At 54.0% G+C, this 57,671-nt stretch carries 51 protein-coding genes, 1 other RNA gene and 1 CRISPR repeat array (1 of these 53 running past the window's edge); of the genes, 35 read left to right on the forward strand and 17 right to left on the reverse strand.

Annotation, left to right across the window (positions count from 1 at the left end; genetic code table 11):
- Nucleotides 1–72 precede the first annotated feature (72 nt).
- Nucleotides 73–249 (reverse strand): helix-turn-helix domain-containing protein, encoded by a 177-nt coding sequence (locus NGM66_RS04070; protein WP_373418461.1) that lies wholly within the window; start codon nt 247–249, stop codon nt 73–75.
- A gap of 172 nt (nt 250–421) precedes the next feature.
- On the opposite strand from NGM66_RS04070, the gene NGM66_RS04075 reads away from it, so the two are divergent.
- Complete coding sequence (locus tag NGM66_RS04075; RefSeq protein ID WP_208909771.1) at nt 422–2,416, forward strand: KUP/HAK/KT family potassium transporter; 1,995 nt, start codon at nt 422–424, stop codon at nt 2,414–2,416.
- A gap of 197 nt (nt 2,417–2,613) precedes the next feature.
- A CRISPR array of direct repeats spans nt 2,614–3,007; the repeat unit is 28 nt; unit sequence GTATTCCCCACAGGTGTGGGGGTGATCC.
- 81 nt (nt 3,008–3,088) lie between these two features.
- Here the strand turns inward: NGM66_RS04075 and NGM66_RS04080 are convergent.
- The 3 genes from NGM66_RS04080 to NGM66_RS04090 all read right to left on the reverse strand — a co-directional run bounded on the left by NGM66_RS04080 (nt 3,089) and on the right by NGM66_RS04090 (nt 7,160).
- Complete coding sequence (locus NGM66_RS04080) at nt 3,089–4,024, reverse strand: alpha/beta hydrolase (protein WP_208909769.1); 936 nt, start codon at nt 4,022–4,024, stop codon at nt 3,089–3,091.
- Between the two features lie 152 nt (nt 4,025–4,176).
- Nucleotides 4,177–5,688, reverse strand: a complete 1,512-nt coding sequence (yjeM, locus tag NGM66_RS04085) for a glutamate/gamma-aminobutyrate family transporter YjeM (RefSeq protein ID WP_208909767.1) — start codon at nt 5,686–5,688, stop codon at nt 4,177–4,179.
- A 56-nt stretch (nt 5,689–5,744) separates the two neighbouring features.
- Entirely contained in the window at nt 5,745–7,160 is a 1,416-nt protein-coding gene (locus NGM66_RS04090) for a C69 family dipeptidase (RefSeq protein ID WP_208909765.1), read from the reverse strand.
- Nucleotides 7,161–7,576: 416 nt separating this feature from the next.
- On the opposite strand from NGM66_RS04090, the gene NGM66_RS04095 reads away from it, so the two are divergent.
- From NGM66_RS04095 to NGM66_RS04110, 4 genes are all read left to right on the forward strand, one after another.
- Nucleotides 7,577–8,473, forward strand: coding sequence for a YitT family protein (locus tag NGM66_RS04095; RefSeq protein WP_208909763.1), 897 nt, complete (start codon nt 7,577–7,579; stop codon nt 8,471–8,473).
- A 35-nt stretch (nt 8,474–8,508) separates the two neighbouring features.
- A complete protein-coding gene (gene thmT, locus NGM66_RS04100) occupies nt 8,509–8,733 on the forward strand; it encodes a 2-hydroxymuconate tautomerase (RefSeq protein ID WP_258115414.1) in 225 nt (74 codons plus the stop codon).
- Nucleotides 8,734–8,908: 175 nt separating this feature from the next.
- Complete coding sequence (gene glpK, locus NGM66_RS04105; RefSeq protein WP_208909761.1) at nt 8,909–10,411, forward strand: glycerol kinase GlpK; 1,503 nt, start codon at nt 8,909–8,911, stop codon at nt 10,409–10,411.
- A 169-nt stretch (nt 10,412–10,580) separates the two neighbouring features.
- Nucleotides 10,581–11,729, forward strand: coding sequence for an ArgE/DapE family deacylase (locus tag NGM66_RS04110; RefSeq protein WP_208909759.1), 1,149 nt, complete (start codon nt 10,581–10,583; stop codon nt 11,727–11,729).
- 396 nt (nt 11,730–12,125) lie between these two features.
- On the opposite strand, the gene NGM66_RS04115 is transcribed toward NGM66_RS04110, so the two are convergent.
- Entirely contained in the window at nt 12,126–12,938 is an 813-nt protein-coding gene (locus tag NGM66_RS04115; protein ID WP_208909757.1) for a Cof-type HAD-IIB family hydrolase, read from the reverse strand.
- Between the two features lie 222 nt (nt 12,939–13,160).
- Between NGM66_RS04115 and NGM66_RS04120 the strand changes: the two genes are divergently transcribed.
- Complete coding sequence (locus tag NGM66_RS04120; protein ID WP_208909755.1) at nt 13,161–14,537, forward strand: RsmF rRNA methyltransferase first C-terminal domain-containing protein; 1,377 nt, start codon at nt 13,161–13,163, stop codon at nt 14,535–14,537.
- Between the two features lie 84 nt (nt 14,538–14,621).
- Here the strand turns inward: NGM66_RS04120 and fni are convergent, their stop codons facing one another.
- The 4 genes from fni to mvk form a co-directional block, all read right to left on the reverse strand.
- Nucleotides 14,622–15,659, reverse strand: coding sequence for a type 2 isopentenyl-diphosphate Delta-isomerase (gene fni, locus NGM66_RS04125; RefSeq protein WP_208909753.1), 1,038 nt, complete (start codon nt 15,657–15,659; stop codon nt 14,622–14,624).
- Nucleotides 15,660–15,672: 13 nt separating this feature from the next.
- On the reverse strand, nt 15,673–16,746 hold the full coding sequence (locus tag NGM66_RS04130) for a phosphomevalonate kinase (RefSeq protein WP_208909751.1): 1,074 nt from the start codon (nt 16,744–16,746) through the stop codon (nt 15,673–15,675).
- A 92-nt stretch (nt 16,747–16,838) separates the two neighbouring features.
- Nucleotides 16,839–17,810, reverse strand: a complete 972-nt coding sequence (gene mvaD, locus NGM66_RS04135) for a diphosphomevalonate decarboxylase (RefSeq protein ID WP_208909749.1) — start codon at nt 17,808–17,810, stop codon at nt 16,839–16,841.
- Entirely contained in the window at nt 17,807–18,754 is a 948-nt protein-coding gene (gene mvk / locus NGM66_RS04140; protein WP_208909747.1) for a mevalonate kinase, read from the reverse strand. Before mvk ends, mvaD begins: the two co-directional genes overlap by 4 nt.
- Nucleotides 18,755–19,705: 951 nt before the next feature.
- On the opposite strand from mvk, the gene NGM66_RS04145 reads away from it, so the two are divergent.
- The 7 genes from NGM66_RS04145 (at nt 19,706) to NGM66_RS04175 (ending at nt 27,674) form a co-directional block, all read left to right on the forward strand.
- Nucleotides 19,706–22,546 (forward strand): helicase C-terminal domain-containing protein, encoded by a 2,841-nt coding sequence (locus NGM66_RS04145; protein ID WP_208909745.1) that lies wholly within the window; start codon nt 19,706–19,708, stop codon nt 22,544–22,546.
- Nucleotides 22,547–22,594: 48 nt separating this feature from the next.
- The gene (locus tag NGM66_RS04150) at nt 22,595–23,098 is read left to right on the forward strand and encodes a cell wall elongation regulator TseB-like domain-containing protein (RefSeq protein WP_208911032.1); all 504 of its coding nucleotides are present in this window, start codon (nt 22,595–22,597) and stop codon (nt 23,096–23,098) included.
- Between the two features lie 20 nt (nt 23,099–23,118).
- Nucleotides 23,119–24,300, forward strand: coding sequence for a pyridoxal phosphate-dependent aminotransferase (locus tag NGM66_RS04155; protein ID WP_208909742.1), 1,182 nt, complete (start codon nt 23,119–23,121; stop codon nt 24,298–24,300).
- Nucleotides 24,301–24,372: 72 nt separating this feature from the next.
- Nucleotides 24,373–25,077, forward strand: coding sequence for a DnaD domain-containing protein (locus NGM66_RS04160; RefSeq protein ID WP_208909741.1), 705 nt, complete (start codon nt 24,373–24,375; stop codon nt 25,075–25,077).
- A gap of 197 nt (nt 25,078–25,274) precedes the next feature.
- Entirely contained in the window at nt 25,275–26,075 is an 801-nt protein-coding gene (locus tag NGM66_RS04165; protein ID WP_208909740.1) for a Cof-type HAD-IIB family hydrolase, read from the forward strand.
- A gap of 26 nt (nt 26,076–26,101) precedes the next feature.
- The gene (locus tag NGM66_RS04170) at nt 26,102–27,040 is read left to right on the forward strand and encodes a LacI family DNA-binding transcriptional regulator (protein ID WP_208909738.1); all 939 of its coding nucleotides are present in this window, start codon (nt 26,102–26,104) and stop codon (nt 27,038–27,040) included.
- Nucleotides 27,041–27,053: 13 nt separating this feature from the next.
- Nucleotides 27,054–27,674 carry a histidine phosphatase family protein gene (locus NGM66_RS04175; RefSeq protein ID WP_208909736.1) on the forward strand — a complete coding sequence of 207 codons (621 nt, stop codon included), beginning with the start codon at nt 27,054–27,056 and terminating at the stop codon, nt 27,672–27,674.
- 66 nt (nt 27,675–27,740) lie between these two features.
- Here the strand turns inward: NGM66_RS04175 and NGM66_RS04180 are convergent, their stop codons facing one another.
- Together NGM66_RS04180 and recU are read right to left on the reverse strand one after the other, a co-directional pair.
- On the reverse strand, nt 27,741–30,065 hold the full coding sequence (locus NGM66_RS04180; protein ID WP_208909734.1) for a transglycosylase domain-containing protein: 2,325 nt from the start codon (nt 30,063–30,065) through the stop codon (nt 27,741–27,743).
- A 45-nt stretch (nt 30,066–30,110) separates the two neighbouring features.
- Nucleotides 30,111–30,713, reverse strand: coding sequence for a Holliday junction resolvase RecU (recU, locus tag NGM66_RS04185; RefSeq protein WP_208909732.1), 603 nt, complete (start codon nt 30,711–30,713; stop codon nt 30,111–30,113).
- A 275-nt stretch (nt 30,714–30,988) separates the two neighbouring features.
- Between recU and NGM66_RS04190 the strand changes: the two genes are divergently transcribed.
- From NGM66_RS04190 to NGM66_RS04210, 5 genes are all read left to right on the forward strand, one after another.
- Nucleotides 30,989–31,558: an SLOG family protein gene (locus NGM66_RS04190; protein WP_208909730.1), complete on the forward strand. Its 570-nt coding sequence runs from the start codon at nt 30,989–30,991 to the stop codon at nt 31,556–31,558.
- Between the two features lie 55 nt (nt 31,559–31,613).
- Entirely contained in the window at nt 31,614–31,967 is a 354-nt protein-coding gene (gene gpsB / locus NGM66_RS04195) for a cell division regulator GpsB (RefSeq protein ID WP_125576897.1), read from the forward strand.
- 19 nt (nt 31,968–31,986) lie between these two features.
- An RNA gene (gene rnpB, locus NGM66_RS04200) (RNase P RNA component class B) lies at nt 31,987–32,366 on the forward strand.
- A gap of 218 nt (nt 32,367–32,584) precedes the next feature.
- Complete coding sequence (locus NGM66_RS04205) at nt 32,585–33,727, forward strand: THUMP domain-containing class I SAM-dependent RNA methyltransferase (protein WP_125576898.1); 1,143 nt, start codon at nt 32,585–32,587, stop codon at nt 33,725–33,727.
- 4 nt (nt 33,728–33,731) lie between these two features.
- Nucleotides 33,732–34,121 (forward strand): HIT family protein, encoded by a 390-nt coding sequence (locus tag NGM66_RS04210; protein ID WP_208909728.1) that lies wholly within the window; start codon nt 33,732–33,734, stop codon nt 34,119–34,121.
- A gap of 111 nt (nt 34,122–34,232) precedes the next feature.
- On the opposite strand, the gene NGM66_RS04215 is transcribed toward NGM66_RS04210, so the two are convergent.
- From NGM66_RS04215 to NGM66_RS04225, 3 genes are all read right to left on the reverse strand, one after another.
- On the reverse strand, nt 34,233–35,087 hold the full coding sequence (locus NGM66_RS04215; protein ID WP_258115403.1) for an AraC family transcriptional regulator: 855 nt from the start codon (nt 35,085–35,087) through the stop codon (nt 34,233–34,235).
- Between the two features lie 219 nt (nt 35,088–35,306).
- The gene (locus tag NGM66_RS14335) at nt 35,307–35,957 is read right to left on the reverse strand and encodes a sugar O-acetyltransferase (RefSeq protein WP_208909724.1); all 651 of its coding nucleotides are present in this window, start codon (nt 35,955–35,957) and stop codon (nt 35,307–35,309) included.
- 14 nt (nt 35,958–35,971) lie between these two features.
- Entirely contained in the window at nt 35,972–38,248 is a 2,277-nt protein-coding gene (locus NGM66_RS04225; protein ID WP_208909722.1) for an ATP-binding cassette domain-containing protein, read from the reverse strand.
- Between the two features lie 127 nt (nt 38,249–38,375).
- Between NGM66_RS04225 and NGM66_RS04230 the strand changes: the two genes are divergently transcribed.
- The 6 genes from NGM66_RS04230 to NGM66_RS04255 all read left to right on the forward strand — a co-directional run bounded on the left by NGM66_RS04230 (nt 38,376) and on the right by NGM66_RS04255 (nt 43,716).
- Nucleotides 38,376–39,302: an AraC family transcriptional regulator gene (locus NGM66_RS04230; protein WP_208909720.1), complete on the forward strand. Its 927-nt coding sequence runs from the start codon at nt 38,376–38,378 to the stop codon at nt 39,300–39,302.
- A 209-nt stretch (nt 39,303–39,511) separates the two neighbouring features.
- Nucleotides 39,512–40,849, forward strand: coding sequence for an ammonium transporter (locus tag NGM66_RS04235; protein WP_208909718.1), 1,338 nt, complete (start codon nt 39,512–39,514; stop codon nt 40,847–40,849).
- Between the two features lie 548 nt (nt 40,850–41,397).
- Nucleotides 41,398–41,592: a hypothetical protein gene (locus tag NGM66_RS04240; RefSeq protein ID WP_208909716.1), complete on the forward strand. Its 195-nt coding sequence runs from the start codon at nt 41,398–41,400 to the stop codon at nt 41,590–41,592.
- A 97-nt stretch (nt 41,593–41,689) separates the two neighbouring features.
- On the forward strand, nt 41,690–42,808 hold the full coding sequence (locus NGM66_RS04245; RefSeq protein ID WP_208909714.1) for an acyltransferase: 1,119 nt from the start codon (nt 41,690–41,692) through the stop codon (nt 42,806–42,808).
- A complete protein-coding gene (locus NGM66_RS04250) occupies nt 42,763–43,236 on the forward strand; it encodes an 8-oxo-dGTP diphosphatase (RefSeq protein ID WP_208909712.1) in 474 nt (157 codons plus the stop codon). The genes NGM66_RS04245 and NGM66_RS04250 overlap by 46 nt, the downstream gene beginning before the upstream one ends.
- Nucleotides 43,237–43,371: 135 nt before the next feature.
- A complete protein-coding gene (locus NGM66_RS04255; RefSeq protein WP_208909710.1) occupies nt 43,372–43,716 on the forward strand; it encodes a hypothetical protein in 345 nt (114 codons plus the stop codon).
- A gap of 63 nt (nt 43,717–43,779) precedes the next feature.
- Here the strand turns inward: NGM66_RS04255 and NGM66_RS04260 are convergent, their stop codons facing one another.
- A complete protein-coding gene (locus NGM66_RS04260) occupies nt 43,780–44,445 on the reverse strand; it encodes a CPBP family intramembrane glutamic endopeptidase (RefSeq protein ID WP_208909708.1) in 666 nt (221 codons plus the stop codon).
- 192 nt (nt 44,446–44,637) lie between these two features.
- On the opposite strand from NGM66_RS04260, the gene NGM66_RS04265 reads away from it, so the two are divergent.
- The 4 genes from NGM66_RS04265 (at nt 44,638) to NGM66_RS04280 (ending at nt 49,085) form a co-directional block, all read left to right on the forward strand.
- On the forward strand, nt 44,638–45,159 hold the full coding sequence (locus NGM66_RS04265) for a TetR/AcrR family transcriptional regulator (RefSeq protein ID WP_208909706.1): 522 nt from the start codon (nt 44,638–44,640) through the stop codon (nt 45,157–45,159).
- 234 nt (nt 45,160–45,393) lie between these two features.
- A complete protein-coding gene (locus tag NGM66_RS04270; RefSeq protein ID WP_208909703.1) occupies nt 45,394–46,902 on the forward strand; it encodes a carboxypeptidase M32 in 1,509 nt (502 codons plus the stop codon).
- A gap of 103 nt (nt 46,903–47,005) precedes the next feature.
- Nucleotides 47,006–47,608: a nitroreductase family protein gene (locus NGM66_RS04275; RefSeq protein WP_208909701.1), complete on the forward strand. Its 603-nt coding sequence runs from the start codon at nt 47,006–47,008 to the stop codon at nt 47,606–47,608.
- A gap of 352 nt (nt 47,609–47,960) precedes the next feature.
- Nucleotides 47,961–49,085 (forward strand): NAD(P)/FAD-dependent oxidoreductase, encoded by a 1,125-nt coding sequence (locus NGM66_RS04280; protein WP_208909699.1) that lies wholly within the window; start codon nt 47,961–47,963, stop codon nt 49,083–49,085.
- Here the strand turns inward: NGM66_RS04280 and NGM66_RS04285 are convergent.
- A complete protein-coding gene (locus NGM66_RS04285) occupies nt 49,061–49,465 on the reverse strand; it encodes a ribonuclease HI family protein (RefSeq protein ID WP_208909697.1) in 405 nt (134 codons plus the stop codon). The two genes, NGM66_RS04280 and NGM66_RS04285, sit on opposite strands and share 25 nt — an antisense overlap.
- A 36-nt stretch (nt 49,466–49,501) precedes the next feature.
- On the opposite strand from NGM66_RS04285, the gene NGM66_RS04290 reads away from it, so the two are divergent.
- Together NGM66_RS04290 and NGM66_RS04295 are read left to right on the forward strand one after the other, a co-directional pair.
- On the forward strand, nt 49,502–49,918 hold the full coding sequence (locus NGM66_RS04290; RefSeq protein WP_208909695.1) for an EbsA family protein: 417 nt from the start codon (nt 49,502–49,504) through the stop codon (nt 49,916–49,918).
- Nucleotides 49,918–51,576, forward strand: a complete 1,659-nt coding sequence (locus NGM66_RS04295; RefSeq protein WP_208909693.1) for a formate--tetrahydrofolate ligase — start codon at nt 49,918–49,920, stop codon at nt 51,574–51,576. The genes NGM66_RS04290 and NGM66_RS04295 overlap by 1 nt, the downstream gene beginning before the upstream one ends.
- A gap of 982 nt (nt 51,577–52,558) precedes the next feature.
- Here NGM66_RS04295 and NGM66_RS04300 read toward each other — a convergent pair.
- On the reverse strand, nt 52,559–53,305 hold the full coding sequence (locus NGM66_RS04300; RefSeq protein WP_208909690.1) for an alpha/beta hydrolase: 747 nt from the start codon (nt 53,303–53,305) through the stop codon (nt 52,559–52,561).
- 323 nt (nt 53,306–53,628) lie between these two features.
- Here NGM66_RS04300 and lspA point away from each other — a divergent pair, with 323 nt between their 5' ends.
- The 5 genes from lspA to NGM66_RS04325 all read left to right on the forward strand — a co-directional run.
- A complete protein-coding gene (lspA, locus tag NGM66_RS04305) occupies nt 53,629–54,093 on the forward strand; it encodes a signal peptidase II (protein WP_258115404.1) in 465 nt (154 codons plus the stop codon).
- Entirely contained in the window at nt 54,093–55,016 is a 924-nt protein-coding gene (locus NGM66_RS04310; RefSeq protein WP_208909686.1) for an RluA family pseudouridine synthase, read from the forward strand. The genes lspA and NGM66_RS04310 overlap by 1 nt, the downstream gene beginning before the upstream one ends.
- A 137-nt stretch (nt 55,017–55,153) precedes the next feature.
- Nucleotides 55,154–55,687, forward strand: a complete 534-nt coding sequence (gene pyrR, locus NGM66_RS04315; protein ID WP_208909684.1) for a bifunctional pyr operon transcriptional regulator/uracil phosphoribosyltransferase PyrR — start codon at nt 55,154–55,156, stop codon at nt 55,685–55,687.
- A 28-nt stretch (nt 55,688–55,715) separates the two neighbouring features.
- On the forward strand, nt 55,716–56,795 hold the full coding sequence (locus tag NGM66_RS04320) for a carbamoyl phosphate synthase small subunit (protein ID WP_208909682.1): 1,080 nt from the start codon (nt 55,716–55,718) through the stop codon (nt 56,793–56,795).
- 2 nt (nt 56,796–56,797) lie between these two features.
- A protein-coding gene (locus NGM66_RS04325) for a carbamoyl phosphate synthase preATP-grasp domain-containing protein (protein ID WP_208909680.1) crosses the window boundary here: on the forward strand, nt 56,798–57,671 show its beginning. The gene runs 1,703 nt beyond the window's last position; 874 of the gene's 2,577 nt are visible here — the first part of the coding sequence; it begins with the start codon at nt 56,798–56,800; the stop codon falls past the right edge of the window.

Here is a 57,671-nt window from a genome sequence, read left to right on the forward strand (position 1 = left end):
GAAGCATCATTTATTTAAGTTAGATACATATTATATGTACGAAGGCATTTCGTTTACACAAGATTCTTGACGCTACCTAATATTTAGCCGCTGACACAACTGAATCAATAATTTGGCATTCGGTGTGGCCTGCCCCGTCTCGATGGCTGACAACATTGATTGCGCACAAATACCCGTGGCCACTGCCTGCTGCGACAGATGCTGCTGTAAGCGCGTTTCCTTTAAAATCGTCCCCAACTGATTGTCCATGTTCGTCCCCCCTAAGTTATCCTTGATGATACCAGAGAAAGGGGGTGTTCGCCTAGAACTATCGTGTTACCCCTTAATTCGGTTAATGACTTACTAAATCACGGCGTATTCGTTGGCAATGTTGTCGGGAATGGGTATCATGGGTGCCAGAATCCAAAGGGGGACGCAAGCCATGAAAACCACGACACGAACGCTATCAGGATTAGGGATGATCATTACCCTAGGCATCGTTTACGGGGATATTGGCACCTCGCCGCTGTACGTCATGAACGCAATTATCGGTGCGGCCGGGCCACAGAAACCCACCGAATTGGCGCCGATGATGCTGGGGAGCATCTCTTTGATCTTTTGGACCCTGATGTTGATTACGACGTTGAAATATATTTTACTGGCCATGCGGGCAGATAACCGCGATGAGGGCGGGATTTTTGCGCTGTATGCCTTGGTCCGTAACCAGGCCAAATGGTTGATCGTGCCTGCCTTGGTCGGTGGTGCGGCGATTCTGGCGGACGGGACGTTGACCCCAGCCGTGACGGTCACCTCGGCGATTGAAGGGTTAAAGGGCCAAGTTGTGGGGCCATTGCATTTTAGTACGTCGCAAAGCTGGGTCTTGCTGGTTGTGACCGGCATTTTACTGATTCTGTTTCTCGTTCAACGTTTCGGTACGCAACTGATTGGCTGGTCGTTTGGCCCATTGATGTTGATTTGGTTTACGTTTATCGGCCTGGTCGGGTTGCACAATCTGGTTCAGGTGCCGTTAATGCTACGGGCCTTATCACCAGTCTACGCAGTCCAATTTTTGTTGAGTCCTGAGAACCGCCAAGGCATTTTTATCCTGGGCAGTATCTTCCTGGCGACCACCGGGGCCGAGGCACTTTATTCGGACATGGGTCAAGTAGGCAAACGAAATATTTATGGCACCTGGCCGTTTGTCTACGCGATGCTGATGCTGAGTTATCTGGGCCAGGGTGCTTGGGTGATTCAACACGGTGCCTTGATTGCGGGGATGCACCCACTCAATCCGTTTTATGCCATGGTGCCGGTGCACTGGCGGATGTTCGCCATTGTGATTGCCACCATCGCCGCTATCATTGCGTCGCAGGCGTTGATCACCGGGTCTTATACGCTGGTTCACGAGGCCATTGGCTTGAAACTTTTGCCACGGTTACGCATCAAATTTCCCGGCAACGTCAAGAGTCAGTTGTACGTGGGTGCCGTGAACTGGTTGTTGTGTGGGATTACGTTGTCCATCGTCTGGTACTTCCAGACGTCGAGTCACATGGAGGCGGCTTACGGCCTAGCGATTACGATCACCATGCTGATGACCACGCTGTTATTGCACGCCTTTCTCCGGCAGCGCGGGCACCGGGTTCTGGCCAATATTTACGTCGTCGCCTTTGGCCTCTTGGAGAGTCTTTTCTTGCTGGCCAGTCTGGCTAAATTTATCCACGGCGGGTACGTGACTGTCTTGCTCACGCTGGCGATTCTCACGGTCATGGTCTTCTGGCACGTGGGTAACTTGCGGCGGGATGCGCATTTGGCCAATACGGAAAACGTGTCATTACTGGACTTCGTACCGCAGTTGGCCGCGCTGAGCCAAGATGATCAAGTACCGTCGTTTGCCACGAACCTGGTGTACATCGGCCATGTGGGTCGCGACTACGCTGTGAAACGGGCGACGGTCTATTCGATTCTAGACCAGCAACCCAAGCGCGCCAAGGTCTACTGGTTCGTCACGGTCAATGAGACGGACACGCCTTATGAATGTTCTTATACGGTGCAACAGCTGGCTCGCAGTGTCATGGACGTGCAGTTGTACCTGGGATTCAAGAAACCTCAAAGATTAAATGTCTACTTGCGCCAAATCGTTAATGATTTGCTGAAGACAGGGGCGTTGGATGATCAAACGCCACGCTACTCCAGTATTCCAGGTCGCCGGGTGGGGAACTTTAAGTTTGTTATGTTGAATCAACAGTTCCAAGACCTGGGTGCCCAAGAGGACTTGCCAGTGTTAGACCGCCTGTTGATTGGTGGTCGGCTATTGCTACAACGAATCTCGCTATCGCCACAACGCTGGTACGGCTTAGCCTTCAGCGATGTCGTCGAGGAACGGGTACCGCTGTTTATCGGCCAGCATCCGGACCGGAGTTTGAAACGGCGTGAGTGAAACCAGGTGGCCTTTTGTTCCGCATTTCAACAATTTAAGTTAAGAGATACTAATGCGTTTGGCTGTTTTTCCAAGCGCCTTTTTGGTCCTAGAAAATGGATTGCCAAAGTCAGGCAGCTAGTGTATGCTAAATTCAAGTTAAATGAAAACCAGACTTTTCCAATTTCAGGATCCCGGTGTGGCGGCGTTTGTTTAGTGTATTCCCCACAGGTGTGGGGGTGATCCTCGGGTAAATCGTGATTACCAGCGTGATAATGAGTATTCCCCACAGGTGTGGGGGTGATCCCAGTAGCTGATTTTTCAGTTCAATTTTCATTTAGTATTCCCCACAGGTGTGGGGGTGATCCTGCTCGTGCCATGCATGTCACCCATGCTAGTCAGTATTCCCCACAGGTGTGGGGGTGATCCTCAACGTCTAATAGATTATTGACTTCTTCAAAAGTATTCCCCACAGGTGTGGGGGTGATCCTCTGCAACAAACACTGGAAAGCGGCGGGTTTCCGTATTCCCCACAGGTGTGGGGGTGATCCCCCGCGTTGAACTGCCCTTAACTGGGCTTTTATGTATTCCCCACAGGTGTGGGGGTATTCTAAAAAATAATTTTCAGTACAAAAACCCACCAGCATTGATTTGCTGGTGGGCCTTTCGTATACCATAATACGAGCTAAACAACTACCCCCACAAAAACTCTTCCATATCCTGTACAACTTCAGGGTTCCGCCGTGGTAGAGCGCCGTGGGCGGCGTCATCGCCGGTGAGCTCAATTTCCTTAAAGGACTTCGCACGGCTGCCGACCAGGTACTTGAGTGCGCGGGCGGAAGCAACTGAAATGGTGCCGTCAGTGTTGGCGCCGTTGCCTAAGTCACCGTAAATACTGAGGACCTGGAGCTGATTGTTGGGAATGTTCTGCCGATGATTGACAAGTTGCTGGAAAGTCGGTGAGAAACGGCTGGGACGACCATTGGCCGCGTTAGTCGTGTGGACTGACCAGGGATTCATGACAATGTTACCCAGCATTGGTGGGGCAATAGCAACGTACTTTTGGAGCTGTGGCAAGCGTTTGCGTTGACCGAATAGCGTTTCGTACATCATGATATCCGTATTGCCCATCGAGTGCCCGACGTAATTGAATTTGGTGATGCCATAACGCCGCTGAAGCTGCTTGATGACGCGTTTGAGCCAGCGGGCGTCCTGGTGGTAATTACGGTTACGGTTGTCCTGAAAGACGATCTGCACTTCCGGGTGGCGGGTGCCCTTAGGCCAGGTCCCACTCCAAGTGACGTGACCGTTGGGACTGACCGTCGCCAGGAGCGTCCGGTTAGCATAGCCGTCCGCTTGCGCCTCATCAATTAAGTGATTGGTCGAGCCGGCATTGCCGCCAAACCCATGCATGAATAGTGTGGGCGTGGTGTAGCCGACCTGATGTAACCGCGTTTGGCTCTTCTTAGCCCGTGTTCGGTTGACCTTGACCCGATCCAAACGGGTCACTTTGCGGGTGCGCACCCGACTGTGGGCGACCGATCGCTGGCCGTCGATCGCGGTGCATCCCGCGAGCAAGACACCAAAAATAAGTAGGGTTCCCCAACCCCATTTCAACAGGTTTCGCATACTGATCTCCCCCTCCTGTTACTGCTCATGTTACCGAAGATTTTTGCCAAGAGCCAATCAAGCGTATCAGATAAATGGCTTAACGTGCAAACTATTGTCCAACAAAAAAGGAAACCTTAAGATTAAAGGTTTCCCGAAATGATCGTGCGTGCTTAGTTTTCGTTAGCGGGTGTTTCTTCCTTAGCCGAACGCTTTTGGGCGTTGTGGTAGAAGATCCACGCCACGGCCCCGAAGAAGATTGGGCCGATGATGGTCCAGAAGGCCGTCATGTAGTCGTGATCCAAGATTGGTTGCAGGCAGGTGAAGCCGATACCGCCGACCAAGATGATGAGGACGACCGTTACGATGACGTTGGTCCACAGACGACTCTTGAAGATGACAAATGGCCGTTCCAGATCAGTCCGGCGTTTGAAGAACGGAAAGGCACCAATCAAGAAGAGGTACGGGAAGGACGTGGACACGTTCCCCATGTCCGTCAAGATCAAGTAGAACTGGTTGGCTGCGTTGCCCCCGAAGGCTACCAAGAAGATGAAGACGGCGACCACGATGGCTTGGACCCACATGGCAAAGCCGGGCATGCCAGCCTTGTTCAACTTGGTCATTTTAGCCGGCCACAGCTTTGGTGAAGAGCCGACGATGAAGGACTTCAGTGGTGAGTAAACCAACACGAAGAATGATCCCAGGTAAGCCATGAACATGCTCAACCCGGTCAACCGGGCTAAGACGTGGCCCATCGTGACAGAAGCGGCACCGGTCAATCCCATGGCTTTACCCAAGACTAACCCTAAGTTGTTCATCAAAACGTAGGTGATATTTCCCAGGTTGACTTGGCTCTTGCCCAAGACCTGGCTCCAGTTGGTGCTGATCCCCCAAAGGAAGATCGACAGGGAATACATGATGGTAATGGCAATCGTTGAAATGATCAGTCCCTTGGGGAAGGTCTTTTCTGGCTTGTCCATACTATCGGTGATGCCACCCATGGATTCCATCCCGGCGTAGGCAAAGACCGCGTACGTCACGAAGGACAATAGGGCCATTGGGGATGAGAATTGCGGGTTCGGTGAGGCGATGAAGCTGTGGATCCCGTTGATGGGTTCAGCCAGTTGGCCGTGATTTAAAATCACGATGACGATGCTGGCGACGAAGAAGACGCCGGTCAGGACCATCACGAAGATACCGCCTAATGAAGAAATCTTGGCGATGGAGTTGACCCCGCGCGTGGCAAAGAAGGTGACTGCCAGGATCCAGAAGATTCCCAGCAGGCCGACCGTTTGCGTGGAGCTCAGGCCGAGAAAGGACCAAGTCTGTGTTTGGTCAGAACCGGAAATCAGCGTGGACAGCGGAATCCAGACTTTAGTCGAGGTCGACAACATCCAGATGATCCATGAGGACAGCCAGATGAAGGTCCCAATGAAGGCCCATTTTTCACCGATCGAGCCGGCTAACCAGGAGTAGATGCCCCCCTTAGCCTCCTTAAACGATGACCCGTATTCCGCCAGCATCAAGGCGCTAGGCAAGAAGAACAGAAGGGCCGCTAAGACGTACCAAATGATACTGGCATAGCCCATTTGGTCATAGGCGACCGTCGTATTGGCGAAGCCGTAAATGGCCGTGAAAATCATTAAGATCAGGCTAAACAAGCCGATCTTTTTTTGCTTATTCATTTTTTTATCTCCCAAAATTGGTGGAGACTAGTCGTGGTGGCTAATCTCAGCCGTAGTTATAAGTTGAGGTCCTGGTGATAGTTCAATGGGCCCAAGTCGGTGGCCTGCGTGATCAAGGTCGCCGCCAGCTCACGATAACGTCGAATTCCCAATGCGGCGTTGGTCGCGGCCTGTTGCGTTAAGTAATGGTTCAGTTCGATACCGGACAGTCGCTGACCCACGGCATCCGTTTGCTTCACGGATTGCTTGAAGGCGATGCGCAAGTCCTTTTGCACGGCGCTCACGGTTGGCCAGGCGTCGTGGTAGTGGGCGTCTAATAAGACACTGACGAGCTTGTAGACCCAGTAGGCCGACTGGCTGTCGTAGGTCTCTTCGCCCAGATGGTAGGCGGCCGGCGTTTCGTCAATACCCGCGTAAAACGGTACGTAGACACTCTGGGCCGCCACACCCATGGCTAACCACTGGATACCAGCGAGACTGGGGTCCATGTCTGGTCGTAACTGCAGGACGTGCGATTCTTGCGTCTTGGCTAGACTGATAGGCCGGAAACGTTTGCGGTCGGCCTCACTGCCAGAACCCACGGGATCGTAGGGCGTGTCTTCGAAATGACTGCTGAGGTAGCCCTGAGCGTCATCCACGGACAATAAGCGGTCAGCATACTGAATAAATGGTAGATCAAATGATTGCGGTTGCTGAGCGACCTGTGGGGTGAACCGTCGTTGGCCGTACCAGACCCGCGGCGTATTATAGTACAGATCGGATTGATCCTGCGTGCCGAAGATGTCGCGCCAAATGAAGCGGTCACTGTGCGGATTCAAATGATTCTCCGCCACGAAGGCCCGTAGATTATGGGCAAACAGGAAGTTGTCGGCATCGTGGAAGTCAATGGCCTGAATCGCCATTTGATTGGCCACCACGGCGTATCCGTTGGCCGGAATGCGTTGGGCGACCCAGTAGTGGCCGGCCCCCGTTTCCAGGTACCAAGCTTCCTGCTGGTCGGCGAAGAGAATCCCGTTGGACTCCGAGGTCCCGTATGTTTCGACCAATTGGCCGAGGCGGTTGACCCCTTCACGTGCAGTCTTGACATAGGGGAGAACGACGGTGACCATGGCTTCTTCGCCAATGCCGTCCTTGACCAGTGGATCAGCGCCTAAGACCCGCTCGTTGGAGTAGGTACTCTCGGTGGCGCTCATGGCCACACCGTATTCATTGATGCCGTCTTCTTCAAATAGACCAAATTTATCGGTCCATTCGGGGGTCGCCGTATACTTGGCGGCCGTCAGCGGCAACGGCATGTGAAACCCGTTATCCGTGCTAACGAATTGTTGCGGGGTGGTCGCAGTCTGGGCGGGGTGAACGACGAAATGTTTGGGCCAAGCGGCCTTGGCGTCTTCGTTACGGCCAATGATGACCGACCCGTCCATCGTGGCTTGGGGACCAATTAAAATGCTGGTACAAGCGGAATAATTCAATGGGAGCGCTCCTTTCAAGGTTTGGGATAAAACGTCCAAACTATTTGGTATTTCTGAACTTATCTTGCTGAGACTTGGACCAAAAGGCAGCTGGTTCCGCTTAAAACTGATCAGCAAACACGCCCAACCCGGGATTATTCGCTAATCAGCCTGACTGCTCGCCAGCTAATCGCCTGTAGGCCCACTCTCGTTCATTGCCCATTTTAGCATGTTTAGTTTCAGTACGATTCATTTCGGGGGCGTTTTTAATTATTTTGTTTATATTTCTCATAAAAATAAATATTTATACAGGAAAAATGTAAGCTTTCCGGCGTTTTGCCAGTTAATTGACCCAGCCAAGCCCGTGGTATCGCTGGTCAACGGCGGGGGGATGTGGTTAAATAAGTAAAATGACTTTCCCGAGAGAGGCAGATAAAATGAGAAATAAATTAAAAAATAAACGAGAATTGGGTAAACATCTCATGATTTTAGTCGGATCGGCCGTGATTACGGCGATTGCTCTGAATGAATTCTTAGTGCCTGGTAAGATTTTTAGTGCCGGAATCAATGGGATTTCTCAGATTATTTCCACCCTGTTAGCCATGACGGGCGTGCACCTGAGTACCGGGTGGTTCATCTTGCTGTTCAACATCCCCATTGGCCTGCTGGGCTGGTTCAAGGTCGGCCGTAGCTTCACCATTTACTCCATCATGGTCGCCGTGTTGACCTCGGTGCTGGCCATCGTGGTCCCGGTGGCCAACATTTCTAACAATTCGTTGTTGGCGGCGCTATTCGGTGGCATCCTGACCGGGGTGGGCGTGGCCTATCCGTTGAAAAACGGCTTTTCGACCGGGGGCATGGATATCGTGGCCGTGGTCTTGGAAAAGACGACAGGCCGGACGATTGGGACGCTCATGATGATGATCAACTTCAGCATCGTGATCCTGGCCGGGTTCCTCTTTGGCTGGGAGAGTGCTTTATACACAATCATCTCGATTTATGCAATGTCGCGGGTCGTCGACAGCATCCACACCCGGCACCAAAAGCTGACGGCCTTCATCGTGACCACCCGGCAAGATGACGTGATTGTTGAGCTAAATAAGACTTTGATTAGGGGTATCACGGTGATGCCATCATTCGGAGCCTATACCAGAAAAGACAGTGCCGTCCTGATGACCGTTATATCACGGTATGAACTTTATGCATTGGAGCACGCGGTCAAGGACATCGACCCCGGGGCCTTCGTCAACCTGGTCAACACCGTGGATATTGAGGGGAACTTCTACAATGAGACGGAGCAATTGAAGTTGAAGCAAACCACACAACAAAAGTAGGTTCAGGATTGCCCTAGGGCGCTGGAACCGGTATAATAACACTATTCAACGAGAAGAAGGGAACGAGAGAAATGCCAATCGTAAACATCGACTTAATTGCTGGCCGTTCACAAGATCAACTGAAGGCCTTAGTCCAAGACGTCACGACTGCGGTCACCAAGAACACGGGCGCACCCGCAGAACACGTGCACGTCATCTTACGTGAAATGCAACCTAACCGTTACGGCGTGGCCGGCGTTTTAAAGAGTGACGAAAAGTAGCAAATATTTGCGAAAACTTATAAACCGCCACCAACCCTGATATACCGGTGTTGGTGGCGGTTTCATTTTGAAAAAGGTTTGGCTTAACCATCTCTTTTAGGTATACTGGTAACAAGTGCGACATCACGGCAAGATTAGGCCGTCGCTAACGAACGAATGAATGGAGAGTTGAACGATGAGTGATCAACAATACATGATGGCAATTGATGAAGGGACGACGAGTACCCGGGCTATTTTATTCGACCGGCACGGCCAAATTGCGGGACAGGCACAACGGGAGTTCCACCAGTACTTCCCGCAACCAGGTTGGGTCGAACATGATGCCAACGAGATTTGGAACGCGGTCCAATCCGTCATTTCCGACGCGTTAATTGATTCAGATGTGCAACCGTACAAGGTGCGGGGCATTGGGATCACCAATCAACGGGAAACGGCGATCATTTGGGACAAGAAGACCGGCGAGCCGATTTATCACGCGGTGGTTTGGCAATCCAAACAGACCAGTGAGATTGCCGACCAATTGAAAGACGAAGGGCACACCGATGCCATTCATGAGAAGACCGGTCTGGTCATTGACTCTTATTTCTCCGCAACCAAGATTCGCTGGATCCTCGACCACGTAGACGGGGCTCAGAAGCGCGCTGAACGCGGTGAATTGTTATTTGGGACCATTGACACCTGGATTCTCTGGAAGCTGACTGGCGGGCGCGTCCACGCGACGGATTACACCAACGCTAGCCGGACCATGTTATACAACATTCACGACCTGGCTTGGGACAAAGAAATCTTAAGTTGGCTCAACATTCCAGAATCTCTGTTACCAGAGGTACGGTCCTCATCCGAAATTTATGGCTACACGGCGGGCTACACCTTTAGTGGGGTCCAAGTACCGATTGCCGGTATCGCCGGGGACCAACAAGCTGCCTTGTTCGGGCAAACGGCCTTTGACAAAGGGATGATCAAGAACACCTATGGTACCGGGGCTTTCATCGTGATGAACACGGGGGAAGAACCGACGCTGTCACACAACGGGTTGTTGACGACGATTGCCTATGGCTTGAACGGTAAGGTCACCTATGCGCTGGAAGGGTCGATCTTCGTGGCCGGGTCTGCGGTCCAATGGTTACGCGATGGCATGCGGTTCTTTGAGCACGCCAGCGAATCCGAAAAGATGGCGGTCGATGCGCAAACGACTGGCGATGTCTACGTCGTGCCTGCCTTTACCGGGTTAGGTGCGCCATACTGGAATCAAGAAACGCGGGGCGCTGTCTTTGGCCTGACCCGTGGGACCACTCGGGAACAATTCGTCCGGGCCACGGTTGAGGCGATTGCCTACCAGACGCGTGACGTGGTCGATACCATGACCAAGGAAACGGGCTTACACCTGCAGTCCCTGAGTGTCGACGGTGGGGCGGCCAACAATAACTTCTTGATGCAGTTCCAAGCAGACATCTTGAACACGCCGATCAAACGGGCGGCTATCAATGAAACCACAGCGCTGGGGGCGGCTTACCTGGCCGGCCTAGCCGTTGGTTTCTGGCCGGATATGGACACGATTCGGCAAATGCACAAGTCACGTGATGAATTCGTGCCACAGATGGCGGAAGACAAGCGGGAACACTGCTACAACGGCTGGCAAGCGGCCATTAAGGCAACGCAAGCCTTTCATCAGGATTAAATAAGTTAACATAGAAGTGAAGTCTGTCGTAAGTTGATGGATTTCACTTTTTTGCGGTGACATTTTTGGTTGCGAACGCTGTAGACGGTTAGTTTTTCCAGGTGAAAATGAGCTGTCTTGTAACCGGTTTCGGGTTACAATGGGTGTAACACTAAAGGAGGAGTCAGCGATGGCAGTCTTTTCAGATGAACAGAAGATTCAGATTCTCAGTGATTTGGTGGCGATCCACTCGGTCAACGACAATGAACTTGCCGTAGCCACCTATCTGCAGCAGCTCTTAGGCGAACATGGTATTTCAGCAAAGTTGTTACCGGTTGCTGAACGGCGGACGAACCTGGTCGCCGAGATTGGGTCTGGCCACCCAGTGCTGGCCGTTTCAGGCCACATGGACGTGGTCTCGCCCGGCGACGTTTCTCAGTGGCAAAGCGAGCCGTTTACACTGACCGAACGTGCTGGCCAGTTGTATGGTCGAGGGGCGGCTGACATGAAATCTGGTCTGGCGGCGTTGGTCATCAGCTTGATTGAATTGCACGCAGCGGGGTACCCCCAACACGGGACGATTCGCTTAATGGCGACGGTGGCCGAAGAGGTCGGGGAGACCGGTTCACAGGTCTTTTACGAGCAAGGGGCCATGAAGGATGTGGACGCCTTGCTGATTGGCGAACCGACCGGCTACAATTTATTCTCGGCGCACAAGGGCTCCATGGATGTCCGGTTAACATCGCAGGGACAGGTGGCTCACAGCTCGATGCCAGAGCTGGGGGCGAACGCCATCGATCCGCTGCTGGCGGTTTTGACGCAGGCCAACCAAGTCTTCCGGCACACGGATAAGGAAAATGCCTTGCTGGGTAAGTTAGCCTTCAACACGACCATTTTCAACGGTGGCAACCAGGTCAATTCGATCCCGGAAACGGCGACGGCAGAGATGAACGTGCGGACGATTCCGGAATTCGATAATGCGGCCGTGCGGGCTGAACTGACACAACTGGTCGACCAGCAGAATCAGACCGGGGCCCAGGTCCGCATGGACATCTACATGGATCAGTGGCCGGTCCAAGAACCTCAGGACAATCCGCTGAGTAATTTGGCAGCGAAATTGGGCGAACCCTTTGCCGGTCAGCCGATTCCTAAATTACCACTGCCGGCCGTGACCGATGCCTCGAACCTCTTGAAGGATAAGGGCCACCAATTTCCGTTCATTGTCTTTGGCCCCGGTAACCAGACAGCGCACCAGGTCGATGAGCACGTGGATCGGCAGATGTATTTGGACTTTATCACATTGTATCAGCAGTTGTTGCCAGGTTATTTGAATTTGTAGAGTGCAAAAAGCATGATACGGGGATTAGATTCAACTATAAATTATTGGTAGATAGCAATTAGGTGCGTCAATGTTGATCTGGCGGTATTTAGAAGGTATTGCAAGCCACTTGTAGCTAGCAAGAATGGCCTATAACAGGGTTGATGATCATAATAAAATCGGAAAGAATGTGGCTGAGGGGCATTTTCTTCCGATTTTTTGCTACCAATACGACTGTTATTAAGAAAGGGCCTGGCAAAAATAAGCGTTCTAGAGTTACTACGGATAATTAATGTTATGTAAAGTAAAAGATTGTGACTCAATCGTGGCAATTTTAGTACGGCAATTTTAGTAGAACCCAAAAAGAAGCCCTGAGAAATTTTCTCGGAGCTTCCTTTTAATGACGAATTCAACTAGCTACTCAGCCAATTTGAGATAGTCTTGCAGGTAGTCGGCCAAGCCATCGTGGTCGTTGTCCAGTTCGGTGACATCTTGGGCCAGCCCCTTAATGGCCGTCGTGGCATTTTGCATGGCGACACCCCAACCGGCATAATCGATCATGGCTGTGTCGTTGTGTTCATCACCAAAGGCCACGATGTTCTTGCGTTCCACGTGGTAGTGGTGCGCTAGGGCTTCCACACCGGTAGCCTTTTGCACGCCCTTGACGCCAAGTTCGACCACAGAGTTTGGACCGCCCCAAGGTGCTGCGTCGACTTCATCACTGAAGTTGTGCTTCAGGTAGCTCAGGAGATGTTCCTGGTGGCTCCGGTCGACCGCTACCGTCAGACTGGTGGGGTTTTCGGTCAGGGTCTTCTGGTTTAGAATCTGGTTACTCTGGAGGACGGACGGGAAGAAGCCGACTTCAACGGGTTGATCACGTACGGCGAGAAACAGGTTCTTGCCTTCAGCTGCGATCATATTGATGCCGAGCTCTTCACGGTGCGCCAACAGGTCGAAGGCGACTTCCTTGTTAAAGGTATATTGATATTCATGCGGCCATTGGGCATGGGGGATATGACCCAGACTTCCGTTAAAGTTGATCATGGGCCCGTCCAAATGAAGCTCGTCGTAAAAGTTAGCAGAGATTCGGTTAGGGCGCCCAGTCACGATGCTGACGATGTGACCGGCTTCACGCGCTTGTGTTAAAACGGCCTTAGTCTTAGCGGAGATTTGGGCATCCGCGTTTAAGGTCGTGCCATCTAGGTCAATGGCGATTAATTTTCTTTCCAAAGAGAGACACCTCACATTTCGTTGGTTGATTGGATTTTCGATCAAAATAAACTAGCCCTCTCAATGTAACATAAGTCGCCGAAAATTACGACTATTTCGCTGTGAAGAAAGGGTAGTGCTGGTCGGGAGAAACGGGTATAATGGTTAACGTGAAATGAACGATTTGAAGCATTCTGTATATAGCAATTTTGAAATTGTATCTAACAAGATGGAGGCATAACGGTGAATTTACCTGAGGACTTTAAGACAAAATATCAGCGGTTGCTGGGATCGAGTGCAGCGGATTTCTTCGCTAGCTTTGACACGCCCAGCCTCAGTGGCTACCGCACGAATCCGGCCCATCACCAGTTGCCGGAACGATTAACAGCAGCGCCGACCGTGCCGTACGAACCTCGCGGCCATTTTGGGTCAGTTGGTGGCCGGACCTTGATGCACCAAAGTGGTGCGGTCTACAGCCAAGAACCCAGTGCCATGTTTGTGGGCGCTACGGCGGCACCGCAACCCGGTGAGACCGTGTTGGACCTGTGTGCGGCACCCGGGGGAAAGACAACGCATTTAGCCAGTTATCTCCAAGGCACTGGCTTGTTGGTGACCAACGAGATCAACCGCAAGCGGGTCAAGGTCCTGGCGGAAAACGTTGAACGCTTTGGCGTGCAGTCGGCAGTCATTTTGAATGAATCGCCCGATCGGTTAAGTCCCATCTTCCCGGACTTTTTTGACAAGGTGTTGGTCGATGCACCATGTTCTGGTGAAGGTATGTTTCGTAAGGACCCCGCGGCCATGGATTATTGGTCTCTGGATTACGTCAACGAGTGTGCCACGCGGCAAAAGGAGATCATGACCGAGGCGCTCAAGATGGTGAAGCCTGGTGGCCAGTTGATCTATTCGACCTGTACGTTTGCGCCAGAAGAAGATGAGCAGATGATGGCCTGGGTCCTGAAAAACTACCCGGACTTTCACCTGGTGCCTATCGACAAGGTGGGTGGCGTGATCGACGCCCGGCCAGACTGGGCCGATGGCAACCCCGAATTAAAGAAGGCGGCCCGGTTGTTCCCACACCTGTTACAGGGCGAAGGGCATTTCGTGGCCAAGCTTCAGCGCGATGCCGGCGAGGCTCAAGCACCACACGGTACCGCTAAATTAGGGACGCCGTTGACCAGCGACCAGCGCAAATTGTGGCAGGACTTTGCCCAAACGGTGCTGGGGAAAACGGCCTTTACCAATCTCATCACGGTCAAGGACCAGTTATTTGCAGTCCCTGCAGGCTTGCCAAACCTGAAAAAGTTACACGTTTTCCGGCCCGGCCTGCACCTGGGAACGTTTAAGAAGAACCGGTTCGAACCGGCTTACGCCTTGGCTCTGGCCAGTGGCCCGCAACAGGTCGCCCACACGCTTGCCATCACGGATACGCAGTGGCGGGCTTGGGTCCACGGTGAGACGTTCACGCTGACGGATGCGCCGCAAAAGGGCTGGTACTTACTGGTCTGTACGGGGCAACCCGTGGGCTTTGGCAAGGTCGTTGGCACGACCGTCAAGAACTTCTTCCCGAAAGGCTTGCGCTTCACCGTTTACGATGATGATGTAAACACAGCCAATTAAAAAAATCCCCTGTGACCCGCCAAACGAGGCAGATGGTCACAGGGAATTTTTAGTTGTCTATAACAAGAAACTGATTTTAAAGGCTTAATACTGCAGACACCGTTGCCGGCAATAACTCTCTAATGCTGGCGACAACAAGAGCCGCTGGGTCTGTAGTGCCGCCAAGTTGCGGGTACCAAGTAATGTCATGATGTCCCGCAACCCCTCTTGCCAGTCCAGTAACCTGGCTGTCGTGGTGGCCTCATCCGTTTTGATCAGGCTGTGGAGGATCTGACCGGCACTGCCAACGACGGTCGCGCCGAGAGCCAGGGCCTTGGCCGCGTCTAACGGTTGCCGGACGCCACCCGTGGCGATGACCTGGAGTTGCGGCACTTGGCGCGCTTCGAAGAGAGACTCTACCGTGGTTTGGCCCCAGCCATCGAGGTAGCTGAGTTCCTTGTTAGGCCGCCGGAAGTTTTCAATCTGCACGAAGTTCGTGCCGCCACGGCCACCCAGATCAACGTACTGGACACCCACGGCCGCCAATTTTGCCAAGGTTTCTTGAGCCATGCCGAAGCCGACCTCCTTGACGATGACGGGCACGTCTAGAGCAGCGACGGTCTGACCGATGCTGTCCAGCCAATGGAATTCGCGGTCGCCCTCGGGCATCACGAGTTCCTGGGCGGTATTGACGTGAATCTCTAGGGCGTTGGCCGCCAGCATGTCAACGGCAGTTTGTGCCTGGGCCACCGTGTGTCCGGCACCGATATTGGCGAGAACGATGCCATCGGGGTTATTTTCCCGCAATGGCGTAAAGGTCTTGGCCGTGCTGGCGTCTTGGAGCGCAATGCTCTGTGAGCCACTGGCCACGGCCATACCGGTCGCCGCTGCGATGCGGCCCAATTGGGCGTTGACCAAGCCAGTCCGGGGACTGCCACCGGTCATGGCCTCGATCAAAAATGGGACGGGTAACCGCAGTGGCCCCAACTGTGTCGTCAGGTCCACGTCACGGACGGCGATTTCGGGCAGACTTTGGTGGATGAATCTGAGTTGGTCGAACTGGCTAGCAGCGACGGGTTGATAGAATTTTTCCGCCAACGACAGATGCTCGTCCTTGCGGTGGGCGTGACGTGTAAGATCCATGCGGATTCACTCCTTACTCGATAACGTGATGGACGTTGAGCTTCAATGGTTCAATGCCGCGGCCTTCCCATTCCTTGAGGAGGTGGGCCAGGTCCTTGGCGGCGTTAATGATGACGATACCACAGTCCCCGCCACCGGCACCGGACGACTTGGCGGCACCGCCGATGTGGACCGCAATGTCGCACATCGTTTTCAGCAGGGTGGTCTCAATCGTCACGTGGCTCAGGCAGGCCAAACGGTTCAGTAGTTGCCGGTTAACGGCGATTTCGCGTTGAATGGCGTCGAGGTCTTGATCATGGAAGCCCTGAATCATGCGTTGCAAGCATTCCCGACTTTCCCGTAAGAAAGCGTGGTAGTCCTTGCGCCGCGTTGCCTTGAAGAGGGCAATCTTGTCGACCAGATGAGAGGTGGAAGCCGGCGTACCAGTCCACCCAATCATCAGACGTAGGGATTCGGGCGGCGTCAAAAGTTCGATCTGCAGGCCAGGCCAATCGGCGTCTAACAGCTTCGTTAACGATAACTCTCGCCGTGCGGAAGCCAACCAGTCGCGGTCAAAGGCCTGGTAGGCGATCCAGCCGCCATAAACAGACGCGGCGATGTCACCTAATGAGCCGTTGCCTTGGACGTCTAAATGGGCAATAGCGGCTAATTTGAACAGCCGGTCCTTGCTCATCTTGATGCCATAAAATTGGCAGAGTGCCTTAACGGTGGCGACGGTCACGGCCGCAGAGGAACCCAGGCCGTATTTTTTACCATCCGCGCTGTCGAGGTCACTGTTCACGTTTAGGTGATAGATGGCCAAGGGCTTGCCCAGCGCTTGGGCGTACTGTTCGGTCAGGCGAATGGCCGAGAGGATGTAGTGGAAGGGATTATCACGGTTATCAAAAACCAATTCCGTTCCTTGGCGTTGCCAGTACAGCGAATTTTCTTGGTACTGCTTGGACGCGATCCGCCCGTAGTCTTGGCTGGGGGTGATGGTCACGGTCACAAACTGGTTGAGGGCAACAATAATTGCCGGGTAACCGGGTTCGACCACGGCATACTCGCCGGCAATGTAAAGTTTTCCGGGTGCTTGCGCGGAAATCAATAAATCAGGTCCCTTCTTGTTTCGTTGACGTTTTTTTAACTAAAATTATGGTGTGATTGTCAGACAACCACTATGTATCAGGTCACAGTGACCTACAGAAACTGAATGCCGGGACCGGGGTGAGCGACCACGACCCGGTCGGCGCCAAATTGGGCGGCCAACTGAGTCGTGACGGCGGGCAGGTCGGGCGTTTGGCAAAAGACTTTGAGATTTGGCCCCGCATCTAGCGTGTAGTAACACGCCACGCCGGTCTCGCGCAGGTTGCGGACCGTTTGCATCGCCGTTAAGGTATCGCCATTGAAGTAACTGTATGGTGGGTTGGCACTCAGCGTTAACGCGTGCATCCGCATGGCGTTGGCTTCCAGAATCTCACCGGTCGTGGTGAAGTCTCGCGCCAAGATGGCGGGTTTGATAGCGGCCAAATCGCTGGCGACCACTTGTTTCCAGGCTGGGTAGTAAGGCGACGTGGTCACGCTACTTTGCATCCCTTGTCTGGAACTGATTTTCTTGTGGTGTGGGTCTAGCAACAGGGCCACCATGGCAATGGGCCAGTCGACCTGTTCTTGAAGCGGCACGGCCACAGAGGTCTGGTCGTCGTGACCGGCTTGCCATTCTACGAAGCCACCGAAGATGGAGCGCGTCGCGGAACCGGACCCCCGCCGTGCCAATCGGGACAGGTCACTGGGTGACAGCTCTAGGCCGGCCGCACGACTAGCCGCACCAGCCAAGGCCGCAAATGCCGAGGCGGAGGACGCTAAGCCCGCTGCGGTGGGCACGTGGTTGGTCGAAATGACCTGGGCGAAGCGAGTCTCACCGCTACATTGCCGGACTAAGTCTAAGAATCGGCGTACCTTTTGACTGGCTGTGTCGCTTAAACGCGTGCCGTCTAACGTGACGGTATCGGCAGTGAGCGCCGTGTCAAAGGCAACGGTCGTGTCCGTGTAAAATTGGTCTAGCGTCAGCGATAGGCTACTGGTTTGGGGGATGATCAGGTCGGTATCGGCCTTCCCCCAGTATTTAACTAGGGCGATGTTGGTGTGCGCGCGTGCGGTCACAGCGGTCATTGGGGTTCCTCCTCTAAGTTAAAGGCTTCCGTCCAGGTCTTGGTGGCACCAGCGGCCAAGAGGCTGGCTTCAACGTGTTGCGTGGTCGTCAGGTCAGGGCACAGGGCAATCAAGCAACCGCCCATGCCGCCACCGGTCAATTTGGCGCCCAGAGCCCCGTTTTGCCGGGCAACTTGGGTCAAATGGTCGAGGGCCGTTGAACTGACGCCGAGTCCCCGTAATTGGTCCTGGGCATCGCTCATGATCTGGCCCAAATGCATCAGGTCCGGTGCGGCCAACGCAATGCGCGCCTGATGGCTGAGTTCGCCCAAACGCGTGATCTGTTGCGTCGTTTCTTGCGGAAAGGCCATCTTGCGCCGCGCAACAGCGGCCACGGCTTGACCCGTTTGGCCCTTGATGCCACTGTCGGCAATGACCAGGTAGCCCTGAAGCGTAAAGGGAATCTGCAGGGTTTCTTGGTGCGGGACGAACCAGATGGGGACGTCGGAGCTGACGGTGGCGGCGTCAATGCCGCTGGGATTGCCATGCGTGATCTTTTCGGCGATCTCTACGGTACTGAGTAATAGGTCCCGAGTCAGTGGGCGTTGGAAAAAGTGGTACATGGCGCGCGTAATGGCCACGGCCACGGCCGCTGAAGAACCCATACCCCGTTCGGCCGGTAAATCACTGGTGATGGTCATGGTAAACGGGGTAGACTGGGCGTCAAAACGGTTTAACAGCGTCGCCATTAACGCGGCCACGCCCGCCAAGTTCTGGCCCATTTGCGCAATGGGACCGTCGAAATAGCGACTGGCGATGGTCTGGCCGGTGGTTGCGGGGGCCATGACCACCCGGGTCGTCACCGAAGGCAGGGGCAACGCGATGGCCGGTTGGCCGTACACCACGCTGTGATCCCCAATAAGAATGATTTTCGCGCTACTTTTGCCGATTGCCGTTTGACCCAAGTCTCCTCGCTCACTTTCCTTGTCGAATTTTACTTACCAGAAAATATCATACTCTACTGATTGGCGTTGCGCTAGCTTTGACCTTTAAAATCCCGGATTCACGTAAAAATTAACCCTTTCTATAGAAAGTCGCTGGTAATTGACTAAACAATCCGAAATGGTGTTTGCTGGCCGCCTTACCGTTCGCTAACCTGATACTGAGCAAACCAGTGCCTGCGGCTGCCAGATATTCCGCCTGCTATGGGGAACACTTCCAGCCAAAGAGCGGGCTTCCGGCTCGCTTGAAAGCCTTGCAAAAAGCGCAAGTCTCTCAAGTCGTCCCACCCAGTAACCTGGCAAAAGACGCCAGCTAACAGGGTCGACACAGCTGGCTACACCTCTGGCCTCCTCCGGCAAGGTTGGCACGTGGCCATTAATCCTGGTGGCAGGCAACGACTGGGGTAGCTTGTTTCGGCCGAAAGATACCGTTATTGACAGTCATCACCGTAGCCGAGAGTTCGCTAGATATGAGTTCAGCCGTGGGAGTTCCCTTAGCGGCGGGGTTCTTGCCGGTTAGGGAACTGGCAACTTGAAGACGCGGGTTGTCGGCTTCAAGTTGAGGTCCGAGACCGCTCTTTGGCTCGGACCGGCACCCACCGCGTTCCGACTCATATCTAGCGAACGGTAAGGCGGCCAGTTTTATCAAATTTCCAGTATTTCGGCCAGTCTTTCAGCTAAGGACAACTTAACTATCATACCAGACTGAAATTGCTATGGTAAATAGTTCGGTGTAAAAATTTCTGTGGCCGCCATTTCATCGGGTGACGTGTTAAGCCTACCGTGTCGCTGATTGCCTAGCTTGCGCGCAAAAAAAGCGGCGCGGTCGGCTACTCAGGCGTAGCGTTAGCGGGCCAAGTGGTGTATCATAGTGCCAGTTATTATCGCAATTGTGCAGAAATTGGTGAGCATATTATGGATAAAGACACGGTTTATGCGGTGGTCGATATTGAGACCACCGGAACCAGTGTGACAGATGGCGACCGCATTATCCAGATTGGGTGCGTCTTCGTCCAGCATAATCAAATTATTAATCACTTCGAGACGGACGTGAACCCGTTACGGGAGATTCCCACAGCGATTACCCGGCTGACGGGCATTTCCAATCAACGGGTCCGGCACGCACCGCTCTTCGATGACGTTGCCGGGACCCTGTATAGTCTCTTGACCAATACGGTGTTTGTGGCCCACAACGTCAATTTTGACCTGCCGTTTATCAACGCAGAGTTCAACCGGGTCGGGTACCCCGAACTCACGATTGAGGCGTTGGATACGGTGTCTCTGAGTCAGATTCTCCTGCCCACGTCACCCAGCTTTCGGCTGCGGGACTTGAGCGGCTACTTCAATATCGAACACGACAGCCCGCACTCCGCAGACAGTGATGCCAGCGCCACGGCCGAGCTGTTTATTTTCCTGTTCCGCCGGTTGCGGGCTTTACCGCAAGTGACGCTGCAAAAAATGATCGATTTACACCCAGATCTACCGCTCCAAACGGCGGCACTTTTTGACGTGGCCCACCGGTTGAATGAGGAGCAGCCCCGTAAGTTGCCAGACTACTTGTATATCAAGAACGGCCTGGCTTTGCGCAAACCGGGGGAGACGCCGGCCACCACGCTGGCAGAACCCAGCAAGTATCCCAAGACCAAGAAGCAAAAGCAAAAATTGATGCCGGACAACCTGGAATGGCGGCCGGAACAGGCGAAGATGATGAATTACATTTACAACAACTACGCCCATGCCGACCAGCATCCCGTCAAGCAGATGATCGTCGAAGCGCCGACCGGTATTGGGAAGAGCCTGGGCTACACGCTACCGATGGCGTATTTGGGGCAAACGGGGCGGCCGGTGGTCATCAGTACGGCGACCACCCTGTTACAGGAGCAGTTGCTGGATCAGACGATGCCGTTACTCAATGCCATCGTGCCGTTTCCAGTCAACGCGGTCTTGGTCAAGGGCAGTCGCCATTACCTGGACCTCCAACGCTTTGCGACCACGCTGAAAGTGGCGGAGTCGTCCAAGCAAACGCAACTGCTCAAGCTACGGCTCCTGGTCTGGTTGACCATGACCACGACCGGCGACCTGGATGAACTGCACCTGGCGACGTACCGGGCCCCGTATTTCCAAGAGATCATGCACGAGGGGGCAGTGACCGCGGACAATCCATTTTACACGGATGACTTCTTGCGGCGGCGCGACCAGCGGCTGGAGACGGCCCAGATGATCATCGTCAACCACGCCTATTTGAGTGAACATGCGCTCGACTTGGGTGAACGACTGCATCGGCCGTACCTGGTGATCGACGAGGCACAGCACCTGCCGGATAGCACGCTCAAGCAGCGGCGGACCCAGGTCAAATTTGCCCAGTTGGTCAACGAACTTCATCACGTGCAACGCGACATTGGCCGCGAGACGGGGCCGAGCCTCTTGAGCCTCTTTCACGGCGATGCGGCGGCCGTGGCGACGCTACACCGCATCTTGGCGGTGAGCCAAACGCTGGAAACGCAGCTGGAGGCGCTGGTCAGCCAGCTCTTCTTGCGCTTCTTGGCCGCTAAACGGCCCAACAACCACAACCAGATTATTGAAGAGCTGATTCCGGCCGCGGACTTGGCCGCTGAACTCGACCGCGGGGACGCGGTGGCCAAGGCAACAGCCGCCACCGACGACCTGTTGGCCGAACTCGGCGCTCTGCGGCAACAATTTGACAGCCAGTCCGACCGGTTTGCGGCCTCCGAGCGCTACTTGTTTGAACAGGTCGACACCCGGATTCATTTATTTGATGACCAAATGAGTCAGCTGTTGACCATTTTGCGGCAGGTCGTCGATCAGGCACCCGCCAGTCTCTTTTGGCTGACCATCAATCACGTGGGGGACCGCAACAGTCTTCAACTGGCCAGTGGGTTACTGGCGACCGAGGGCTTCTTGCGCAACCAGTTGTATGCGGGCTTTCAGCCAGTCCTGTTGACCGGGGCCACGTTATTTTCCTCCGGTCGTTCGCAGTACGTCTTGGATCAATTCGACTTAGACCGCGAGCAAACGACGACGCACCGGATGCGTTCCAGCTTTGATTACGCCCAGCAGGCCGAGCTGTTCATCAGTGATGCCGGGCCGAACCTCAGCCGGGTAGCGCCTGCCGATTACGTGACCTACTTGGCCGCGGCGATTGGTGAAATCGCGGGGGCGGTGAATAAGCAGACGTTGGTTCTGTTCAATTCACTTGCCGTGATCGAGCAGGTCTATCAGAAGTTGTGTGCCCAGCCCGAATTTGCTCAGCGTGAGATCTTTGCGCAGGGGATCAGTGGGAGTCGTGAGCGGATCGCCAAACGGTTTGCGACCAGCCACGGCGCAATTTTACTGGGGGCGGCCAGCTTCTGGGAAGGTATTGATCTACCCGCCGAACAGCTGGAGCTCCTGATCGTCACGCGGCTGCCGTTCGATTCGCCGGACCGCGTCTTCGTCAAGGCCAATTACGCGCGGCTGGAAGCGGCTGGCAAGAATCCATTTTACAGTGCGGCTTTACCCGCGGCGACGTTGAAATTGCGCCAGGGAATCGGCCGGTTGATTCGGACACCGCACGATCGTGGGGCCATTGTCATTTTGGACCAGCGCCTGTTGGAACGCCACTACGGGCAATCGATCCTACGCGCACTGCCGGCTGATCTGCCGCAGGCCACGGGAGATGCCAGCGCCATTGCCCAAGGATTAGTTAATTTTTTTGAAAAAAAGACGGACAACTCGGTGACACCCCCCGAAGTCTGATATAATTGGAAAAGATTGAAATTCGACAAGGGAGACCGATGGAAATTGATGAGACAACAGTATCAACGACGTCAGCGGCCGCATCATTGGGTCCTGCTGAGCGTGCTGCTGGTGATCTTGGTGATTCTGATCAGTGCGGCGGTGATGGTCAATAAGGCCACGAAACCCCTGACTCAAAATCAAGCTCACGCGGAAGCCGTCGCTAAAAAATCGGGTCATTTGACCAGTACCAGTAATTTTTACTGGACCAACTTGGATACGACTTACTATACCGTTGCGGGGAAGAACAAGGCCAAGCAAAACGTTTACGCCATCGTGCCCAAGACCGGCAATAATGTCACGGTCTTAAAGCAAACGGACGGGTTGTCCCGCAACACGGTGCTTCAACGGGTTTGGCAAAAGAATCCCAAGAAGGTCTTATCCGCGGCACTGTGCGTGTTCAACGGTAAGCCCGCTTGGCAGGTCAGCTACCTGAACCAGAGTGGCAAACTGTGCTACGTGACCTACCAATACAGCACGGGCAAGATGCTCCAACAGATTTCAAACATTTAACGACTGGAGGCGGGGATACGATGCAACTCGCAAAACGCGCATTAGCAGTCCAACCTTCCGCAACCCTAAAGACCGGGCAACGGGCCCAGGAGCTACGGGATGCGGGAGTCGACGTGATCAACCTGAGTGTTGGCCAACCGGACTTTCCGACACCCACGGCCATTAAGGACGCCACCGTGGCGGCGATTCGGGCCAATCAAGTCGACGGCTACACGGCTACAGCGGGGATCTTACCGCTACGCCAGGCCGTCGCTGACCACTTAGCGGCCACCCAACACGTGTCCGTTACCGCAGACCAAGTCGTGGTGACGACGGGTGCCAAATTGGCGCTCTACGCGCTGTGTCAGGTGGTCTTGAACCCGGGCGACGCAGTCTTATTGCCGGCGCCTTACTGGGTCAGTTACAGCGAACAGGTCAAGTTGGCTGGCGGGGTGCCCATCGAAGTGGCGCCCACGGCCAGCTTAAAGGTCACGCCGGCGCAACTAGAAGCCGCCGTGACGCCAGCCACCAAGGCCATCATTTTAAACTCACCGCAAAACCCCAGCGGTCTGGTGTATACGCCAGATGAGTTGCGGGCTATCGGAGAGTGGGCCGTTAGCCATGACCTGTTGATCGTGGCGGATGAGATTTACGGCGACCTGATCTACGATGGGCAGCGGCCGGCAACGTCGATGTTGACGCTGGGGACGGCCATTGCTGATCACACCGTGCTGGTCAACGGGGTCTCCAAGACCTACGCGATGACTGGCTGGCGAATTGGCTATGCCGTGGGACCGCAATCGATCGTGGCCGCGTTAACGACGGTGTTATCCCACATGACTGGGAATGCGGCAGCGGTCAGTCAAGCTGCCGCGTTAGCCGCCTTAACGGGTGACCAAACGCCAGTCGAACAGATGCGCGCGGCGTTCCAACAACGACTGGACACCATTTACCCGCTGCTAACGGCGCTACCGGGGTTCCAGTTGGCCCACAAGCCACAGGGGGCGTTCTACCTGTTCCCCGATGTGCATGAGGCCATGCGGTTAAAGGGCACGACCACGACTGATGACTTTGTCGCGGCCGTCTTGGATCAGGCCCACGTGGCGGTGGTCACGGGCGCTGCCTTTGGCCTTCCCAACCACATCCGTTTGAGTTACGCCACGGACCTGGATTCGCTAAAAACGGCGATGGCCCGGCTCCAGACATTTATGACGACAGATTAAGTTAGTTTTTAACGATCGGACCGCAACTGCTGGGTTCGGTCGTTTTCATTCAAAATCAGGAGGGGTTTCACCATGGATGATTTTATCCAACGTTACGTGCAGGCGGGACAGACTAGCGTGGCCAACTACCTGTTGGACCATTTCCGCGAGGTGGGGATGACCACCGACCAGTTGCTGGTCTTCTTCCAACTGCGACGCTACATGGATCGCGGCACGCAACTGCCCAATGCCGACGAAATTGCGGCTCACTTGGGTTGGGATAAGCAAAAAGTCTATCAGCTCTTACATGAATTGATTACGAATAAGTTAATGACGATTACCACGGTGACCGACAGTCAGGGCCAAAAGCAAGACGCCTATGACTTTCGCCTACTGACGGAAAAGCTCAGCCAGCTGGCCGTGCAGGAGACCCATCAGGCGGCTAAGGCGACCGTCAGTAATGACCGCTCTGCCGTGTTCAACCAGATTGAAACGGAATTTGGTCGGCCACTGTCGCCGCTGGAAATGGAAAGCATTACGCAGTGGTTGGATCAGGACCACTACCGCCCAGAGTTGATTCAACTGGCCCTAAAGGAAGCAGTGCTGAGTCAGGCGTACAGTCTGAAATACATGGACCGGATTCTCTTAAGCTGGGAACGCAAGAACTTAAAGACGGCGGCTCAGGTCCAACGTGAAAAGGAACGCCAAGAGCCGCGGCGGACCAATCAGTCGACCGGTGGCAATCAAGGTGGCGGCGAGGTGCCTGACGTGCCGATTTTTAAGCTGACGGATCAATAAACGAACCGATTTTTGAACAATGAAGGGCCTGGGAGTTTTTCCTGGGTCCTATTTTATTGGCTTGGTGTCTGGAGCCAAGCGCGTTGGTATCGCTGAACTGATGTGGTTGTCTCACGCTTATTTAAAAAATTTTCTTGCTATGGAACGCGTTCCATACGGTATGCTAAGGGTATTCAGAAGACGAGAGGAGCTTTCCCATGATTAAGCACATTTTTTCTGATATGGACGGGACCCTGTTGAACAGTTGCGGGGAGCTGAGTGCCACCACGATTGCGGCAGTCAAGGCAAGTGATGTGCCGTTCACCTTGGTGTCCGCGCGAGCACCGCTAGAGATGGCTAAGGCGATTGGCCAGTTGGGTTTAACGGCCCCACAAATTGCCTTTAACGGTGGGCTGATCTTCCATCCCCAGACCGGGGCGGCGGTGGTGCAACATCCCTTGCCAAAAGCGGTTAGCGTGGCGTTATTGACCGTGATCGAACGGGATTTCCCCACCGTTAGCGTGAGCGTCTACGACCAGACGAGTTGGCTGACCCGCCACGTGGACGCCGGTATTTTGCATGAACAGGTCCTGACGCATCAAAGTCCCATCGTGGTGCACCAACCACTGGCACAACTGGCCCAAACGCGGCAACTGATGAAAATTATGTTGATTGTGGGCGCGGCAACGGTTATGGTGGACTTACAGCGGGCGTTGACGGCATTGGACTTGGCCGTCAACATCAAGCAGTCCGGTCAAGAATACCTGGAAATCACCAGTGCACACGCCCAGAAATCCAGTGGTATTGCCGTGTTGCTGCAACAGCGGCAAGTATCCGCCAATGAGGCCGCGGCGTTTGGTGACGGCCACAATGATCTGCCCATGCTCCATGCGGTGGGGCTCCCCATCGTGATGGGCAATGCCACGGCGGAGATTCAAGCGGCGGGGCAGCACGTGACCAAGACCAACGATGAGAACGGCGTGGCCTATGCCATGGCCCACTGGTTAGGTGCCAATTAAATAAAATGAAAAGAGGGGGTGACGGCATGACGACAATCAAGGATGTGGCGCGACTGGCTGGCTACTCACCAGCGACCGTTTCACGCGCCATCAATCACAGTGGGTACGTTTCTGCGGCGGCTGCGGCCAAGATTCAAGCGGTGATTGCCCAGTTGGACTATGTGCCCAATGATATTGCTCGTGATTTGAGTCAGGGCCGGACCGTCAACGTGGGTGTAGTGGTCCCGCACCTCAATCACCCGTACTTCACTCAGGTGTTCAACGGCATTCTCACGGCGGCCTTTGCGGCGGATTACAACGTGGTCCTGTTACAGTCCAAGTACGACGCCGACCTCGAACGCGGTTACCTGGAACAGCTCCACCGCAAGGCCTTTGATGCGTTGATCTTTACCTCGCGCGCCATCCCGTTAGCGGAACTCGCCGCCGCCCAAAAATACGGCCCCATCATCTGTTGCGAAGACCCCGGGGATTATCCCTTGGCCGCAGCGTATTCGCAACGAACGGCGGCTTATCAGGCGGCTTTTCGCTGGATTCAAACACAAGGCTACCACCACATTGGGCTGACCCTCAGCCGTTCGGATAAATTGAGCGCGACCACCCGGCTGACGTTGGCCACTTACGCCACTATTTTTGGCCATGCCCCGGATCCGGACCTGGTGGCGCTGGGTGTCACGACGTTTGCGGACGGCTACCAAGCGGCGCAAACGTGGGCGGCGCAGGCCAGTCAGCCGGACTTTATCTTTAGTAACGGCGATGACATTGCGACGGGCATTCGGCAATTTTACCTGGATCACCAGTTAGCGGTCCCACCGCTAATGGGCCAGGAGAATCAATTGTCTGGTCGCTTGTTGGGACTGCCAACCATCGATCACCATTTTCAGCAGGTCGGGGCGGCGGCCTTTCACCTGGCTGCTAGTCGGCAGGTGACCCACGTCCCGGTTGCGGCAGAACTGATTTTACGATAGGGAGCAATTAAAAATGAAATTCTACTTTGTAAGACACGGCGCAACCCAAAATAATCAGGCCAATACCTTCAATGGCGGCGGGGTCGATTCACCGTTGACGCCGGCTGGGCGCCAATCTGCCCAACGCCTGGGCCAGTATCTCAAGCAAGTGACCTTTGATGCGGCGTACGTGTCACCCCAGCAGCGGGCACAGACGACGGCCCAGCTGATTTTGACGGAGAATACGCATCCGGTGCCACCCGTAACCGTCACGCCCTTTCTACGGGAAATGGTACTGGGAGACTGGGACGGCACGCCCATTGCCAGTCACGTGAACGAACCGGAATACGCCGATTATTTTGACCATCCCGCGCGCTTTTCCGGTTCGCGGCTACACGCTGAGAGCTACGCTGACGCGGTGGCCCGCGGGCGGCAGGCGCTGCGTCAGATCATCCGGGAGCAATCCACGACGGCCAACATCTTAGTCGCCAGTCACGGACTACTACTGACGAGTCTGTTGGAGACGTTACGCGGGACGCCGCTTGACGCCATTCGGCAAGATGGCCTGCTGGCAACCGCGAGCGTCACGGTCATGACGACGCAGGATGGCCAACAGTTTACAGTTGATGCCTGGGCCGTGAAACCTGAAAGCTAAGTTAAAAAACGTGCCCCAGCACCAGGTCGATCGACCGGTACTGGGGCACGTTTCGTATGCACTTAATTAATTACTATTACTGCTCTTATCAGCGGTCTTTTGCGTGGTTGTCGACGCTGACGAGGACTGCGTGGTCGATGTGGAATTGCTCGTCGTGTTGTCATCGTCATCACCCGTGCCACCACCCGGCGTCTGCTCGGTGCTAGAGGATTCCTTGCTGGTGCTGGATTCCGTCGTCGAGGAGCTAGCTTGCGTGGTGTTGGAGTTGGTCGTGACCTGGTTGTTGCTACTGTAGGCCGAAGAACTCGTGGTGTTAGTCGAACCATATTGACTCGTTGCCGTGGTATCGGCGACCGTGCCAGCGTGACCCGTGATGTAGTACTCCTTAGTCCCATTTTGTGTAGTTTCGGTGACCGTACTTGGTGCCGTCCAATCGGTGTTCGTGGACTTGCTAGCCAGGTAGGACATTTCGTACTTGTAGATCTCTTGGGCAATGGTCGTTTGCGTCTCACTGACGTAGTGGCCGGTCTGGAACTGCTTGTCATAACCGGTCCAAACGGAGATGGCGTAGTTCTTGGTGTAACCCGTGAACCAGGAGTCCATGGTTGCGCCGTCTGGGACCTTATCGGCGTAATCGTCAGGGTAGGAGTCCGTCCCGGTCTTTCCGGCTTGATACAGGCCGGAAATGGCCGCTGAACGTCCAGACCCGTTTTCGTTGGTCATGACGCCCTTCATCATATCCGTCAACATGAAGGCCGTAGCCGCGGACATGGCTCGTTTACCAGTCGCACTGTACTTGTGGGCCTTCCCGTCTTGGGTCACGACTTTGGAGACCAGGTACGGCTTGTAGTAGGTCCCACCGTTAGCAAATGCCGCATAGGCCGCTGCTTCTTGTTCGGAGGAGATGTACAGGCCGATCCCGTTTTGCAGGGTCAGCGTCTTGTCAAACGTCATCCCCAGGCCCTTCAAGAAGGACGTGGCCCGTTTGATCCCGACATTTTGTAACGTCCGGACGGCGGGGATGTTCCGTGATTCAACTAGAGCCTTGCGCATGGTGATGGTTCCTTGGTAGCGACGGTCCCAGTCGTAGAGGTTCTTGTCCGTGCCGGGGTAGGTGAAGGCCGTATCCTTGACGGGCTCGTAAGTTGGGTAGTAGAGGTGCTCGATGGCCGGACCGTAGTCCATCAAAGGCTTGGCCGTTGAGGCACTCGACCGGTCCGTTTGTACGGCACGGTTCAACCCAAAGGTCACGTTCCCGGTCTTACGGCCACCAATCATGGCAACGACTTGACCGTTGTTGGGGTTCACGATGGTCGAGCCAACTTGGAAATTATCGGACGGGAAGTTCACGTAGCCGTAGCCGTTAACGATATCGTACAGGCGTTTTTGGGCGCCCATATCGAGGTTGGTGTAGACCTTCAGGCCACCGGTCGTGGTGTTGTAGCCCTTAGACTTCAACTCGGCGTAAACCTGCTTGAGGTAGGCGTCGATCACCTTGGTGGTCTTGGGATTGGTGCTGGTCGACTTGTGGCTCTTGGTCAAGCCGGCACTGATGCTGGTGGCTTCGGCCTGTTGGGCCTGAGCCGATGTGATGACGTTGTTCTTGGCCATGGCCTCTAAGACCAGGTCTCGGCGTTTCTTCGCTAATGCAGGGTAGGTCGTTGGGTCATAGTTGGTAGGCGATTGTGGCATCCCGGCCAGGAGCGCCAATTGTGCCAGGTCCAGGTGCTTGAGCGTCTTGCCGTAGTAGTATTGCGCGGCCGTCTGCATGCCGTAGACCCCGTTGCCCATGTAGACCTTGTTGATGTAGTATTCCAAAATCTGATTCTTGGAGTAGTCGTGATCGACCTTGAGGGCTAACCAAGCCTCTTGGGCCTTACGCTTCAAGGTTCGATCGGAGGCCGCCGTCGAGAAGACGGACAGCTTGACCAGTTGTTGGGTCAGGGTACTCCCACCTTGCATCCCCAGCGAAGAGCCGGTGACGTTGGCAAAAGCCGCACCCATGATCCGAATCGGGTCGACCCCGTTGTTCTTGTAGAAACGACGGTCTTCGGTGGACACAACGGCCTTTTTCAAGGTATCCGGAATGTTCTTATTCTTCACGTAATTCCGGTTCTGTGCGCCCAGTCGTGAAATCACCCGACCGTTGGCATCGTAGACCCGCGTAGAAGTGTCACTGGATAGGGCGCCGGCGGTAATCTTCGGGGCGCTTTGGGCGTAGAAGAAGAACAGGCCCGCGCCGGCCAAAAGGCCTAAGACGATGATGGCGACGAAGACAAACAAAATACGGCGGAAAGTCCGCCAACCCGTGTGCGGCTTTTGCGGCCCACTGGGTGTACGCTCGGCGTTGCGGCTCATACGAGTCTCCCGGGTTTGATTGTTACTAGACATGGTAATCTCCTTTGCGTTTTAACGTGTTCGGCTGTTTTAGGGACCCTAGAGCAGTTGATCCACGGCTTTGAGATAGGGGATGGGCAGCTGAAGCTCCGCGGTGATGAGAATCCCTTTAGCCGCAATATCGGCGTAGGGGATGGATTTGCGACCACCGGCTTGTTGCGCATCCCAGAAGGCATACAGGTCCGTCGCTCGGTACAAGAAGACTTCTTGGCGAGTGACAAATTTAATAATGGCAAAACAAATTCCGCCTTGCGCGGAACAGGCCCGCATGTGGTCGATCTGGTGTTGATGAAAGTTCTTGAGGGGAAACGCGGATTTGTTCCGGGTCTCCTTGGCGTCAAAATCAAGGTAGTGCCCCTGGTAAACACCGTTGTAATCGGTGGTCGAGGCGGTACTGAAGTAGGCTTCCTTGATCACGGCGGCGCTACGCTTGGGGTAGTCGACCTTCACGATCTTGATGGGGGTCGGCTTCTTGTGAACGACGGCTTGCCCGGTAACTTCATAGTAGGTATTGCTTTCGTTCAGTTCCTCTTCCAACGTCATTCCCCGTTTGCCATAGTTGGTGTAGGTACTGGGAAACTTGGGCCCCGTTGGTGTTGCTGGTGCTTGATAGGCATTCCCATTGGGATACCGAATAGTCATTGACTCCTCACACTCCTTGCCTGAAAAACATCCGTTCAGTCGCGTTGACCTGTTGCTAGTCGCGTCAGCCTAGGAACCACGGCTTGCGGCGACTGCCACCGCCAACGGGCTGAACGGTCTGGTGGCCCAGTTATTGATATTATACCAAGCTGACCCGGAAATAAAAACTCTAACTGGTCTATAAATGGTCAAATTCCCCGAATTTAACGGGAATTTAATTGCGTCGCGCGTTTTTTTTCGCTACACTAGTAAGGTACACTTAAAGGGGGAGTGACATGAGTCGGTTATGGTTGACGGGTTACCGCAGTTATGAGCTGGGGATTTTCGGCAGTCAAGACCCGAAACTCCTGGTGATCAAGGCAACGTTGAAGCAGTTACTGATCAATAAGATTGAAAACGGCACGGACTGGCTCATTACCGGTGGTCAACTGGGTACGGAACAGTGGGCCGCCGAAGTGGGGCTGGATCTAAAGGCCGACTACCCGGAATTAAAAATTGCGGTGATGACGCCATTTGCGGAATTTGGCAGCAATTGGAACGAGACCAACCGTGGTTTGTACGCCCAACTGGCTAGCCGAGTGGATTTTCACCAATCCGTTAGTGAACAACCTTATCATGGGCCCCAACAGTTAAGAAACTATCAAGAATTTATGCTGACCCATACAGATGAGGCCGTAATGGTTTATGATTTAGAACATGAAGGGAAACCGCAGTACGATTACCGCGCCATTCAGCGTTTTGGTGAGCAGCACGCGTACCCGTTGACCCTGATTGATATGGACTGGTTACAAGAAAGTGCCAACGAATATCAAGAAAATTTAAATAATGGTTCCCAAATGGAATAAAAACTGGTATTATAGATATCGCCGGTTTGATTACGATAACGAGGTGTAATGATCGATGGAAAACGTTAATTTCACTCCTAAAGAAATTTTACAAAAGCAATTCCGCCAAAAGATGCGCGGTTATGATCCTGACGACGTTGATAGCTTCTTGGACAACGTCATCAAGGACTATGACACTTTTGTAAAGGAGAATCAACGGCTTCAAGACGAAAACGAACGGTTGTTGGCGAAGGTCGACGAATTGACACGTCAAGTACAAGTTGGCGCCAGTCAACCCGCTGCCACCACAACCAGCCAAGCAACTTCAAGTGTCACCAACATGGACATTTTGAAGCGGCTCTCCAATCTGGAACGGCACGTTTTCGGTTCACAATTAGATAATGATCCAAACGAGTCACATCGTTTGTAGAATTATAAAGACTGGTGTAAATCCTGAGTAATCGCGGTCGGCTTAAGTCGGCTGAGGAAAGTCCATGCTCGCACAGACTGAGATGTCTGTAGTGTTCGTGCTCGGTGAAAAAATAAGCCGGGGGACGTTAGCAATAGCGTTACGGCGGGAAAACACGGCTACGGCTTCGGCTATGCCCTAGTATCCCTGAAAAGTGCCACAGTGACGATACGTCTAAGGAAACTTAGGCGGTGGAACGCGGTAAACCCCTCGAGCGGGCAACCCAAACTTTTGGTAGGGGCGCTTCACATATGGAAATGAACGAAATGTGGGGGGAGAGGAAACTCTCGAGATAGATGATTACTGCCAGTCAGTCGTTTGCCTGAAACGGCTGGGTGGTACAAAACATGGCTTACAGGGATTTACACCATGTCAGGTGGGTGGGAGCTTGCTCCCGCCTTTTTTTGTGCCCAAATTTTGATGTGGTCACTTGCTGGTCGCGTCGTTGTGCTACCAGCAAATCCAGAACTATTTCGTCAGAGTGGTATCAGGTGGCCAGATAAGATGGTAAAATAGGCTAAGTAGAAAGTTAACTGACCTGATTAAGAAAAGATCCGAATTAAAGGAGAACAACTTACATGAAGAAATTTCATTTATACGCAGCGACTGCCAGTGGTATCGAAGCCATTGCCGGCCGTGAATTACGCGACCTCGGGTACGAGACCCAGGTTGAAAATGGCCGGGTGCGCTTTGACGGCACGATTGAAGACGTGTTGCGAGCCAACCTGTGGCTGCGGACGGCCGACCGGGTGCGGATCATCGTGGCCGAATTTGACGCCGTGACCTTTGATGAGCTGTTTGAAGCCACCAAGGCCGTGGCCTGGGATGAGCTGTTGCCAATGGATGCGGCGTTCCCCGTTGAAGGGCGCTCCAAGAAGTCGCAATTGCATAGTGTGCCCGACGCCCAAGCCATCGTGAAAAAGGCCGTGGCCACCAAGCTTGCGGCCGTTTATCACCGGCGGACGCGGATGCCCGAGACCGGGGCCACGTACCCGCTAGAAGTCATGATCGACAAGGACCACGTGATGCTGACGCTGGACACGACCGGGTCTAGCCTCTTCAAACGGGGCTACCGGGTCGGCAAGGGGGGCGCGCCGTTGAAGGAAAATATGGCGGCCGCCCTGATTGCCCTGACCAGTTGGCACAAGGACATGCCGTTCTGGGATCCCGTGTGTGGGTCCGGGACGATTCCTATCGAAGCTGCCATGATCGGCCGTAACCTGGCTCCCGGCTTCAACCGTGATTTCACCTGTGAAAGCTGGGATTGGGTTCCCCAAGAACTCAGCGACAAGTTACGTGACGAAGCCGACGCCAAGGCCGACTACGATACGCCACTTCAGATCTTCGGGACCGATATTGACGAGAACATGGTCGCCATTGCCAAGCGTAACGCCCAAGAGGCCGGCTTGTCCCAAGACGTGACCTTCAGTCAACTGGCTGTGCAAGACTTCAAGACGGACCTGAAGCACGGGGTCATCGTCGCCAACCCACCATACGGGGAACGGTTGAGTGACCAGGCGTCTGTCCGGGAACTCTACAAGCAGATGGGCCAAGTCTTTAAGCCACTGACGGACTGGTCGAAGTACATTTTGACCGCCGACTTGGAATTCGAACACTTCTACGGTCAAAAGGCCACCAAGACGCGGAAACTTTACAACGGGGCGCTACGGACGGATTACTTCCAGTTCTGGGCTAAGCGTCAACCGCGGCACCGGGACTAAGCCAATGATCGAAGCGGATTGCATTTTTTGTCAAAAAACTGAGATTGTGCTGGAAAATGACCTGGCCAAGGCCTTTTGGGATATTCATCCCGTGCGGAGGGGTCATCTACTGATCGTGCCCAAGCAGCACTACGCCACGTACTTCGATGTGCCGGCGACCACACGCCAGGCCATGGATGACCTGACGTTTCAAGCCAAGGCATTGCTGGATGAAAAATTCGCGCCGGCTGGCTACAACATCGGCATCAACGTCGAGGCGGCGGCTGGGCAGACCGTGATGCACGCCCATATCCATTTGATTCCTCGGTATGTTGGGGATGTCAAGGATCCGCGCGGTGGGATTCGCAAGATGATTCCGCGAGCGGTACGGCGGTTAGGTTCGAAGCGAAAATAAGTATAAACGAAACAAGAGTGACCAACCATTGTTAATCCTAATGATGGTTGGTCACTCTTTTGAATAAATACCTCATGTTTTAGGGTACTGTAACTTTTGTAGGCTAGATTGTTACGATCTAGACGCCACAGCAATCCATATTTCGCTTTTGACATCAACACTACCGAACTGAGAAAAAGAAATTTCGGGCGCATCAACCAACTTGTACCTGGAGGCAGGTAACCACTCGCTGTAAATACGGCCCCAGGTCTCTTGGAGTCGTTGCGGGAAAGGTCCCTGATTAGGGAAGATGGCCCAGGTGTGACTGGGAACCGCCAACTGGGTCAAGTCAGCGTAGGGATTTTCCTGAGTGGTGGCAAAGCCAATCAGCTGGGTAAGCCGACCTTGTTCGGCTAATCGGGCGTCGTCAAAGGCGTAAGACGCGTTTAACACTTGATGGGGGTAGAGATCACCTAGCGTGTGCATGTGGGTCCTTTGCAGTGGGGTGATGCTTTGTGCTAGCTTCTGGATGGCAGGGTTTTGCCCGGAAAACTGAATAGGGATGCGTTTGGTGACGCCGACCAGGTTAAAAGCTGATTTCTGTTCGATTCTGAAGTTCATGGGAATGCCTCCTTTGATTTCAAGGTGAAATGAAAGTTTAGGAAAAGTCTTCTGCATGCCACTCTGACGGGCTTCGGACGGGAGATAGCCACTCCAGTCACGAAAAGCTCGGGAGAAACCTTCGACAGATTGGTAGCCGTACTTAAAGGCCACGGTGGTGACGGCTTGGCCATTGACCAAGTCAACGTTGGCTGCAGCCAATCGTCGGTTGCGGACGTAATCATGGAGTGATATGCCAGCAATAAAAGAAAAGGTCCGGCGTAGATGGTATTCTGATAGACCAAGCTGATAGGCCACAGCTGAAAACGAGATGTCATCTGTCAGGTGGTCTTCGATGTAGTCGATGAGTTTATTGAGTGTTTGCATGGGAATCCTCCTTCATTTCAAGAACAAGTCTATACGATAAGTCGTCGCCAGACTTGATAATTGACGGCCAGATTTAGTCGAAAAGAGTGGTAGTAATTCTGTTAGTATTTTTAGTGTACAACACCAGCGGTAAGATGAGCAGGTGGCAAAATCTCTTGGCAAACGCTGACAGTTAAAAAGACCTGAAACAAATTGTCTCAGGTCCACTAAATATCGTTTTTATAAATAACGTTCCCGAATCGCTTGCGGAACGCGTTTACCCTTTTCGTAAAAGACATCATCATCGGGGGTAATGTCACGCAGCTTTCTGGCAGGATTACCGATGACAATCGTGTTGGCGGCCACATCCTTGGTCACGACACTACCAGCACCCACGACAGCGTTATCGCCAATGGTGACGCCAGGCAGAATCGTGGCATTAGCACCGATCCAGACATTTTGGCCCAGTCGGATGGGGTGGTTGAACTGCAACTTGTGGCGGCGTAACTTAGGCGAAATCGGGTGTAGCGCTGTGGCAAACGTCACGCCGGGTCCAACCATGCAGTCATCACCAATGTAAATATCGCCGTCGTCTACGAAATTACAGTTGAAATTGATGACGACGTTTTGGCCGAAATGAACATTACTCAAGCCGGAATTTGCGTAAATTGGTGGGATGACATAAAGATCTTTGCCATAGGTGCCAACCATGTCGTGCAGCAAGTGTTCACGTGTTTGGAGACCAGCTGGTGTCTCGGCAGTGTTGTTAAAGTCTAAGATCTTTTGGACGAGGGTGTGTTGGTAAGTGATGAATTCGTCGTCCATACTAGCATAGATGTCGCCTGAGTTAGTAAGCTGTTTGAATTGGTCAATTTTTTCTTGTGAGATCATGGCATAATGCTCCTTTAGTTTGTGGCTAACCGCAGATATTTTGCAGTTAACGAATTCTGACAAGTTAATAAGTCAGCGGGGGTCCCCGCAAAATTTAGGTAGCCACCGCGTTCACCGCCGTGTGGACCGAGGTCAATGACCCAATCGGCTTGACTGATGAGGTCTAGGTTGTGTTCAATCAAGATGACGGTGTTTTGGTTGGCGACCAATTGGCGTAGTAGTCGTAGTAGGACTTGAACGTCATGGGGATGAAGGCCCGCACTGGGCTCATCCAAAACGTAAGTGGCCCCTTGTTTTTGTAATTCAGCAGCAATTTTGATTCGTTGGGTCTCGCCGCCAGACAGGGTGCTGGTTGGCTGGCCCAACGTGAGGTAGTCGAGACCGACATTGACCAGTCCAGTCAATTTATCCGTAATTTTCGGAGTGTTGAAAAAGTCCAGAGCCTGGGCAATCGTCAGATCTAAGACCTGTTCGATCGTCTTACCCTGAAAATGGTAGCTGAGTGCCTGGGGATTATAGCGGCGGCCTTGACATGCTTCGCAGGTAACTTCAACCGCGTCGGCAAAAGCCATGTCGTATTTGATGACGCCCTTACCATGACAGACGGGGCAGGCGCCCTTGGCATTGAAACTGAACCATGACGGCGAGACGCCATTGGCTTGGCCGAAGAGCTTTCTGATATCATCCATGACCCCCGTATACGTCGCGGGGGTTGAACGAATAGATATGCCAATGGGCTGTTGGTTGATTGTGATTGTATCAGGGTATTGAGCCACAAATTCCTGGCTGATTAACGTACTTTTTCCAGAGCCCGCAACGCCGGTTACCGCAGTCAGCACATGCTTGGGAATCGTGACGTTGAGGTGCTTTAGGTTGTGCCGATGAGCATCGGTTACCAAGTAGTTATCCTGCCACGGCAGCGGCGTCGAGTTCACGGAGAGTCGGCGATGTAATGCCTGGCCGGTTGGCGTTGGTAACTGTTGAATGTTTGCGACTGACCCTTGGTAGCTAATCTCACCGCCGTGGTCACCGGCTAATGGCCCAATATCGATAATCATATCGGCGATGCGCATAATCTGGGGGGCATGTTCGACGACCAGAATGTTGTTATGGGCGTCGCGCAACTGTTGTAGCATGTTCCCAATCTTACGAATATCTGCGGGGTGGAGACCAGTCGTTGGTTCATCGAAGATGTAGGTGATGTTGTTGAGACTCCCACCGAGGTTGCGGACGATTTTAAGCCGTTGTAACTCACCACCAGACAGGGTGTTAGCGGGTCGGACTAATGGTAAATAGCCAATGCCAATGTCGACCATACGCTGAAGCGTGGTGGTCAACTGGTTGACCAGAGAAATGCCACGGGGGTCAGTGATATTAGTCAAGACGGTCAATAGCTGTTCAACGGTGAGTCGCATCATGTCGATGATATTATGGTCGTTGATTTTGGAGGCCAAAGCCTTGGCATTTAGCCCGGTTCCTTGGCAGGCCGTGCAAGGGACAGTCGTGATATGTTGGGTAATTTCGGTGCGGAGCTTTTTAGCGAGTTTACCGATGTCACGGTTGAGGTACAGACGTTTGAAGCGGGGGATGACGCCTTCATAGGCGACCCGGTCAACGCGTCCTGAAGTGTTCGAGCGTATCTCAATCTTGCGTCCTTCTTGCGGACTGTCACGGAGAAATCGCCATTCGGCTGATGTGAAGTCACGCAACTTTTTGTTAGGATCCAATATGCCATTGTCGGTATAAAGGGTGCTTTGCCAACCAGCGCTGAATTGGCAGAAGGTGATGGCCCCCTCAGCTAGACTCTTGGTCGTATCAAATAGGCTGTCAGCATTTAGTTTTTGCCGTTTGCCCAGTCCAGTACAAACAGGGCACATGCCTGCCGGATGGTTTAAGGAATAAGCCATGGAGCCACCAGCGCTGGGGCGACCAATTCGTGAGAACAACAGTCGCAGTAGTGGTGCGGTATCCACAATAGTGCCGACCGTGGAACGTCCGCTAGGTGTCGTGGCTCGCTGGCGAATAACAATGGCTGGGGTGAGATTTTGAATCTGATCGACCTGGGGGCGCGTATAGTGGGGCATCTTGTTACGAATGTATTGGGAGTAGGATGCTTGCCATTGGCGCTGGCTCTCGACGGCTAGGGTGTCAAAGACCAATGAACTTTTACCGGAGCCGGAGACACCAGTGAAGACGACGATTTGATTCTTGGGGATGCTGAGCGTGACGTCTTTTAAATTGTGTTCGTGTGCATTGATGATGTTGATGGGGTCTTCCGAGTGAATGGACATGATGATTAGCCTCCTATGCGATTTGTTAAGTCAATATGTGATATTATAGTGACATGAATAATGGAATAAAAGCTACATTTGCGTATAATAATGTCACTATCGTATCAAGTTCGTTCAGGAGGATGTTATGACCCAGAAAAAATTGATTCAGCTAGAAAGTGATTTGCGCGAACACATTACCTATGATAATCATATTATCCCCTTATCGATTTGCGTGGATCACTTCGATGACTACTATCAACGGGAATGGGACTGTCACTGGCATGAAGAGTACGAATTTGGTGTCGTCACACAGGGGATTTTGCGGTATACGCTTTACGGAGGGCCGAATGGCTCGCAAGACGTGGTACTGCATCCAGGGGAAGGCATCTTCATTAACGCGAATGTTTTGCATAGCGCTAAGGCCTTGGCGGCTAATACGGTCATTGACTGTTTTGTGTTATCGAAGACCATTTTTAAGTTGAAATTGTTTGATGCCTTCGGTGAACAAGTCTTGGAATCAATTGCCCAATCAGGGCTGTCCTTTTTGTTCCTAAAGCTGAATAATCCACAGAAGCGAGAGATTATCGCCAGTATTCAAAAACTTTGTGCGCTTCCAGAAGATGGAATCACTTATGAATTACAGGGGCTAGAGTTAGCCATGCATATTTGGCGTAACCTCATTATTGCGGTCCAATCGTATCCTGAGACTGCTGAGCTAGTTGGCACAGCCAGGTCGGATCAACGACTAAAACTGATTATTCGGTTTGTGCACGAGAATTATCGGCAAGAAATTTTGGTTGATGAATTGGCCCAGCAGGCTCATATTAGTCGTGCAGAATGCTTTCGGATCTTTAAAAAGATGTTACATAAAACACCGACGCAGTACGTGACCGACTATCGGATGTCAATGGCGACCATGCTCCTGGTGGATACACAACGGACGCTGGCGGATATTGCCGTCTCCTGTGGTTTCAAAACGGCCAGCTACTTTGGACGAAAGTTTCGGGAACGTTTTGGAATGACTCCCCGGCAATACCAGGCGAAAATGGCTCAGGGGAACTCACAACATTGAGGGCCTGGGTTTGATTCGTAGCTTGACTTAAAATGTGAGAAAATCTAACATCGCTTACAAACCTTAATATTTTCATGAAAACGCCTGCCCCTCAACCATTTGGTTCGTTCAACGTTGTATTTAACCGTCATCCCTCGGGAATGCCATCGTGACTTTTCTGAAAAAACGTGTTAGGATTTCTCACATAAAAAGCAAAGAGGGTGGCGTCGATGAATCTTGCGAACACGGCTTTCATTTTGATTGCCAGTATTTTAGTTCTATTTATGACTCCTGGCCTGGCCTTTTTCTATGGGGGCCTGGTCTCTGAGAAAAATGTCGTCAACACCATGCTGTCGGTCTTTATCATGACCGGGGTGGCCATTTTGTTGTGGGTCTTCCTGGGTTATTCGCTCGCCTTTTCGGGGAACGTTGGCGGCATCGTGGGGGACTTGCGGCACGTCTTCATGGCGGGGGTCAATTGGGCCAGCTTAACGGCGACGCACATCCCGCTGGGGGCCTACTCCCTGTTTCAAATGATGTTTGCGATCATTACGCCTGCGCTGTTCGTGGGTGCGGTGGTCGGTCGGATCCGGTTCAAATTTCTCCTGCTCTTCTTAATTGCCTGGTCCGTATGCATCTACTACCCCATGGTCCACTTGGTCTGGAGTCCCTTGGGCTTACTGGCCAAGCTGGGGGTGCTGGACTTTGCCGGCGGGACTGTGGTGCACATCAACGCCGGGGTCACGGCACTGATCCTATCTGCTTGGTTAGGGCCGCGGTTGGCCAAGGACCATCCGGGGCAGCACTACAATCTACCGTGGGTCTTGTTAGGGACCGCGATTCTGTGGATCGGCTGGTACGGCTTTAATGCCGGCAGTGCGCTGGCGGTCAATGGCGTTGCTTTACAGGCCGCTATTACCAGTACGGTTGCGACCGCCACGGCGATGGTCGTCTGGATGTTCCTGGATATTTGGACGACCGGGAAGCCAACGCTGGTCGGGGTTTGTACCGGGACGCTGTGCGGACTAGTGGGCATCACGCCGGCCGCCGGGTACGTCACGGTCATGGGTTCCGTGGCGATTGGTGCGCTGGCAACGTTGGCCAGTTACGGGTTTATTCAGGTTCTGAAGCCAAAATTAGGGGTGGACGATGCCCTGGATGCCTTTGGTTGCCACGGTGTCAGCGGAATCGTCGGCAGTATCTTGACCGGAGTCTTTGCGACCAAGGCGGTCAACCCGACCATCGGTGAAAATGGCCTGCTGTATGGCGGCGGTTGGCATTTGCTGGGAGTTCAGGTCCTGGCTACCGGCATCACGATTGTGTTAGTCGCCGTGATGGGCAGCGCGCTGATCTTGATTTTGCGGCAGTTGACACCAATGCGGGTCGATGCGGCCGAAGAAGCCATGGGCCTGGATCAAGGCGAACACGGCGAACAGGTCGATTACACCGTAGGACTGAGCGAACGGCTAACGGCCTTTCAACCGGATCAGGAACGGTATTCTCAGGAATTCAAGGGTCAGCTGCAGCACCTGCGGGATCCGCAAGCCAACCACCTTGGCAGTCACTGATGGTCAAATAGGTCTACAGGGTCTCGTCGTGCGTGGCGACATGGTGCAGGCTGGCCGCCTTACCGTTCGCCAAATTTGGACCGTGACGCTGTGGGAAGGACCGGTCGAAGCCGAAGAGCGGTCTTCAACCTCGCTTCGAGCCGAAAATCACGTCTCGAAGACGCCCGTTTCCAAGCAAATCACTTGAAAACGCCCACGGCTGAGTCCAAATTTAGCTCACTCACGGCTGCATGGTAGATGAATCACTAATGTAGATGTAGATAAGCGTTGCTATTTACTCTGTCGTTGAGCACCGACTTAACCAGAGGTGGAAGCTGCTGTGACGACGGTGTTAGCTGAGCGCTTTTCCTCAACGTATAGCTGAATTGCGGCCAGACTCCGCTTGTGTATTGGCGACTAAGTTGTTAAGCAGCAGAAAGTTAAGTGAAAAGCAAAAAGATTAAGTTCTTTCTTAAGTTTGGGTCAGATGATTGCTGTTTGCCCGGCACCTTGCTAAACTATAGGAGTGTTAGGGGACACACTAGATTTAGAGTTTGGGGGAAAGAATCATGAGAAAAGATCGTTGGGCAGTCATTGCCTTAGCCGTACTGGCCGTTTGTGGCCTGAGTTTAGTGTTGCTGTTGATGAAGTCACCAGTTTGGGCGTTTGGCTTTCCAATCGCCTTCGCCGCACTGGGCGCGGCGTGCTACGGACTTGAAGATATCTTTGCTAAGATGACGAAAAACAATAATCGTGAAGCATAAAATAACGGGCGGCCGGTGAGCCGTCTTTTTTGTTGTCCGGGGGTTTACACCGCCCCAGCGTCCTTGCTAGAATAGAAGGCAAAGGCGATGACGAAAGGTGAACAAGCAACGAGCAGCACCGGCAGCGGATGTCGGTGATTATTTAAAAGCATTTGCCTGCACGGCGGTCATGGCCCAAACGGTGTTGAGTTTGGCACTGACCACGACGGCGGGCCGCCAGTTACAAGACGGTATTGCGGGGGCGTATTTGGCAATCAAATTCACGGCGCCGGCCTTTATCTGCGGCATCGTGATGACGACGATGCGCGTGAGTCCGGCTCGGCCGCGTTACGGCCACTACTTGCGGCAGCAGTGGTCAGCGCTGGGCGTTCCCACGTTGGTGTGGTCGCTAGCGTACCTCTTATTCTTGCCACAGCTGCAGCAGCATCACGCCTTTCACACGATTGGTCAGTTTTTCTGGCAACTGGTAAATGGCAACGCGGCGCCACACCTGTGGTATAACACGATGATGCTCCAGATCATTCTTCTGATGCCACTGTGGTGGGCGTTACGTCGCGGTTGGGCCCGGCACCATTGGGTGATCACGGCGCTCACGGTCGGCTTGTTGGTTGGCTGGCTGACCTGGTACAATGCCGTGGCTGTTCCCAGTGGGCAAGCAACGACGTGGTATCTAATGGACCGGGTCTGCTGGGGCTTTGCCGTGTATGCGGTTCTGGGTATCGGGTTAGCGGAAACGCCCACCCGCTGGTTACGCGGCTATGCGTGGGTCGGCCTGGGTGCCCTGGGCCTGTTGATGTGGTACTGGCAATACCGGCAGTTACGCCAACTGGGAACGCCCATCGACCTCAGTCGCAGTAGTTACTACCTGCCGGCCACGGTGGGCTACGGGCTGTGCATCATTTTACTGCTGGTGAGTCTGGCCAAGTGGCACCAACGCCGCCGCTCGCGGTGGTTGCCGGTAATCCACTGGCTGGCGACCTATGCTTATCGCGCGTACCTGGCCAACGTGTTTTGGCTGGAGCTGATCTGGCTACTGGGTGGACGCACGTTAACGGCGGTCCATCCGGTACTGGGGTGCGTCGGTTGTTACTTACTGACGTGGTGCTGGTCATTTGCGACGACGTACGGCTTTCATTTAATCGGACAATGGGTGAAGGGAACGGTGAAGACATGGCAACAAGCAAGACGGACCGCACACAACCGGTCGAATTGGTAACGATGATCATGGTCACAGATCCGGTGACGAACCGGGTATTGGTCGAGGATAAAGTCAACGTCCCCTGGAAGGCGGGCCACAGCTTTCCGGGTGGTCACGTGGAGGTCGGCGAGAGCTGTGCGCAAGCCGCCATTCGTGAGGTTTTCGAGGAAACGGGCCTGCGTTTGAAAACGGTGAGCTTTTGTGGGACCTGCGAGTGGTTCGATGCCAGCCGTCAAAAACGCAAGCTGGGCCTGCTGTATCGCGGCGATGATTTCACGGGTGACCTCCAGGCTAGTGCCGAGGGGCAAGTGAGCTGGCTGCCGTTAAGCGAAATGACCCCGGAAAAGAGCGCCGAGAGCATGGCCGCCTTACTGCGGGTCTTCAATCGCGAGGTGCCAGCGGTCGTTAGCGACGACTGGAACGGCGCCCTGCGGGATGATCACTAGCATTGCTGAGTCAGCACGTTGCGGCTGGCTTTTTTAATTGGTTGAAAACGGTGAGTCAAGTTTATCTATTGTAAGCGGTTACAAAAACGTGTAAACTAAAGACGTAAAGATCTTGTGATAAAGGGAGCGATAATCGTGAAATCAACTGTTCAAACGCAACGCTGGTACGGTTACTTCTTTATCGGGCTGAGTGTTGTTGCACTAGGGCTGACTGGCTTACTGGCAATGCCTCTGATCGACCGGGCCTTACTGTTGACAACGGCTTTGACCTTACTGGTTTACGGGCTGACTTACCAACCACAGATCAAACGCGGCTGGTGGCGCCTGTTACTGGTAGCTAGCCTGATTGTCGGGATCGGCGACGTCGCCTTAACACTGACGGTGGCTCCGGTCTTGTTGACGGCACTGTTCAGCTTTGCTTTACCGTTTGCATTTTTAAGTGTCTTACTCGGTTACCTGAAACGGCGGGTTCGCGCCTAAAGGGATTAACCATAAAAAACTGGTTCCTGGACGAGTTGTCCAAGGACCAGTTTTTTTATGGTCTTAGCCGAATAACGTGACCAGGATATCCCAGGTCATGTGAATCGCGATGCCGGGCCACAACGACCGGCTGCGCGCATAGAGCCAGCCAAACAACAGGCCCAAGATGAAGACGGACAGGAGATTGCTGATCCACATGCCCGCGCTCATGGTGGGGACGGTCGTGAGGTAGCGGGGGATGTGCAAGCTGGCAAAGGCCAGGGCTTGCAGTACGTTGGCCTTGGCGAGTGGAAATTTCTGCAGGAGGGCGTTTAAGAAATACCCGCGAAACAGAAATTCCTCCGTGACGCCGACGACCAAGAAGTAGCGACCCCAGAACTGTGGCTTGAAGTTAGCGGCCACGGTCAGACCGTGATGGGCCAACCAAAATTGTGCTAGTAGGTAGACCACGATGATCCCCCAGACCAGGTAACCGGCCCCAAAACGCCAGGCTGGCCGCCACTGAGCAGCGTTGCTGAGACTCAGGTTGCCGGGACGGGCCTGCTTGATGAACAGCCAAGCGGCCCCTAGCCAAATGATCAGCTTGATGGCGTCTAGTGCTAGCTCTTGGGGCCATCCGGTGAGGTGCTGTTCAATGGGGGTGTTGGCGCCAATTTGAACAAACAGCCAGACGAACCAAAACGCAATGAACTGGCCAGCTAGCCGACGATTAGATACGGGTTCTGACATACGGGACACTTCTCTCTTAAGTAAGGTTAAGTTAAGTTTAAGGCAAGATGGCGTGGATAAACGTAAAGATTCTCTAAGGTTTCTGTGAAGCCCAAGTTAACGGCATTTAAATGACATGTTATCACCGTTTACTTTAGATGTAATCAGTGATAACATATAACTAAAATGAAGTATTTGAAGGGAGCCCATTCAATGACAAAATTACCATACCATCGTCAAAATTTAGCGGTGTTGATCCAACAACAGGCCCACCAACAATTAGAAGAACAGGGGGCAGAGAACCTGTCTCTACGACAAATCGCCCGGTTCTTAGCGGTGACCCCTGCGGCCGTTTACCGGCATTTCCCGGACAAAGCCAGTCTGCTAGCGGCCTTAAGAGTGGAAATTACTGAGGAGCTAGCGGCGGCGTTGCGCGCTAATGTCTTGGATTCGGCTGACGCGACGGCCATGCTCCAACAAATGATCACAAACTTGGTGGCCTTTGCCACAGCCCATCCCCGGGCGGTCCGCTTCGTTTTGACGGCACCACTGGCCGTCCCTCAGAGCCTGACGACGGTCCTGACCTTAGCAGATGCCCAACGTCAAAGCGGTACGCCAACAGATGCGACGGCGGTGTGGACTCTATTAGTGGGTGTGCTGTGCCAACTGCCTGATCCCCAGCTGACGGTGACGTGGATTACGGCCCAGGTGACACGATTGCTAGGTGAAGCATGAGAGCAGAAGTGCCAAAAAGCATATTGTGAATAGTGAGCAATGACAGAGCGACTTATTGTGATTTATTCACTAATAGGCCGTGAATGCAACAATGGCAAGGGATGTTAAGCAAAATGAAGATTCAAAAGCAACGAAACTATCCCAACGATAAGTTAAATTATAATGAGAAAATGACAAGACATTTAGATTTCCCCATGGTAAACTAACAGCAACTGATCAATGGGAGGTCTGGCTATGGATAACACACAAGCAGCGTTTCTGGCGCTGGTGAAACAGGTAAGCTTGGTGCGGATGAATCTCACGTTATTGGGGTGGGATGCCCGTACGTACTTGCCACCGGCAGGCACCGATTTTCGTGGTGAACTGACGGCATCGTTGAGTGCACAGGAGTTGGCATTGAGTGCCGGCCCGCAGATGGGCAAATTTGTGGACTACTTCACGACACATCCGACTGAATTGGATGCCCAAGCGCAGCAGGTCTTGCGGCTGGTCAAACGCGACTACGACTTGAACCATGACATTCCGGCGGCCGATTACGCCGATTACCAAAAGACGTTGACGCATGCCCAACAAGTTTGGGAGACGGCCCGTGCCGCACAAGACTTTTCCTTATTACAACCGGATCTGGAAAAAATCGTGGCCATGCAAAAGGCGTTCATCCCCAAGTGGCGCAACGGCCAGGCAACGGACTATGACGTGTTGCTCGACCAGTATGAGCCGGGGATGACCGTGGCCCAGCTGGACCCCATCATGGATACGCTAAAGGCTGGCATCAAGCGCATCCAGCACCAATTGCAGACCAAGGGTGTGGCCCCACGAGCGGACTTCATGAGTCGTGCCGTCCCGGAAGACTTGCAAGAACAGCTGGTTAGGACCGTGGTGCAGCGCTTAGGCTATGACTTCACCAAGGGTGACCTGTCCCGTAGCACGCACCCGTTCACGGTCCCACTAGACCGCAACGATGTCCGCATCACCAACCGTTACGACGTGCACGCCTTTCAGATGTCGCTACTGGGCGGCATCCATGAGGCGGGGCACGGCTTGTACATGCAAAACTTCAACCCGGCTTACGACTACACGCCGTTAGCGGACGCACCGTCCATGGGTCTGCACGAATCGCAGTCCTTATTTAACGAAATCTTTTTGGCCCGCAACCCGGCCTTTTGGCAAGGGGAGTACCCACGCTTTCAACAGGCGACCGGCGATATTTTCGCTGACATCGATGAGCCGACCTTTTACCGCGGCTTCATGACGACCAAGCCCACGCTGATTCGGACCGAGGCGGACCCCTTGACGTATCCACTGCACATCGTGGTGCGCTACGAGCTGGAGAAATCCCTGTTTAATGGGGAGACGACGGTCGCTGAACTGCCCGCGCTGTGGCGGCAAAAATACCAAGATTATCTGGGCATCACACCCGCTAACGACACGGAGGGTATTTTGCAAGACATCCACTGGCCGGGCGGCGACTTTGGGTATTTCCCAACGTACCTGTTGGGCCAGCTATACGCGGCGCAGTTCATGCACACCATGAGCCAGCAGTTGCCGGTCACCGAGATCTTACAAAGCGGCGATTATCACCGCATCACCCAGTGGCGGCGCGAACAGATCCACTGGCTAGGCGCGAGCGTGACGCCGCAACAACTGATCCAGCAGGTCACGGGTGAACCGCTGAACCCGCAGTACTGGTTGGATTGGATGCAGCAGACCTTTGCGACGGCCTACCAGGTCACTGACAAATAACTTTACTTCCAAAAAGTAAGTGGTACACTAGAGGTATAAGTTTTAAGGAAACTACCATTTACCCATTACCGGGAAACTATTCTAAAGTGAGGTTATTTATTTTATGGAGACCAAATTTAGCGAATTAGCCAAGCAACGTCGGAGTATCTATGCCTTGGGCCGCAACGTGAAGCTGTCTCAAGACGAGTTGGTCACGCTGGTGAAGGACAACGTGAAGAACGCCCCAACGCCGTTTAACAACCAAACGACGCGTGCCGTGATCCTGTTCGGTGCGTCTCACGAAAAGCTGTGGGACATCGTGATCGACCGTTTAAAGCAAGAGGTACCCGACGAAGCCGCCTTCGCCAAGACCACGGCCAAGATCAATAGTTTCAAGGCAGCCTACGGGACAGTGCTGTACTTCACCGAAACCAAGACGGTCAAGGAATTTGAAGACAACTTCCCACTGTACGCGGACAACTTCCAAGATTGGTCCGAACAAGCACAGGGGAGTGCCCAGTTCTCCGTTTGGACGGCGCTGGCCGAAAACGGCTTGGGCGCTAACCTCCAACACTACAATCCACTGATCGACGATGAGGTCCGGGCAGCCTTCAACTTGCCAGCTAGCTGGCATCTCCGGGCAGAAATGGACTTCGGGTCCATCGAAAACCCAGCCGGTGACAAGGATTACATGAATGACGATGACCGCTTCATGGTCTTCAAGTAAATTTAAGTAAATTACAAAGGGCTCTCGAGCCACGTCGCTTGGCGTGTTCGGGAGTCCTTTTGAATTTGAGAGACACTTCCGGCGTTTTCATTCGGGCAGTTATGCTAAAATGAAAGCGGGTCACATCACCACTGTCTGCGGCGGCACCACTGCCGAGACGGACGGGGATGACGGCAAAATGGCGTGGGGTTAACTGGGGGTGGCGGATTGTTGGACACCCACTGGCGGTCACACGCCGCGGCTACCTGAAATTGTGGCAGAAGCTGGCCGGTAGGTGCCGAGTTTTTGCCCAAGGGTCCGCAGGTTCAGTACGCTGAACCCGCAGACCGGATACTGAGGAGGTCAGTTCGTTATGGAAAAACGTATCGCAATCATTGGCGGTGGCATTGTCGGGGCGACCGCAGCCTATTATTTAAGCACCTTACCCGGCAGTGAACAGACGCGCGTCACGCTGTTTGACGACGGCACGGGGCAGGCGACGACCGCAGCCGCCGGCATTATTTCACCCTGGCTGTCCAAACGCCGTAATCAACGCTGGTACCGATTGGCTAAGGCCGGCGCAGCGCTATTTCCCGAATTGATCCATCGCGCACAACTGGGAACGGACGTCTATCAACAGACCGGAACCATCGTGACGCGTGAGGTCCCCACGGATCTGGAAACGCTCTTTGACCTGGCTCAAGAACGGCGGCAGAGTGCGCCGACCATGGGGCAAGTGACCACGCTAACGGCCGCCGAGGTTCAGGCCAAGGTGCCCCTGTTAACGGCACCACAGCCCGGGGTCTTCATCTCTGGTGGGGCCCGCGTTGATGGCGCAGCGTTGGTCAACGGCTTACTGACGCAGGCGACGGCCAAGAACCTGACGATTCGCCACGAACGGGTCAGCTTCACGCCGGATGGCCAAGTGGTCACGTCGATGGGTCCCCGGGTGTTTGACCGGGTCATTGTGGCGGCTGGTGCTTGGCTCAAGGAATTGGTAGCCCCTTTAGGCGTGGATGCCAGTGTCCGGCCACAAAAGGGCCAGTTGATCGAACTGAGCGTCAAGGACTACCCGCTCCAAGAAAATATGCCGGTGGTCATGCCCGAGGGCGAACGCGACTTTGTGCCGTTTGGCCATGGCAAGCTGATCGTTGGGGCGACGCATGAGGACGATGGCAAATTTGACTTAGCCGTCGATCCAGCCGTGACCGCCGACCTGTTGGCCAGTGCCCAACGCTTGATGAGCGGCGTTACGGCAGACAACATTACCGGCGTGCGGGTCGGTACCCGTGCTTACACACCGGACTTTGCACCGTTCTTCGGGCCGATTCCGGAACACGAAGCCATTTTAGTTGCCTCGGGCTTGGGGTCTTCGGGTCTGACGACGGGACCAGAAATTGGCCGGCTCTTGGCGGGTTCCGCGTTGTACGGCGGGACGCCTGACTGGAGCGAATACGAATTGCCCCTGACGACTTACTTAACGTCTTCGGCGGAATGAAGCGCCTGATTGGCGAGGGTGTGAGCCCCGCGATTTTCCCGTTCGGGGACCCACTGCGTCAAGACCAACTGGAAGGGGTCCTGAACGGCGAGTAGCGCGTCGACCCACAGTTGATAGTGTTTGGCGTAACGTTTGGCCACACTGTCGCTAACGATTTGACTATCGGTGTAAAAGAGCACGGTCGTTTCTGCTGGCTTGCTGGTCAGCGTGAGCAGGTGTTCAAAGCCGATGCGGGCAATCTCGAATTCGGCGGTGTGGTTGGTCGTGGCCGTGAGCACGGTCTTGAGCTGTGTCTGGTGATGGTCTTGAATGATCAGGATGCCACCCGCACTGAGGCCCGTTTGCGGCTGAGTGGCGGCATCGGTATATAGAGAAAACAAAGAATCACTCCAATCTTTCGTGAGGTGTTTAGACTAATGATAACCCAGGAACGACGATTTTTGTATCAACCCAACCCCTTGAGCAGCATCATTAACTGGAGTTGGACGCTGATGGTGCTCTTCATGGGTGCCATCTTCTGGCTGGAAGTGACCCATTTTAATTGGTATACGTTGGGCTTCTTCGTGGCCTTTGCCTTTCTGTGCTGGCTAGAGATCCACTTTAGAAATATCACCATGGCCAACGGGGTGTTGACCGTCAGTACGGTCTTGAATCACCGCCACTTGGTCATTCCCTTAAATAAGGTTCGTAACGTCCAGCAGTCGCGCTATCGGCTAGGCATCGTGGCGCAGGGCAAGATCTATCAGTTCCTGTTACCACGGAATTCAGCAATCGAACTGGCAGGCCTGTTGCGCGAAGCCATGGTTGCCAACGGCGTGAAGGAGGAAAATTAGTGAGTAGCGATATTGAAATTTCACAAGCAACACCCTTAGAACCGATCGAAAAAATTGCGGCCAAGGTGGGCCTGACCTCAGAACAGATCGAACCCTACGGCCACACCAAGGCCAAGATCAACCTGCCGCTGACGGGGCACCACACCCCTGGTAAATTGGTCTTGGTCACGTCGATCAACCCGACGCCAGCCGGTGAGGGAAAATCCACGGTCGTCGTCGGTTTGGGCGATGCCTTAAATCTGTTGGGGCACCAGACCGTGCTGGCTTTACGCGAGCCGTCGATGGGTCCCGTCATGGGGATGAAGGGCGGCGCGACCGGCGGCGGGTACGCCCAAGTGGCGCCGATGGAAGACATCAACCTGCACTTTACCGGGGACATGCACGCCTTGACCGAGGCCCACGATACGCTGGCGGCTTTGATCGACAATCACATCCAACAGGGTAACGCCTTGAACTTGGATCCACGGCAGATCGTGTGGAAACGCGTCTTGGACATCAATGACCGGGAGCTGCGCCAGACCGTGATCGGGCTGGGTGGCCGTACCTCGGGGATGCCCCGGCAAGACGGCTTTGACATCACCGTGGCCAGTGAACTGATGGCCGTATTGTGTTTGAGCGAAGACCTGGCAGATTTGAAACGTCGGGTCAACCGCATCCTGATTGGCTACACCTACGACAAGGAACCGGTGACGGTCGCTGATCTAAAGGTCGGTGGGGCCATTACCCTGTTACTGAAGGACGCCATCAAGCCTAACTTGGTCCAAACGTTGGCCCACAATCCCGCCATCATCCATGGCGGGCCGTTCGCCAACATTGCCCACGGTTGTAACTCGGTACTGGCCACACAAACGGCCCTACAACTGGGGGACTTTGCCGTGACCGAAGCCGGCTTTGGGGCCGACCTTGGGGGCGAGAAGTTCATGGACATCAAGACCCCCGTCTTGGGGCAAACACCGGACGCCGTGGTCATCGTTGCCACGGTGCGGGCTTTGAAGTATAACGGTGGCGTTAAACGCGCTGATTTGGAAACGGAAAATGTTGCCGCACTTCAAGCCGGCAGTGCCAATTTGAAACGCCACATTGCCAGCATGCAACAATACGGCGTGCCGGTGGTCGTGGCCATCAACCGCTTCACCAGTGACACCGATGCCGAGGTTGCGGCGTTGACCGCTGACGTGGCCGCCTTGAACGTGCCGGTCGCCACCACGACCGTTTGGGCCGATGGGGGCGCTGGGGCCACGGACCTGGCCGAAAAGGTCGTCACCGCGACCCAACAACCCAAGCATTTTACCCGCTTAGCCCCAGCCGGTGCCGACCTGATGACGCAGATGACAGCCATCACCCAGAAAATCTACGGGGGTGCCAAGGTCGAGCTCTCGGCCAAGGCCAGCCGGCAATTGAAGACGTTGGCCAAGCATGGCTGGGACAAGTTGCCCGTCTGCATGGCTAAGACGCAGTACTCACTGACGGATGATGCCCACCAACTGGGCGCGCCCACGGACTTCACGATTCACGTGCGCGAATTTGCGCCGCGGTTGGGGGCCGGCTTCGTGGTCGCCTTGACCGGGAACGTCTTGACAATGCCCGGCCTGCCTAAACATCCGGCCGCGTTGGACATGGACATTGACGCCGATGGTAAGATTACGGGCTTGTTCTAGTAGTCACCATTAAATTTAAGAAAACGAAACGGACTCGGGAGATGCTCTCGGGTCCGTTTGCTGTTTACATGGAACGTCAGATAGTCCGTGCTGGCCGCCTACCGTCTGCCAAATATGGGTCGTGTCGCTGTGGGCGGACCGGACCGAGCCTGAGAAGCGGTCTCGGCCTCGCTTTGAGCCGATGGCCCGCGTCTCAAAGTGGCCTCATGGCCGAAACGTGCGCCAACAGGCAACTGGTTCCGCTTAACACTGCTAGGCAAATAATCCAGAACCAGGATTATCTACCTAGCACCGTTAATGCTCGCCAGTTAACCGCCTGTTGTCACACTCTTTTTCAACGGCTGAACCCATATTTGGCAGACTCTCGGCTACAGGTATGCTTGCCAACAATAATTGGCTTAGCCCCTGACAGCGGTTAAGTCACCAACTAGTTCTTAGCCAACACCGTATTACCTGATAGACACAGGCTCCTGGTCTCACTAATTTGGATGGACAGAACACTGTTGTTTCGGGAGTCAACGCGTTAATTCGCAATCTTTTGTTATGAATATTAGATTAGTCAACACTTATCATTGATAGTCTGAGAGCGGTCCGTCCCAATTGGGTTTGAAGATTGACCGACTCCGTCAATCTCCAACGACGTTTCAACCGCTATCTCTGATCACCTCTGGTCGGTTACGTGATTATTCAACCACAAAGTTAGCAGGGACGTCATTGAAATGGTAATGTTCATCTACATTAGCGGGTAATCTGCCACGTAGCCGTGAGTGAGCTAAATTTGGACTCAGCCGTGGGCGTTTTCAAGTGACCTACTTGGAAACGGGCGTCTTCGAGACGTGGTTTTCGGCTCGAAGCGAGGTTGAAGACCGCTCTTTGGCTTCGGCCGGTCCTTCCCGCAGCGTCACGGTCCAAATTTGGCGAACGGCAAGGCGGTCAGCACGGACTACCTGACGTTCAACCCGTAACCCCTGGTGGGCTCGCATTAATCCTGAATGAAGCTGGTGGCGAGGTCGAGCACCGTCTTACGGACCTGCCCGTCTAAGCCGTGACTACCACCCGGCAACAGGTGATAATCACTGTTACGGTAGACATCGTGATACCGCTTAGAGGCGATGGGGTCGACGATTTGATCGGCATCCCCGTGAATCAGGCAGACGGGACCGGTGAAGGCCTGTGCCGTTTCGTAAATGGGCAAGTGTTGTGCCGTTCGTAAGTAGAATCCTCCCAACGTCAGGGTGTCACTCAACGGCAAGGTGGCCGGAATGTGATGTGGGTCGTAAACCAGGCCGCGGGTGTGTCCGGCAATGGCGTCGTCCTTTAAGGTCGCTGCGGGAGCCATTAAGACCAGCTTGTGGATCAGGTCGGCATCAACGCCCGCCAACATGCTGGCGACGACCCCACCTTGCGAATGGCCCAGCAGGTCGATGTGTTGGGGATGGAGCCGCGTTTGGACGGCGGACAGGACCGCTTGGGCGTCCGCAATTTCGTTGGGCACGGTCATATTGACAAAGTCACCGTCACTGTGGCCGTGACCGTTGAAGTCAAAGCGCACAGTTCCCACGCCGATTGCCCGTAGTCGTGTTGCCAGTTGGACCAGTAATGCCGCTGGGGTGTAGCCACGGTTACCGGTAAACCCGTGCATCAAAATGGCGATAGTCCCGTTCGGTTGATCGGCGGGCTCGTAAATGCCGGCTAGGGTCAGGCTGTCGCGTTGTACTTGAAATTCCATCAGAAAGACCTCCAGTTTGTTTAGGATTACTATGAAACTTCAAGCAAACGCTGTCAAGGCGCGGTAGCAAAGGGCCAAAATCAGCTGTCTTCGCTCACCGCGTGTTAGCGGACGATAGGCGAGCAGCCCCCACGCCTGTTAAGGACAACACCCTATGATTACCAACGAAATTCCCGAAGATTTTGTGACCCCAGCTGGGTGAACTTAAGAAAAAATTAGAAAATGCCACCGCCAAATAATTTTCTAACCAGGAAAGCGCCGAAACCCGCCATTTTCTGGTATACTTTTCGGTAACGACTTATAGGAAAGGTGTTCCGGACTTTATGCTGATAGCAGATACACTTTTAATCGTGCTGCTGGTGGTCATCGACCAGTGGATCAAGCACGCGGTGGTGGCCAATATCGCCCTGGGTGGCGAGCACCCCTTGATTCCCGGGCTCCTGTCACTGACCCATTTGCGCAACAATGGTGCGGCCTGGAGCATTTTACAAGGCCAGATGTGGTTCTTTGCGGTCATTGCCGTGTTGGCCCTAGGCATCATGGGCTACTTCTTTTGGCAATACCGCCACAAAAACGATCAGTGGGTCGAAGAGCTGGGGTTGGCCTTGATGATGGCCGGAACCTTAGGGAACTTCATTGATCGTTTGATGCAGGGATACGTGGTCGACATGTTTCAGCTCGACTTCATCAATTTCCCCATCTTTAACTTTGCCGACAGCTGTTTGACGGTCGGCGTGATTTTAATCGCGATTGGTGTGTACCTCACTGATCGCCGGGAGGCACATTAATGCAAGAATCAGAATTTCAAGTGACGACGACGGAACGGCTGGATAAATTGGTGGCGGACAACGTGGCCACGATTTCCCGCTCCCAGGCAAAAAACGCCATTGAGGCCGGGCAGATCACGATTGACGGCCAACCGGCCAAGCCCAAAGACAAGCCTAAGGCCGGGGCGACCATTCACGTGGCCTTGCCGGACCCCGAGCCACTAGATTTAGAGCCGGAAAATATTCCGCTGGATATCGTTTACGAAGACGACGACGTCCTGGTCGTCAATAAGCCCCAGGGGATGGTCGTGCATCCCGCACCCGGGCATCCCAACCACACGTTGGTCAACGCGCTGTTGTATCATAGCCCGCTGTCCAGCATCAACGGGACTCTGCGCCCCGGCATCGTCCATCGCATCGACAAGGACACCTCAGGCCTCTTAATGGTCGCCAAAAATGACCACGCCCACCAGAGCCTGTCGGCCCAGCTACAGGCCAAGACGAATCTGCGGGAGTACGTGGCCATCGTTCATGGCAATTTCAAGGAAGAAGAGGGCACCATCAATGCGCCGCTGGGCCGGTCGCCTAAGGACCGCAAGAAACAAGCTGTGGTCGCCGATGGCCGCCCCGCAATCACCCATTTTCGGGTGCTGGAGCGCTATGGCAACTACACCTTGGTGGCTTGTCGGTTGGAAACGGGTCGGACGCACCAGATTCGCGTGCACATGGCCTACATCAATCACCCGGTCGCTGGGGACCCGCTGTACGGCCCTAAGAAAACATTAAAAGGCGCAGGTCAATTTTTACACGCCAGAGAGCTCGGGTTCAAGCAGCCCACGACCGGCGAGCAACTGACCTTTACCGCGCCGGTGCCAGAAAACTTTGCCAAGGCCGTGCGACATTTACGCCAACAAGCCGGATTACCGGTTGACAAAGCAATCTAGGTTTTTTATGCTAAACACAATCAGATAAACGGGTTTGCCGAATCAGGCGGGCGGGTTTCTTCACCATTTTGCCGAAGAAACGCGCCCGTTTCTGGCACTTACGCTAACGCCGTGAAACTTTTAAGGAGGAAATACAGATGGCAAAGGTAGTTGTGGACGCAATGGCAATGCAACGGGCCCTGACCCGGATCACTTACGAAATTATCGAACGCAATAAGGGTGTCGATGATCTCGTCATTTTAGGCATCAAGACGCGGGGGGTCTACTTAGCGCGACGGATTGCTAGTCGCTTGCAACAACTGGAGAACGTCTCGGTGCCAGTCGGTGACCTAGACGTGACGCCTTACCGTGACGATATCGATCACGATGCCCAGAGTGAACCCGAAGTCACGGCCACTAACATTGATTTTTCGGTCGAAGGTAAAAAGGTGATCTTGGTCGATGACGTGCTGTATACTGGTCGGACGATTCGCGCGGCCATGAGTGCCATCATGGATCTCGGTCGGCCGACCAGTATCAACCTGGCCGTTTTGGTCGATCGGGGCCATCGGGAATTGCCGATTCGTGCCGACTTTGTGGGCAAGAACATTCCCAGCTCACAACGCGAACGGATCAAGGTTTCCGTCAGTGAAATCGACGACCGCGACGCAGTGGAGATCCAACAAGCATAGAACTAACTGGTAAAGGGGCCGATTTTGCATGGCAAAACGCTATTTGATTTTAGAAGACGGCTCGGCCTACGCCGGTGAAGGTTTTGGTGCCGGCGCCACTACGAGCGGAGAGGTCATCTCCAATTTAAATCTGTTAGGCTATCAAGAAACGATTACCGATCAAATCTATCACAACCAAATTATTATCTTTGCCCAACCCGCCATTGGCAACGTGGGGATCAACCATGACAGTTATGAATCGATCTTACCCACGGCCAAGGGGATGGTGGTCAGAGACGTGACGAACATCTCGACGAACCGGTTATCACGCCTATCGCTGGATGAATTTCTCCAGCAGCACAACATTCCCGGAATCAGTGGCATCGACACGCGGCATTTGATCCGCAAGTTGCGCGACGTGGACGGCCCCATGAAGGGCAGCATCGTCGACGTGGCAGACGCCCACGCCTTTGACCAACTGAACGCCACGGTCTTGACCAACCGGCAAGTCGATCAGGTGGCCACTCCCAAGCCGTATCCCAACCCGGATACCGGTAAAAATGTGGTGGTCATCGACTTTGGCTTGAAGCACGGAATCTTGCGGCAATTGTCGGAGCGCCGCTGTAACGTCACGGTCTTGCCGTGGACGGCCAGTGCCCAAGATGTGTTGAACCTGGATCCAGACGGGGTCTTACTGTCGACGGGACCGGGATCACCGCTAGACTTGGGTGCCGGGGTCTTAGACATGATCCGCACGGTCCAAGCCGAGATTCCACTCTTTGCCATTGGGCTGGGCCACGAGTTATTTGCCCTGGCCAACGGGGCGGAACTGACCATGTTACCAGTCGAGTATCACGGTAGTAGCCACCCGATTCGGCGGATCATCACCAACGACATCATTTACGCAACGCAGGGTCAAGGCTACGCGGTCATCGCCAAGTCCATTGACCGCGACCGGTTGATCACGACCTACGTTGATCTCATCAACGGGACCGTGCAGGGGTTGCGCCACCGGGACTTCCCGGCATTTTCCGTGCAGTTCTTTGCGGACGGCGCCCCGGGGCCTCACGAAAGCCGCGACCTCTTTGATGAATTCATGGAAGCTATGACAGCACGCCGGGAGGGATAAACTTGCCAAATTTGAATGATATTCAAAAAGTTTTGATCATCGGCGGGGGACCGACCGAGATTGGCCACGAAACGGAGCTGGACAGTGCCGCCGTGCAGATCATTACCGAATTTAAAAAACACGGGGTCCGCACGCTGATCATCGACAACAACCCGTTTTCGGTGGCTTTAGAAGAGATTCAACCGACCAACATGTACGTGCAGGCGGTCACGACGGCTAACGTCCGCCACATCATTGAAAAAGACCAACCGGACGCCATTTTGCCGTCATTAGGTGGTCTCCTGGGTATTCGTATTGCCCAAGAACTGATTGAAAACGGCGATATCGGCCGCTACGGCATCACGATTCTGGGGATGCCCGCCGATACCCTGCGCCAGATCAATAACCCGGCTGCCTTGAACGCGACGCTAAAGGAGATCCACGAGCCGGTCATTGAGGCCCAGATCGTGGCGACCGTCGACGAAGCCATGGGGCTGGTCGAGTCGATTGGCTTCCCACTGATCGTCAAACCGGTCGCACCGCGGTTAGACACCAACCGGACCGTTTGCGAAAACGTCGATGACATGGTGACCGCGCTGAACCAGGGCTTTCAACAGTCACGCTTTGACCAGTGTACACTGGAGCGCAGCGTGGTCGGCTATAAAGAAATTGAAATGGTGGCGGTGCGTGACGGCGCCGGGACCGCAGTACTGATCAGCGGCCTGGAAAATGTCGACCCCATTGGCATTCACTCCGGCGATTCCATCGTTGTGGCCCCGCCGCAGACGCTAAACGACCGGGAGTACCAGGACCTGCGTGACGTGACCTTTCGGATCGCCGCAGAGCTCAATATCGTGGGGGTCTTGCACCTGCATTTTGCCCTCAACCCAGCCAATC

This window comes from Levilactobacillus yiduensis (assembly GCF_024718525.1).
GTDB classification, from domain to species: domain Bacteria; phylum Bacillota; class Bacilli; order Lactobacillales; family Lactobacillaceae; genus Levilactobacillus; species Levilactobacillus yiduensis.

Bases quoted from the DNA above. Each gene is read 5' to 3' on its own strand.
- NGM66_RS04070 (WP_373418461.1), bottom strand. From the start codon at position 249: ATGGACAATCAGTTGGGGACGATTTTAAAGGAAACGCGCTTACAGCAG.
- NGM66_RS04075 (WP_208909771.1), top strand. From the start codon at position 422: ATGAAAACCACGACACGAACGCTATCAGGATTAGGGATGATCATTACC.
- NGM66_RS04080 (WP_208909769.1), bottom strand. From the start codon at position 4,024: ATGCGAAACCTGTTGAAATGGGGTTGGGGAACCCTACTTATTTTTGGT.
- yjeM (WP_208909767.1), bottom strand. From the start codon at position 5,688: ATGAATAAGCAAAAAAAGATCGGCTTGTTTAGCCTGATCTTAATGATT.
- NGM66_RS04095 (WP_208909763.1), top strand. From the start codon at position 7,577: ATGAGAAATAAATTAAAAAATAAACGAGAATTGGGTAAACATCTCATG.
- glpK (WP_208909761.1), top strand. From the start codon at position 8,909: ATGAGTGATCAACAATACATGATGGCAATTGATGAAGGGACGACGAGT.
- NGM66_RS04110 (WP_208909759.1), top strand. From the start codon at position 10,581: ATGGCAGTCTTTTCAGATGAACAGAAGATTCAGATTCTCAGTGATTTG.
- fni (WP_208909753.1), bottom strand. From the start codon at position 15,659: ATGGATCTTACACGTCACGCCCACCGCAAGGACGAGCATCTGTCGTTG.
- mvaD (WP_208909749.1), bottom strand. From the start codon at position 17,810: ATGACCGCTGTGACCGCACGCGCGCACACCAACATCGCCCTAGTTAAA.
- NGM66_RS04145 (WP_208909745.1), top strand. From the start codon at position 19,706: ATGGATAAAGACACGGTTTATGCGGTGGTCGATATTGAGACCACCGGA.
- NGM66_RS04150 (WP_208911032.1), top strand. From the start codon at position 22,595: ATGAGACAACAGTATCAACGACGTCAGCGGCCGCATCATTGGGTCCTG.
- NGM66_RS04155 (WP_208909742.1), top strand. From the start codon at position 23,119: ATGCAACTCGCAAAACGCGCATTAGCAGTCCAACCTTCCGCAACCCTA.
- NGM66_RS04160 (WP_208909741.1), top strand. From the start codon at position 24,373: ATGGATGATTTTATCCAACGTTACGTGCAGGCGGGACAGACTAGCGTG.
- NGM66_RS04165 (WP_208909740.1), top strand. From the start codon at position 25,275: ATGATTAAGCACATTTTTTCTGATATGGACGGGACCCTGTTGAACAGT.
- NGM66_RS04170 (WP_208909738.1), top strand. From the start codon at position 26,102: ATGACGACAATCAAGGATGTGGCGCGACTGGCTGGCTACTCACCAGCG.
- NGM66_RS04175 (WP_208909736.1), top strand. From the start codon at position 27,054: ATGAAATTCTACTTTGTAAGACACGGCGCAACCCAAAATAATCAGGCC.
- NGM66_RS04180 (WP_208909734.1), bottom strand. From the start codon at position 30,065: ATGTCTAGTAACAATCAAACCCGGGAGACTCGTATGAGCCGCAACGCC.
- recU (WP_208909732.1), bottom strand. From the start codon at position 30,713: ATGACTATTCGGTATCCCAATGGGAATGCCTATCAAGCACCAGCAACA.
- NGM66_RS04190 (WP_208909730.1), top strand. From the start codon at position 30,989: ATGAGTCGGTTATGGTTGACGGGTTACCGCAGTTATGAGCTGGGGATT.
- gpsB (WP_125576897.1), top strand. From the start codon at position 31,614: ATGGAAAACGTTAATTTCACTCCTAAAGAAATTTTACAAAAGCAATTC.
- NGM66_RS04205 (WP_125576898.1), top strand. From the start codon at position 32,585: ATGAAGAAATTTCATTTATACGCAGCGACTGCCAGTGGTATCGAAGCC.
- NGM66_RS04210 (WP_208909728.1), top strand. From the start codon at position 33,732: ATGATCGAAGCGGATTGCATTTTTTGTCAAAAAACTGAGATTGTGCTG.
- NGM66_RS04215 (WP_258115403.1), bottom strand. From the start codon at position 35,087: ATGCAAACACTCAATAAACTCATCGACTACATCGAAGACCACCTGACA.
- NGM66_RS14335 (WP_208909724.1), bottom strand. From the start codon at position 35,957: ATGATCTCACAAGAAAAAATTGACCAATTCAAACAGCTTACTAACTCA.
- NGM66_RS04225 (WP_208909722.1), bottom strand. From the start codon at position 38,248: ATGTCCATTCACTCGGAAGACCCCATCAACATCATCAATGCACACGAA.
- NGM66_RS04230 (WP_208909720.1), top strand. From the start codon at position 38,376: ATGACCCAGAAAAAATTGATTCAGCTAGAAAGTGATTTGCGCGAACAC.
- NGM66_RS04235 (WP_208909718.1), top strand. From the start codon at position 39,512: ATGAATCTTGCGAACACGGCTTTCATTTTGATTGCCAGTATTTTAGTT.
- NGM66_RS04240 (WP_208909716.1), top strand. From the start codon at position 41,398: ATGAGAAAAGATCGTTGGGCAGTCATTGCCTTAGCCGTACTGGCCGTT.
- NGM66_RS04250 (WP_208909712.1), top strand. From the start codon at position 42,763: ATGGCAACAAGCAAGACGGACCGCACACAACCGGTCGAATTGGTAACG.
- NGM66_RS04260 (WP_208909708.1), bottom strand. From the start codon at position 44,445: ATGTCAGAACCCGTATCTAATCGTCGGCTAGCTGGCCAGTTCATTGCG.
- NGM66_RS04265 (WP_208909706.1), top strand. From the start codon at position 44,638: ATGACAAAATTACCATACCATCGTCAAAATTTAGCGGTGTTGATCCAA.
- NGM66_RS04270 (WP_208909703.1), top strand. From the start codon at position 45,394: ATGGATAACACACAAGCAGCGTTTCTGGCGCTGGTGAAACAGGTAAGC.
- NGM66_RS04275 (WP_208909701.1), top strand. From the start codon at position 47,006: ATGGAGACCAAATTTAGCGAATTAGCCAAGCAACGTCGGAGTATCTAT.
- NGM66_RS04280 (WP_208909699.1), top strand. From the start codon at position 47,961: ATGGAAAAACGTATCGCAATCATTGGCGGTGGCATTGTCGGGGCGACC.
- NGM66_RS04290 (WP_208909695.1), top strand. From the start codon at position 49,502: ATGATAACCCAGGAACGACGATTTTTGTATCAACCCAACCCCTTGAGC.
- NGM66_RS04300 (WP_208909690.1), bottom strand. From the start codon at position 53,305: ATGGAATTTCAAGTACAACGCGACAGCCTGACCCTAGCCGGCATTTAC.
- lspA (WP_258115404.1), top strand. From the start codon at position 53,629: ATGCTGATAGCAGATACACTTTTAATCGTGCTGCTGGTGGTCATCGAC.
- NGM66_RS04310 (WP_208909686.1), top strand. From the start codon at position 54,093: ATGCAAGAATCAGAATTTCAAGTGACGACGACGGAACGGCTGGATAAA.
- pyrR (WP_208909684.1), top strand. From the start codon at position 55,154: ATGGCAAAGGTAGTTGTGGACGCAATGGCAATGCAACGGGCCCTGACC.
- NGM66_RS04320 (WP_208909682.1), top strand. From the start codon at position 55,716: ATGGCAAAACGCTATTTGATTTTAGAAGACGGCTCGGCCTACGCCGGT.